Origin of the sequence: Pectinatus cerevisiiphilus, assembly GCF_004341685.1 — a bacterium.
Classification (GTDB): Bacteria; Bacillota; Negativicutes; order Selenomonadales; family Selenomonadaceae; genus Pectinatus; species Pectinatus cerevisiiphilus.
The window spans coordinates 173015-230685 of record NZ_SMAA01000001.1; the positions used below are offsets into that span (position 1 = coordinate 173015).

At 42.1% G+C, this 57671-nt stretch carries 47 protein-coding genes and 1 tRNA gene (1 of these 48 cut by a window edge); 27 read left to right on the top strand and 21 right to left on the bottom strand.

The window, feature by feature from the left end; all coding sequences use genetic code 11:
* The first annotated feature begins 116 nt into the window (after positions 1-116).
* From EDC37_RS00780 to hemL, 13 genes are all read left to right on the top strand, one after another.
* A tRNA-Pro gene (locus EDC37_RS00780) sits at positions 117-193 on the top strand.
* A gap of 218 nt (positions 194-411) precedes the next feature.
* The gene (locus tag EDC37_RS00785) at positions 412-1044 is read left to right on the top strand and encodes a precorrin-2 dehydrogenase/sirohydrochlorin ferrochelatase family protein (protein ID WP_132546958.1); all 633 of its coding nucleotides are present in this window, start codon (positions 412-414) and stop codon (positions 1042-1044) included.
* On the top strand, positions 1019-2335 hold the full coding sequence (gene hemA, locus EDC37_RS00790) for a glutamyl-tRNA reductase (RefSeq protein ID WP_132546959.1): 1317 nt from the start codon (positions 1019-1021) through the stop codon (positions 2333-2335). Before EDC37_RS00785 ends, hemA begins: the two co-directional genes overlap by 26 nt.
* Positions 2298-3230: a hydroxymethylbilane synthase gene (gene hemC, locus EDC37_RS00795; RefSeq protein ID WP_132546960.1), complete on the top strand. Its 933-nt coding sequence runs from the start codon at positions 2298-2300 to the stop codon at positions 3228-3230. The genes hemA and hemC overlap by 38 nt, the downstream gene beginning before the upstream one ends.
* Before the next feature lie 73 nt (positions 3231-3303).
* On the top strand, positions 3304-4824 hold the full coding sequence (gene cobA / locus EDC37_RS00800) for a uroporphyrinogen-III C-methyltransferase (protein ID WP_132546961.1): 1521 nt from the start codon (positions 3304-3306) through the stop codon (positions 4822-4824).
* A 90-nt stretch (positions 4825-4914) separates the two neighbouring features.
* Positions 4915-5760 carry a transporter substrate-binding domain-containing protein gene (locus EDC37_RS00805; protein ID WP_132546962.1) on the top strand — a complete coding sequence of 282 codons (846 nt, stop codon included), beginning with the start codon at positions 4915-4917 and terminating at the stop codon, positions 5758-5760.
* 143 nt (positions 5761-5903) lie between these two features.
* The gene (locus EDC37_RS00810) at positions 5904-6701 is read left to right on the top strand and encodes an amino acid ABC transporter permease (protein ID WP_132546963.1); all 798 of its coding nucleotides are present in this window, start codon (positions 5904-5906) and stop codon (positions 6699-6701) included.
* Between the two features lie 26 nt (positions 6702-6727).
* Positions 6728-7459 carry an amino acid ABC transporter ATP-binding protein gene (locus EDC37_RS00815; RefSeq protein ID WP_132547078.1) on the top strand — a complete coding sequence of 244 codons (732 nt, stop codon included), beginning with the start codon at positions 6728-6730 and terminating at the stop codon, positions 7457-7459.
* Positions 7460-7621: 162 nt separating this feature from the next.
* Complete coding sequence (gene hemB / locus EDC37_RS00820; RefSeq protein ID WP_132547080.1) at positions 7622-8614, top strand: porphobilinogen synthase; 993 nt, start codon at positions 7622-7624, stop codon at positions 8612-8614.
* 136 nt (positions 8615-8750) lie between these two features.
* A complete protein-coding gene (locus EDC37_RS00825) occupies positions 8751-9536 on the top strand; it encodes a Cof-type HAD-IIB family hydrolase (RefSeq protein ID WP_132546964.1) in 786 nt (261 codons plus the stop codon).
* Between the two features lie 158 nt (positions 9537-9694).
* Positions 9695-10069, top strand: coding sequence for a MerR family transcriptional regulator (locus tag EDC37_RS00830; RefSeq protein WP_132546965.1), 375 nt, complete (start codon positions 9695-9697; stop codon positions 10067-10069).
* Positions 10059-10844 (top strand): amidohydrolase family protein, encoded by a 786-nt coding sequence (locus EDC37_RS00835; RefSeq protein WP_132546966.1) that lies wholly within the window; start codon positions 10059-10061, stop codon positions 10842-10844. The genes EDC37_RS00830 and EDC37_RS00835 overlap by 11 nt, the downstream gene beginning before the upstream one ends.
* A gap of 128 nt (positions 10845-10972) precedes the next feature.
* Positions 10973-12295: a glutamate-1-semialdehyde 2,1-aminomutase gene (gene hemL, locus EDC37_RS00840; RefSeq protein ID WP_132546967.1), complete on the top strand. Its 1323-nt coding sequence runs from the start codon at positions 10973-10975 to the stop codon at positions 12293-12295.
* 228 nt (positions 12296-12523) lie between these two features.
* Here the strand turns inward: hemL and EDC37_RS00845 are convergent, their stop codons facing one another.
* The 13 genes from EDC37_RS00845 to EDC37_RS00905 form a co-directional block, all read right to left on the bottom strand.
* Complete coding sequence (locus EDC37_RS00845) at positions 12524-14866, bottom strand: FAD-dependent oxidoreductase (protein WP_132546968.1); 2343 nt, start codon at positions 14864-14866, stop codon at positions 12524-12526.
* Between the two features lie 17 nt (positions 14867-14883).
* Complete coding sequence (locus tag EDC37_RS00850; protein WP_132546969.1) at positions 14884-16515, bottom strand: glutamate synthase-related protein; 1632 nt, start codon at positions 16513-16515, stop codon at positions 14884-14886.
* The gene (locus EDC37_RS00855; protein WP_132546970.1) at positions 16503-17609 is read right to left on the bottom strand and encodes a class II glutamine amidotransferase domain-containing protein; all 1107 of its coding nucleotides are present in this window, start codon (positions 17607-17609) and stop codon (positions 16503-16505) included. The genes EDC37_RS00850 and EDC37_RS00855 overlap by 13 nt, the downstream gene beginning before the upstream one ends.
* 571 nt (positions 17610-18180) lie before the next feature.
* Positions 18181-19110, bottom strand: coding sequence for a M23 family metallopeptidase (locus EDC37_RS00860; RefSeq protein ID WP_132546971.1), 930 nt, complete (start codon positions 19108-19110; stop codon positions 18181-18183).
* 123 nt (positions 19111-19233) lie between these two features.
* Positions 19234-20085, bottom strand: coding sequence for a FlgT C-terminal domain-containing protein (locus EDC37_RS00865; protein ID WP_132546972.1), 852 nt, complete (start codon positions 20083-20085; stop codon positions 19234-19236).
* Positions 20075-20908: a phosphorylase family protein gene (locus EDC37_RS00870; RefSeq protein ID WP_132546973.1), complete on the bottom strand. Its 834-nt coding sequence runs from the start codon at positions 20906-20908 to the stop codon at positions 20075-20077. Before EDC37_RS00870 ends, EDC37_RS00865 begins: the two co-directional genes overlap by 11 nt.
* A gap of 31 nt (positions 20909-20939) precedes the next feature.
* Positions 20940-21971 (bottom strand): cyclic dehypoxanthinyl futalosine synthase, encoded by a 1032-nt coding sequence (gene mqnC / locus EDC37_RS00875; RefSeq protein ID WP_132546974.1) that lies wholly within the window; start codon positions 21969-21971, stop codon positions 20940-20942.
* 40 nt (positions 21972-22011) lie between these two features.
* Positions 22012-23112 (bottom strand): radical SAM protein, encoded by a 1101-nt coding sequence (locus EDC37_RS00880; protein ID WP_132546975.1) that lies wholly within the window; start codon positions 23110-23112, stop codon positions 22012-22014.
* An 18-nt stretch (positions 23113-23130) separates the two neighbouring features.
* The gene (mqnE, locus tag EDC37_RS00885; RefSeq protein ID WP_132546976.1) at positions 23131-24216 is read right to left on the bottom strand and encodes an aminofutalosine synthase MqnE; all 1086 of its coding nucleotides are present in this window, start codon (positions 24214-24216) and stop codon (positions 23131-23133) included.
* 167 nt (positions 24217-24383) lie between these two features.
* Entirely contained in the window at positions 24384-25397 is a 1014-nt protein-coding gene (gene holA / locus EDC37_RS00890) for a DNA polymerase III subunit delta (protein WP_132546977.1), read from the bottom strand.
* A gap of 14 nt (positions 25398-25411) precedes the next feature.
* On the bottom strand, positions 25412-27766 hold the full coding sequence (locus EDC37_RS00895) for a DNA internalization-related competence protein ComEC/Rec2 (protein WP_132546978.1): 2355 nt from the start codon (positions 27764-27766) through the stop codon (positions 25412-25414).
* A complete protein-coding gene (locus EDC37_RS00900) occupies positions 27763-28341 on the bottom strand; it encodes a helix-hairpin-helix domain-containing protein (protein WP_132546979.1) in 579 nt (192 codons plus the stop codon). Before EDC37_RS00900 ends, EDC37_RS00895 begins: the two co-directional genes overlap by 4 nt.
* A gap of 203 nt (positions 28342-28544) precedes the next feature.
* Entirely contained in the window at positions 28545-29306 is a 762-nt protein-coding gene (locus EDC37_RS00905) for a DUF4931 domain-containing protein (protein ID WP_132546980.1), read from the bottom strand.
* Between the two features lie 311 nt (positions 29307-29617).
* On the opposite strand from EDC37_RS00905, the gene EDC37_RS00910 reads away from it, so the two are divergent.
* Together EDC37_RS00910 and EDC37_RS00915 are read left to right on the top strand one after the other, a co-directional pair.
* Positions 29618-31294: a putative polysaccharide biosynthesis protein gene (locus EDC37_RS00910; protein WP_132547082.1), complete on the top strand. Its 1677-nt coding sequence runs from the start codon at positions 29618-29620 to the stop codon at positions 31292-31294.
* Positions 31295-31299: 5 nt separating this feature from the next.
* Entirely contained in the window at positions 31300-32181 is an 882-nt protein-coding gene (locus tag EDC37_RS00915) for a YegS/Rv2252/BmrU family lipid kinase (protein ID WP_132546981.1), read from the top strand.
* A 145-nt stretch (positions 32182-32326) separates the two neighbouring features.
* On the opposite strand, the gene EDC37_RS00920 is transcribed toward EDC37_RS00915, so the two are convergent.
* Both EDC37_RS00920 and EDC37_RS00925 read right to left on the bottom strand, forming a co-directional pair.
* The gene (locus tag EDC37_RS00920) at positions 32327-33817 is read right to left on the bottom strand and encodes an acetyl-CoA carboxylase biotin carboxylase subunit (protein WP_132546982.1); all 1491 of its coding nucleotides are present in this window, start codon (positions 33815-33817) and stop codon (positions 32327-32329) included.
* A gap of 405 nt (positions 33818-34222) precedes the next feature.
* The gene (locus EDC37_RS00925) at positions 34223-35212 is read right to left on the bottom strand and encodes a Gfo/Idh/MocA family protein (RefSeq protein WP_132546983.1); all 990 of its coding nucleotides are present in this window, start codon (positions 35210-35212) and stop codon (positions 34223-34225) included.
* Positions 35213-35308: 96 nt separating this feature from the next.
* Between EDC37_RS00925 and addA the strand changes: the two genes are divergently transcribed.
* On the top strand, positions 35309-39121 hold the full coding sequence (addA, locus tag EDC37_RS00930; RefSeq protein ID WP_231040019.1) for a helicase-exonuclease AddAB subunit AddA: 3813 nt from the start codon (positions 35309-35311) through the stop codon (positions 39119-39121).
* 138 nt (positions 39122-39259) lie between these two features.
* Here addA and mscL read toward each other — a convergent pair whose 3' ends face one another.
* The 3 genes from mscL to EDC37_RS00945 form a co-directional block, all read right to left on the bottom strand.
* The gene (gene mscL / locus EDC37_RS00935; RefSeq protein ID WP_132546984.1) at positions 39260-39703 is read right to left on the bottom strand and encodes a large conductance mechanosensitive channel protein MscL; all 444 of its coding nucleotides are present in this window, start codon (positions 39701-39703) and stop codon (positions 39260-39262) included.
* 154 nt (positions 39704-39857) lie between these two features.
* The gene (locus EDC37_RS00940; RefSeq protein ID WP_132546985.1) at positions 39858-41039 is read right to left on the bottom strand and encodes an amidohydrolase; all 1182 of its coding nucleotides are present in this window, start codon (positions 41037-41039) and stop codon (positions 39858-39860) included.
* Positions 41036-43285, bottom strand: a complete 2250-nt coding sequence (locus EDC37_RS00945; RefSeq protein WP_132546986.1) for a cell division protein FtsA — start codon at positions 43283-43285, stop codon at positions 41036-41038. The genes EDC37_RS00940 and EDC37_RS00945 overlap by 4 nt, the downstream gene beginning before the upstream one ends.
* Positions 43286-43629: 344 nt before the next feature.
* Between EDC37_RS00945 and EDC37_RS00950 the strand changes: the two genes are divergently transcribed.
* The 6 genes from EDC37_RS00950 to EDC37_RS00975 all read left to right on the top strand — a co-directional run bounded on the left by EDC37_RS00950 (position 43630) and on the right by EDC37_RS00975 (position 47850).
* A complete protein-coding gene (locus EDC37_RS00950; protein ID WP_132546987.1) occupies positions 43630-44922 on the top strand; it encodes a DAK2 domain-containing protein in 1293 nt (430 codons plus the stop codon).
* A gap of 571 nt (positions 44923-45493) precedes the next feature.
* On the top strand, positions 45494-45646 hold the full coding sequence (locus tag EDC37_RS00955; RefSeq protein WP_132546988.1) for an aminoglycoside phosphotransferase: 153 nt from the start codon (positions 45494-45496) through the stop codon (positions 45644-45646).
* Between the two features lie 42 nt (positions 45647-45688).
* Positions 45689-45964, top strand: a complete 276-nt coding sequence (locus EDC37_RS00960) for a hypothetical protein (protein WP_132546989.1) — start codon at positions 45689-45691, stop codon at positions 45962-45964.
* 29 nt (positions 45965-45993) lie between these two features.
* Positions 45994-46572, top strand: coding sequence for an acid shock protein (locus EDC37_RS00965; protein ID WP_132546990.1), 579 nt, complete (start codon positions 45994-45996; stop codon positions 46570-46572).
* 105 nt (positions 46573-46677) lie between these two features.
* Positions 46678-47511 (top strand): menaquinone biosynthetic enzyme MqnA/MqnD family protein, encoded by an 834-nt coding sequence (locus EDC37_RS00970; RefSeq protein WP_132546991.1) that lies wholly within the window; start codon positions 46678-46680, stop codon positions 47509-47511.
* A 45-nt stretch (positions 47512-47556) separates the two neighbouring features.
* On the top strand, positions 47557-47850 hold the full coding sequence (locus tag EDC37_RS00975; RefSeq protein WP_132546992.1) for a hypothetical protein: 294 nt from the start codon (positions 47557-47559) through the stop codon (positions 47848-47850).
* Positions 47851-47962: 112 nt separating this feature from the next.
* On the opposite strand, the gene EDC37_RS00980 is transcribed toward EDC37_RS00975, so the two are convergent.
* The 3 genes from EDC37_RS00980 to EDC37_RS00990 form a co-directional block, all read right to left on the bottom strand.
* Positions 47963-48454: a hypothetical protein gene (locus EDC37_RS00980; RefSeq protein ID WP_132546993.1), complete on the bottom strand. Its 492-nt coding sequence runs from the start codon at positions 48452-48454 to the stop codon at positions 47963-47965.
* A gap of 29 nt (positions 48455-48483) precedes the next feature.
* Positions 48484-48783: a hypothetical protein gene (locus EDC37_RS00985; protein ID WP_132546994.1), complete on the bottom strand. Its 300-nt coding sequence runs from the start codon at positions 48781-48783 to the stop codon at positions 48484-48486.
* 164 nt (positions 48784-48947) lie between these two features.
* Positions 48948-50669, bottom strand: a complete 1722-nt coding sequence (locus EDC37_RS00990; protein WP_132546995.1) for a methyl-accepting chemotaxis protein — start codon at positions 50667-50669, stop codon at positions 48948-48950.
* Between the two features lie 319 nt (positions 50670-50988).
* On the opposite strand from EDC37_RS00990, the gene EDC37_RS00995 reads away from it, so the two are divergent.
* From EDC37_RS00995 to EDC37_RS01015, 5 genes are all read left to right on the top strand, one after another.
* Positions 50989-52275 (top strand): hypothetical protein, encoded by a 1287-nt coding sequence (locus EDC37_RS00995; protein WP_132546996.1) that lies wholly within the window; start codon positions 50989-50991, stop codon positions 52273-52275.
* A 166-nt stretch (positions 52276-52441) separates the two neighbouring features.
* Positions 52442-53386, top strand: coding sequence for an AAA family ATPase (locus tag EDC37_RS01000; RefSeq protein ID WP_132546997.1), 945 nt, complete (start codon positions 52442-52444; stop codon positions 53384-53386).
* A gap of 1 nt (position 53387) precedes the next feature.
* The gene (locus EDC37_RS01005; protein WP_132546998.1) at positions 53388-54512 is read left to right on the top strand and encodes a DUF58 domain-containing protein; all 1125 of its coding nucleotides are present in this window, start codon (positions 53388-53390) and stop codon (positions 54510-54512) included.
* A complete protein-coding gene (locus tag EDC37_RS01010) occupies positions 54509-56893 on the top strand; it encodes a transglutaminase-like domain-containing protein (RefSeq protein ID WP_132546999.1) in 2385 nt (794 codons plus the stop codon). Before EDC37_RS01005 ends, EDC37_RS01010 begins: the two co-directional genes overlap by 4 nt.
* Before the next feature lie 27 nt (positions 56894-56920).
* Positions 56921-57671, top strand: the 5' portion of a protein-coding gene (locus EDC37_RS01015) for a DNA polymerase IV (RefSeq protein WP_132547000.1). The gene runs 416 nt beyond the window's last position; the window shows 751 of its 1167 coding nt (coding positions 1-751); its start codon is at positions 56921-56923; its stop codon lies off the right edge, out of view.

Here is a 57671-nt window from a genome sequence, read left to right on the forward strand (position 1 = left end):
TTATCCGCTCTTATGCGGTATGAATAAAATTATAGAGAGCACAGCATAAAAAGTCAATTCTTTACTATGGTGTAAAACTTGACATAGTAAAGAATAAAATTTATAATATTTATGTTCGGGACGTGGCTCAGCTTGGTAGAGCACTACCTTGGGGTGGTAGGGGTCGTGGGTTCAAATCCCGCCGTTCCGACCATAATGGAAAAATAGCGGCAAGGCGCGGTTTTGTATGCACCTTGTGATCATCAGTAGATGATATTTATTGAAAGCTGGAAATCAATTTTATGGAATTTGGTTTCTGGTTTTTTTGTGTATATTATTTCTGGTAATAAACTATAATATCATAGTAATCTCTTATAGTTTGTTATATAATAAAATAATGAATGTTATTCGTAAATAAAAGAGGTGTGCTATTTGTATCCAGTAAATTTAATTCTTGATGATAAACCTTGTCTCGTCATTGGTGGCGGTGAAGTTGCCTATCGAAAAATCCAAGGGTTGCTGGCGGCTTCTGCTAAAATAACCGTTATTGCCCCTGAACTGCTTGAAAAGCTTTCTGCCATGCATGAGAAGGGGCTTTTTTCCTGGCTTAAAAAACCGTATAAACAAGGCGATATAAAAGGTTTCTTTTTGGCTGTATGCGCAACTGACGATGAAAATATAAACAAGCTGGCTGCGGCAGAAGCAAGAAAAGAGCATATTTTAATAAATGTTGTGGATAGGCTTTCTTTATGCGATTTTGCCATGCCGGCGGTTATCAGACGGGGCGATTTACTGGTGACATCTTCGACAAACGGTAAAAGTCCGGCCATGGCCAGAGAAATACGCCGCGAGTTGGAAAAATTCCTCGACACGGGTTATGCGCCTTTTATTGAAAAGATGGCTGTTTTACGGCAGGAAGCAATGCAGGTGATACCGACATTTCGTCAAAGAGAGGAATTTTGGCGGAGCACGCTTGATGAGAATATATTGAAGATGGTTCGCGAAGGTAAGGTAAAAGAAGCGGAGGGTAAGATTCGTAATGCAATTAGCAGTTTTGGGACTTAATCAGAAAACAGCACCTGTTGATATACGCGAAAAATTTTCTATCAGTCAGGAAAGCGTAGTTGACGGGCTTCACCATATAGATGATTATGGGGCTATGCTGGAAGCAGTAATTTTGTCTACGTGTAACCGTAGTGAAATATATGCTGTTCTGGATGATGATGACGATGGCAAGGAAGTATTGAAACAGTTCCTCTTTGATTTGACAGGGAACAAGGATGATATAGACCGTTATTTATATTATTATCATGATTGTGACTGCATCGAACATTTGTTTCAGGTAGCAGCCAGTCTCGATTCCCTCGTTGTCGGTGAAGGACAAATATTAAGCCAAGTAAAAAAGGCTTATGCTGTGGCCAGGGAAAATTCAGCGACGAGCACAGTCCTCAACACTCTGTTCCATCATGCGATAACGACTGGGAAAAGAGTGCGTACAGAAACGCATATAGCATATAATGCCGTATCAGTCAGCTATGCTGCCGTCAAGCTTGCCCAAACCGTATTCAATGGAAGCTTGGCCAATTCTTCTGCCCTTATTTACGGCGCGGGAGAAACAGCGGAACTGACGGCTAAAAATCTATTGGGCAAGGGAATTAAAAAAATATACATAGCTAATAGGCATATTGAAAAGGCACGGCTGCTGGCAGAAAAGTTTGACGGCAAAGCGGTGCCATTTGATAAGGCCTTTACTAATGCTGAAGGGATAGACATAGTTGTAACCTCCACGGGAGCACCGCATTATGTGGTAAAGCCATGGGAAACACAGCAGTTTATGGCTCGTCGCCAGGGTAGGCCGTTAGTATTTATTGATATAGCGGTACCGCGTGATGTCGACCCGGATGTTGCTAATATAAAAGGTGTGCTTCTATATAATATAGATGATTTAAAAGCTGTCGTAGAAGATAATATAAAGCGTCGCGGCGAAGAAGCAAAGGTTGCCGAAAAAATAATTGCGGAAGAAGTCAATGAACTTGTGGAACGTTTCCGGTATTTATCATTCCGTCCGGTCATGGTTCTTTTGACGGATAAGGCAGATCGTATACGGCGGCGTGAAGTGAAACGGGCTATGAATAAGTTGGAAAATGTTACCCCGGCACAGGAACGTGTGCTGGAAAATATGTCTAAAATGATAGTGCGCAAGCTTCTCCGCGAACCGATGACAAAGCTGAACAGCTCGGCTGGAACAGCGCAGGAAGAATTCTATATAGAAGCCATGAAAAAATTATTCAAGCTGGATATGCTGAAGGAGAATAAGGGTGAAAAACAAAATCATTATCGGTACGCGCAGCAGTAAACTGGCCTTATGGCAGGCGGAATACATTGCCGATTGCATTCGCCAGAAGTATCCGGAAAAAACCGTGGAGCTTTTGCATGTTACGACAAAAGGGGATAAGGTTCTTGACGTACCGTTGGCAAAAATAGGTGGAAAAGGCCTTTTTACCAAAGAAATAGAAACGGCTATGCTGGAAAATAAGATTGATATAGCTGTACACAGTCTCAAGGATATGCCGACACAGCTGCCGGACGGGCTTAGTTTAGCTGTTGTGACAAAACGGGCTGATCCATATGATGCCTTTGTCAGTATTAAATATGATAGTTTTGCTGCCCTGCCCAAAGGAGCAAAGGTCGGCACCTCAAGCCTACGGCGCAAGGCACAGCTGCTGCATGCGAGACCTGACCTGCAAATACAAAATCTGCGCGGCAATGTCAATACGAGATTGGAAAAGCTGGAACAGGGACAATTTGATGCGATTATATTGGCGGCAGCAGGACTGAAAAGATTAGGCTTTGGTGCGAGGATAAGAGAAATACTACCGAAAAGTCTTTGCTTGCCGGCAGTAGGACAAGGCATTCTAGCTATTGAAGCACGTACTGGTGATAAAGAAATGTTTAGTCTTTTGCAATTTTTGCATGATGAAGGGGCATGGCAGGCAGCGCTTGCAGAAAGAGCCTTTTTAAGCAGGGTAGAGGGCGGCTGTCAGGTGCCGGTCGGTGTGCATGCTGTTACTGATAAGGATGTACTCACTGTAGAAGCCGTAATTGCTTCCCTGGACGGAACCCAATTACTTTATGATAAAGAAACAGGACCCGTTTCTTCTGCAACTGAACTCGGCAGGAAGGCAGCAGAAAAGCTGCTGGATGAAGGCGGTTTGGCGATTATGCAGGAAATAGGGCTTTTAAAGGATTGACAAGGCTTTTTTATAAGTCTTGTTTTTACATATTTTTTGAAATAATAATATTGATAGCACTGCGGAGGGAAAAATGGCAGGAATCGTTTATCTTATAGGCGCCGGACCGGGAGATGCAGGTCTTTTGACAATCAAGGGAGCAGCGTGTATAAAAAAAGCTGATGTAATAGTTTACGATTATTTAGCGGATAAAAAACTGCTTGCTTATGCGGCGGATAAGGCAGAACTTATTTATGTAGGAAAACAGGCCGATAAGCACACAATGCGGCAGGAAGAAATAAATCAGCTGTTAGTGGATAAGGCTAAAATGGGCAAGACAGTAGCCAGACTAAAAGGCGGCGATCCTTTCGTATTTGGCCGGGGCGGGGAAGAAGCCTTAGCACTCAGACAAAATGGACTGCAATTTGAAATTGTGCCTGGTGTTACTTCAGCTATTTCAGCGGCTGCTTATGCGGGAATACCGGTGACGCACCGCAAGATAGCGGCATCTTTTGCTGTCGTTACCGGGCATGAAGATCCAACGCGGCAGGAGTCCGGGATAAATTGGCAAAATTTAGCAGTGGGAATAGACACATTAGTCTTCTTGATGGGTGTCGGTAATTTGCCTTATATAACTAAGCAGCTTATCGCAAACGGCAGAGAGCCGAAAACACCAGCTGCCCTTGTCAGATGGGGAACTAAGCCGCAGCAGGAAGTGCTCGTGACAACTGTGGAAAATGCCGCAGCCGATGTGAAAAAATACGGTCTTAAACCGCCGGCTGTCTTTGTTGTGGGGAATGTTGTCAAACTGCGAGACTCATTGAGATGGTTTGATAATAAGGAATTATTCGGCAGGCAGATACTTATCACGAGGGCGAGAAACCAGGCATCAAAACTCACAGCAGGGTTGGAACAGCTTGGCGCGTCCTGCATAGAAGCACCGGTTATCAGTATTGAAAAACCTGATGATGCGTTTGCGGGATTAGATAATGCCATTGAAAATATCGGTGCATATGAATGGATTATATTTACTAGTGCAAATGGCGTAAGTAAATTTTTTGAACGTCTAGCAAATAAGAAACTTGATACCCGCGCTTTGGGCAATATGCGTATTGCGGCCATTGGCAGCAGTACGGCAAAGGTTCTTTGCCGGTATGGTGTTAGGGCTGACCTTGTGCCGCATGAATTTTGTGCGGAAGGCATACTGGCCGAAATGGGAACGCAGGTCAAAAGAGAAACAAAAATTCTTCTGCCCAGAGCAAAAGAAGCAAGGTCTGTTTTACCGGATGAACTAAAAAAGGCAGGCGCGCAGGTAGATATAGTGCAGTGCTATAAGACAGTAACCGCGGACTTTGACTACGAAGCTGTAGCGGCGAAGCTGGCAGCCGGGGAAATAAATATTGTCACGTTTACAAGCTCCTCTACCGTAACAAATCTGCTCAAGCTGCTTGGCAATAAAAAAGAATTATTGGCCGGCACAGTGGTGGCCTGCATTGGCCCGATTACAGCAGAAACGTGTCGGAAAAACGGGATAAATCCTACGATTATTGCCAAAAAGTATACTATTGTGGGGCTTATAAGCGCTATCCGTGATTTTTATAAGCAAGTTAATTAAATTGACAAGCAAACTGTGCGTTGCTATAATGGAAAAATATTATATTATTGTAATAATCTGGTAAATTATTTAAGGGGATGGATGCAGTTTATGAGAGTGACAAAAAAGATTGCAGCTATAATCACTGTGTGTATACTGACTGTTGGTACCGCTTTGATAGCAGGCTGTGGCGCTTCCTCAGGGAATTCGGATAAGAAGGTTTTGCGTGTGGGTATGGAATGCGCATATGCACCGTTTAACTGGGCGCAAAATGATGATTCTAATGGGGCAGTGAAAATAACTGATGCTGACCAGTATGCTATGGGCTATGATGTTTTGATGGCAAAGAAGATTGCAGAAGGTATGGGCTACACGCTGGAAATCCACAAAATGGAATGGGATGGGCTTATCCCAGCTGTCAATACAGGTAAAATTGATGTTGTGCTAGCTGGTATGAGTATAACCGACAAGCGCAAGCAGACAGTGGACTTTTCCGATGTTTATTATAATGCGTCAATTGTCGCTCTCGTGAAAAAGGACGGTAAATATGCTGACGCCAAGAGCGTAACAGATTTAAATGGAGCTGTCGCAACATCCCAGCTCAATACAGTATGGTATGACTTAATCGACCAGATTCCAAATGCGAATAAACAACCGGCAATTGATAATGTGCCGGGAATGGTAGTGGCTCTGACTTCCGGTAAAGTGGAAGTACTGGTATTGGATAAACCTACCGCTATGGCGGCAGCGTATGCCAATCCTGACCTCAAGATGCTTGACTTCCAAGGTGACGGAGCCTTTAAGGCATCACCGGAAGATGTCCAAATGGGCATAGCCGTAAAGAAGGGCAACAGTGACTTGTTAAAGAAAATCAATGAACAGCTTGCTAACATCAGTGAAGACGATCGTTCTAAAATGATGGAAGAAGCGATCAAAGATCAGCCTTTGTCAAAATAAATATTTCAGTTTTAAATAGAAAATCTGGGGAGATGGTTTGCTTATCTCCTCAGATTTTTTTATGGTTTAATTGTTGTAAACATAGTATAATATGTTTAGTTTTTTTATAGACAAATGTAATATTTATTTAAAGGAGTGGTTTGATGGCAGCAGATATGCCGACAACTTTTTTCGGCTGGGTTGTATTCATCATTAATCAGTACGGTAGCGCTTTGTTGCAAGGCGCAGGCGTCACTTTAATGCTTGCTATAGTGGGCACGCTCATTGGGTGCATTATTGGTCTTTTAGTGGGCATTGTGCAGACCGTTCCAGTGACGGAAAGGACAAATACCGGGCTTAAGATATTAAATAAAATTGTTCAGTTTATTTTTGCGGCTTATGTGGAAATTTTCCGCGGCACACCTATGATCGTACAGGCAATGGTTGTTTATTATGGCTCTATGGCTGTTTTTGACATTGACATGTCAGCGATGTTGGCTGGTTTTCTGGTGGTTTCTGTAAATACGGGAGCATATATGGCAGAAACAGTGCGCGGTGGTATTATTTCCATTGATAAAGGGCAGACAGAGGCCGCTATGGCCATAGGCATGAATCATTTTCAGACGATGTACACTGTAGTTTTACCGCAGGCGCTTAAAAATATAATGCCTCAGATCGGCAATAATCTTATAATCAATATAAAAGATACATCTGTTCTGAATGTTATTTCTGTTACCGAACTTTATTTTGCTTCAAAATCTGCGGCTGGTGTATATTATCGTTATTTTGAAGTCTTTTTTGTTACGTGCGTGATCTATTTTATTATGACTTTTGCTGCTTCCCGGCTTTTGCGTTACTTTGAAAAAAGAATGGCGGGTTCGGCAGATTATCAGCTGGTTGGCGACCCTATGGCTGATCCGACGGGCATATTCCCCAACAATACGAAAATGGGAGGGAAATAAGATTGGCTACGGCAAAGAAACAGCCTATTTTAGAAGTAAAACATTTGGTGAAATATTTCGGTGAACGTGAGATATTAAAAGACATAGACTTTACAGTGGAACAGGGAAATGTAATCAGCGTAATCGGGGCATCTGGTTCGGGAAAATCGACAATGCTGCGCTGTATTAATCTTCTGGAGATGCCTACGTCCGGTGAGATCGTTTTCGAGGGGAAAAACATCCTTGACTTGAGCAATAATATTGCGCTATACAGGACAAAAGTGGGAATGGTTTTCCAATCGTTTAATTTATTCAGCAATATGACAGTATTGCAAAATTGTATGGCGAGTCCTGTTACCGTTTTGAAGCGGAAAAAAGAAGAAGCCAGACAGATAGCCATGAAATATCTGGAAAAAGTCGGGATGGAACAATATATAAACGCGCGGCCTGACCAATTGTCAGGTGGACAAAAACAGCGTGTGGCTATAGCTCGGGCATTGGCTATCAAGCCGCAGATACTCTTGTTTGATGAACCTACGTCGGCACTTGACCCGCAGATGGTAGGTGAAGTTTTAGGTGTAATGCGTGAGCTTGCTGAAGAAGGGCTTACCATGATAATTGTGACGCATGAAATGGCTTTTGCCAGAGACGTATCAACACGTGTCATTTACATGGCTGACGGAGTTATTGTCGAAGATGGCACTCCGCAAGAAGTTTTTGGCAATCCGAAAAATGAAAAGACGAAGGATTTTTTGGCGCGTTTTACACAGAATGCATAAATAGCTGCAAAATGACCGCTTTATCCGTTGATGTGGCCTTATTTTTATTAGAGAAAGTAATAAAATAATTGTTAAATAAATAACATTATATGCTATAATATGAATCAGGTTCAACATTTGGGAAGAAGAGGTGACAAAGAGAGCTGTGCTCTCTCTATACTTATGAATGAAAGTAAATTTCCGCAGAAATTGCGGCCGCGTCGTATGCGTATATCTCCCGCTGTCCGTTCTATGGTCAGGGAAACAGAAATTACCGCTAAGGATTTTATTTATCCTATATTTGTTGTCGCAGGTAAAAACGTCAGTGAAGAAATACCAAGTATGCCGAATTGTTATCGTATCTCTGTAGATAATGCCGTAAAGCTGGCAAAAGAATTGTGGGCACTGGGCATTCCGGCAGTAGAGGTTTTTGGCCTACCGGAATATAAAGATGAAATAGGTTCGTCAGCATGGGATATGAAGAGCCCTGTACAATGTGCAATGGCTGCTATAAAGCAGGCTGTTCCGGAAATGGTAATCGTGGGCGACGTATGCCTTTGTCAATATACTTCACATGGCCATTGTGGTAAGCTTTGCGGTCATTATGTAGATAATGATGCTACGCTGGAACTTTTGCAGAAGGTGGCTGTAAGCCAGGCAAAAGCAGGCGCTGATATTATAGCTCCGTCTGATATGATGGATGGCAGAGTGGCTGCAATTCGCCAGGCACTTGATGATGAAGGATATATTAACACGTCCATTATGTCATATGCGGTCAAATATGCTTCGGCTTATTATGGTCCCTTTAGGGATGCAGCTGATTCGGCACCATCTTTTGGCGACCGGCGTTCTTACCAGATGGATCCCGCAAATGCGCGTGAAGCCATAAAAGAAGTTGATCTGGATTTAGATGAAGGCGCGGATATGATCATAGTTAAACCGGCCTTATCATACCTTGATATAGTAAGACGTGTCAGGGAACATATTAATTTACCGCTTATTACATATAACGTAAGCGGAGAATACGCAATGGTAAAAGCAGCTGCTAAAAACGGCTGGATCGATGAAAAGCGCATTGTGCTCGAAACATTGACAAGTATGAAACGTGCTGGTGCAGACAGCATTATTACATATCATGCCATCGATGCGGTAAAATGGTTAAGAGAAAGTAAATAAGAATATTTTTCTATAAGAAGATGCACAAATCAAAGCAGCAGTTAGTAGAATTGATTTGTGCATTTTTTATATATAAAATGGTAGTTGTAATAGTTGTTCCAAGCGGGATGAGTAAAATATTTTAGGGGAGAAGATTATGAGCAAAAAAAATATAAAGATGATTGCCCTCGATATGGATGGAACCTTGTTAAATGATGCTGGCTCCGTACCGCAAGCAAATGTTCAGGCATTGGGGCAAGCACTTGCTAAGGGGATTAAGATCATCTTGGTGTCGGCAAGGCCTGCCTGTGCAATGCTACCGTATTATCAACAGCTGCATCTTGCCGATATGCCTATGGCGGCTTTATGTGGAGCATATATTGTACACCACGGCATGGCAATACAGGAAAAAACGATTCCTGCGGTTGTCTGTGGCAAAATCTTAAGTCTTTTTGATATGGAACGGGATTATATTAAAGCATATGGGAAGAACAGCCTGTACGTAAATCGAATTACCGACGAAACGATAAAATACGCGGAAAATTTTAATGTCCCTTATAAAAAAGTTGACTTCTTAGCAGCTTCCCCTGATAAAATATGCAGAATATATATACCGGGGATTTTACAGAAACAGGCCAAGCTGGCAGCTATACAGGCTGTGGGAATGAATCATGCCAACTTGTTGGAAAGCGGCATTGAAATAATGCCGGAGGGGATAAACAAGGGCAGTGCGGTTGAGTTCTTGTGCAAAAGGTATGGCTTTTCGGCGGAAAATGTTATGGCGGCCGGTAATGAAGGCAGTGATGTTTCTATGGTTTCGGCTGCGGGAGTGGGTGTTGCTGTCGGTAACGCAATAGCATCACTGCAAAAAATAGCTGATGTAGTTGTCGCCTCAAATAATGAGGCCGGTGTGGCAGAAGCAGTACAGCGGTATTGTTTGTGAGGATAAGGCTTTTCCGGTAAATGTTTGATGGCTGTATTGGCGGTTTAATTAATGCGAGAATATCCCAATTATTATTGTAATTTATATATATCTTTGCTAAAAACATTGACTATTACATCAATGTCATACTTTATAATGTATTTGAGGAGGAAGTAATCTTGTTGATCAAAGAATTGTCCCGCCAGACAGGTGCGAGTGTTCGCTCGTTGCGCTATTATGAGCAAAAAAAGTTGCTTTCGTCACGGCGTCTTCCTAACGGTTATCGCGATTATGATGATACAGCGGTAACAATAGTGAAAACTATACAATTCTATTTATCTTTAGGATTAAATACGGATGAAATCGCGGACATTTCTGATTGCCCGGCATTTTTGCAGAATAAACCGCTTTGCCCGATGGCCTATAAAATTTATAAAGATAAACTGAAAAAGATTGATGGACAGCTTCTGTTGATGAATAAGATTAGGACACGCCTCCGCAAAAAGATTAAATCGTTTGAAAAAAGCGAAGGGGATAAGATAGATGATTATTGACAGCCACGAGCACCTTATCGTGCCAGAAAAGAAACAGTTGGCATTAATGGAAGAAGCAGGGGTGGATTTTACAATTTTGTTTTCGACAATTATCCATCCTGAAACAGCACAAGATTTGACGACGCTTACACAGGAATTGCAACCGTTATACGATATTTTTACGGGTAAAAGGAATCCTGTTGAGGCAAGAAAACATTCCCTGGAGGAATTGAAACAGGTTGTCGACAAATATCCACAAAAATATAAAGCTTTTGGCTGTATACCACTTGGTTTATCCGTAGAAGAAAACAATGAATGGATAGAAAAGTATATTATAAAAAATAAATTTATTGGCTTAGGGGAAATAGTTCCTAAGACAGGAGAAGTAAAACAACTAAGAACAATTTTTTCCTCCGCAGAAGAATTTGGGCGGTTGCCGTTATGGGTGCATACTTTTGAACCGGTAAAATTCACAGATATAAAGGAATTGCTGGAATTGGCGGTAGAATACACAAAAATACCTGTTATCATCGGCCATCTGGGTGGAGTGCATTGGCTGGATACGATAAAAGCAGTGCGGGATATTCCTAATGTATATCTTGATCTATCGGCATCATTTACGACAATGGCACCTTATTACGCAGTTAAAGAATATCCGCTTAGAACGGTTTTCGCTTCTGATGCACCATATATGACGCCACGGGCAGCGCGGCTGATATTAGAAGAAGCAATACAGGACAGCGGTATACGCCGGCGTGTTATGGGCGAAAATATTGCGGAACTTTTGCAATTATAGATTAACATTGGTTTCACGGCTGATTTTTGAATGGTGCGGGCAATCTTTATTTTGAATTAATACGGGCGGAATGTTATAATATTGGCAGTGTTTGGTATAGTAATAAAGCAAAGAAAGTTGGGGAATATATGCTTCATTTAGATAAATCACAAGCTGCTTTTAGAGAAGCGAAAACGCTGATGCCGGGCGGCGTAAACAGTCCCGTACGTTCCTATAAAAATGTGGATTGTGATCCACCATTTATTGATCATGCTAAAGGCAGTAAAATATATGATATAGACGGAAATGAATATATTGATTATGTAGGCTCATGGGGACCAATGGTAGTAGGTCATGCACATCCTCAGGTGGTAATTGCACTGCAAAAAGCTGTAGAAAAGGGTACGAGTTACGGTGCACCGACTGTATTAGAAAGTGATCTGGCTAAGCTTGTCATGAGTGTATATCCCTCAATAGAAAAAATACGTATGGTAAATTCGGGCACTGAAGCGACAATGAGTGCTCTTCGTGTAGCCAGAGGTTATACAGGACGGGATAAAATTGTTAAATTTATAGGCTGCTACCATGGGCATGGAGATAGTCTTTTGGTAAAAGCGGGTTCTGGTGCAGCCACGTTTGGCGTGCCAGACAGCCCGGGAGTGACGAAGGGAACAGCGCAAGATACAATTACAGTGCCGTATAACGATAGTGCGGCAGTAACAAAGGTGCTGGAAGAACAAGGCGATGAGATTGCCGCAGTGATAGTGGAACCAGTAGCTGGCAATATGGGGTTGGTGCTGCCAAAACAAGGATATCTGCGTACACTGCGTGAGTTGACACAGAAACATGGCATTGTTTTGATCTTCGATGAAGTTATGTGTGGATTCCGTGCTTCCTTGGGTGGTGCCCAAGCCGCTTATGGAATAGTTCCCGATATGACCTGCCTTGGTAAAATAATCGGCGGCGGGCTGCCGGTTGCAGCATATGGCGGGAAAAGAGAAATAATGGATATGGTCGCACCAGAAGGCCCTGTGTATCAAGCAGGAACTTTGAGTGGCAATCCATTGGCCATGACAGCAGGGATTGTCACTTTATCACTGCTTACCGCTGATCCTGAGGACGGACAGCCGGATTATAGCCGGGTGCTCACGCTGAAGACAAAAAAATTATTGCTCAGTATGCAGGCCTCAGCAAAAGAAGCTGGTGTGAAGATACAGGCTCACCAGGCTGGTTCAATGTTTGGCATATTCTTTAATGATAAGGATGTTTATGATTATGAAACATCGGCAGCTTCTGATCAGGAAGCATTTAAAGTGTATTTTAAGTCTATGCTGGAACAAGGAATATATATAGCACCATCACAATTTGAAACATTGTTCATGAGTGGTGCACACAGTGATGAGGATATAGAGAAAACAGAAGCTGCTGCCCGCAACGCATTTAAGGCCGTAGCACAGTTTAAAAATAAATAAGTAAATATAAAATATACACTTCAGTTCAGGCGTGAGGAAAAGCGAGGCTGGAGTGTATTTTTGTGCCTTGGTTACTGCTGGCGTTGAAAGCAGTAAAAAGCAATGTTGCTTGTAAAAACATTTTGATTGACAAAAAACCGCCCTTATATTTATAAGGACGGCTTTTTGATATGAAATGAGAACTGTAAACAATAGCTCATGTCGCTTGCAGTGTTTATTATTTTAAATTTATTCGGCTTTGTTGCCAGTACGGTACATTTTTATCGGTTCAGGATTGGCAGTGAGTTCCCAAATTCCGCACGGGCAAACACCAGCACAGATACCGCAGCCGATACATTTATTACCATCGGATTTATATTCGATGATTCCCATACCGTGATCTATGCGGTCAATGGCTTTTTCCGGACAAGAGTCAAGACAGGTCTTGCAGTCACGGCAAGTACCGCAGCTCACGCAGCGATCTACATCACCGATTGGTTCGGGCAGGTCAGTGTGATGGTATTTTTCAAAATATTCCTTGTCGAGGGTGTCTGCACTGACTTCTTTCTTTTCAGGGAAGGTAGGAACATCTTTGTGCAATACATACGCATCAGCATAATAGGCGGCCTTATTGCCGGAGCCAATAGCATCTACTAGTCGACCGGGTTTTATTACGTCACCGGCGGCAAATACACCATCGAGAATAGCATTGTCTTTTCCGGGGACAAGCCAATCACGGAATTTCTTTATACTGTCATTTTGCGGCAGATAATCTAAGATAGGGGCTTCACCGATAGAAACAATAACCATATCTCCTTCGATGAACCGTCCGTTATTATCATAGATGCCATCATCGGTTATCTTTGCTGTCATGAACGGCCATACAAGCTTACCACCCATTTGTTCGATGTGGTCGATTTCGTTTTGGAACGCGGCAGGTTTTTGGACATCTATACAGGTTACTTTTTCAGCACCCATGTCATAAGCACCACGGGCAGTATCCATACCGGAGTTACCACAACCGATGACGATGACGTTTTTACCGACATGTGGATGTTCACCACGATTTATGGCTTTGAGAAAAGTCAGGCCCATGGTTAATTTTTCGGCACCTTCCCAAGGGAAGAATCTTGATTTGTGTCCACCAGTAGCTACGATTACCGCATCATTTTCTTTTTTGATAGAAGCAAATTTAGCGGTATCTACTTTGTATTTAGGAACAAATTTTACACCGGCATCTTCAATGCGTTTTAATTCTGCCTGCAATAATTCATGGGGCAGACGTGCACGTGGAATAACTTGTTCGAGTTTACCGCCGATATGGTCATCGTCGTCATAAACCGTTACATCGTGGCCACGCTGTATAAGCTGCCATGCTGCGGCCAATCCGGCTACACCACCGCCGAGGACAGCTATTTTTTTACCCGTTTTTGTTGCTGGCATGTCGAGCTTGGCATATACAGATTGAAAGCCCAAAGGCCCTATTTGTACAGCTTGGTCAATTTTAGCGCGGGTACATGCATCCATACATGGATTAGGACAGACAGAAGCGCATACAGAACCAGGAAACGGAGTATATTCCAGAATAAGCTTAACGGCTTCTTCCTGTTTATCAGTACGCAGCAGTTTATATCTGAGCTGGGTGGGAATATGTGCCGGACAGGCAAATTCACACGGAGCCGCGTATTTAGCATTGTTCCATACGGGTACGCGTTGCCGGTAAAGCCCTTTTTCCACCAGATTTTTAACTGCAAAATCATCTACGGCTACATCGCTGAACAGGCCGCCTTTTATCCATTCCTTCTGACGGAAGGAGCGCATGTCAACGTGTTTTATATTTGTATGTTGTTTTTCTTCAAAGGACAGGGGGCGTAGTTTATGCCATTGGCTCCAATCAGAAAGTTCGTCGTGCAGTTCTTCTTTTTCTACAGCTTTTAGGAATTCATCCATTCCACCGGAGAGAAAGGCGATATCGCTGGCATCGAGGTCTTCAAGCAGGATATCTGCGGGATGGTTGTGGGCACGGCCGCGGAAGTATACTGTACCGCCAACCATGCCAACGCACGGACGTTCACCGAGCACAGAATCAAATTCTTCGCTATCGAAGCCACAAACGACAGCACGTCCACCGCCCATAAATTCAAAAGCGAAACTGCCGACGTTTTTCAATATCCAGAGCTGAGGTTCTTCATAAAGCGGATCATGTTTCATCAAAGAACCAGTACGTGTACCGCCGCGGCCGCCAATGTATATTTTACCGCCGGCAGAACAATGGCCGGCAGTGTCACCAGCGTCACCTTTTACGATTATTTTGCCGCCGGCATTAAGCCAGCCTACGTCTGCTGCCACTGAACCGTCAGCAACGATTTCTGTATTATTGAGGCACATTGAACCCAGGCGCTGACCTGCATTAGTAACGTGGAAGTGAAGGGTTTTTCCTTCTGGGTGCCATAACGGGCCGCCAATGTCATGCTGACCGGAAGCCGTTATATCAAACTCGGTTTCACCGTTGGCTACAGCAGCACTGACGGTGAGCAGTAAATCCTGTGTGGACATGCGGTCATGTCCTTTCAGTGTATCTATCTTAAGCATATTAAACGGTTCCTTTCTCAGCATACATATTGAAGACCTAATTGTTCAGCAATGGCTTTGTCAGTGGAGACCAAAGCGTCGCTGCGACCTACCGGTAGAGTGCTGTTACCGATAGGAGCCATTAATTTACGAAGTTCTTTATCAAAAGTGAGTACATAATCTACTATTTTTTGGGCGCCGCGATCGACATCAAGGCGTTTAACAAGACGCGGATCCTGTGTGCAGATGCCGGTAGGGCATTTGCCAGTATTGCAGGCATTGCAGCGGCCTTCTTCGTTGCCTACGCAGCCTAACAGCTGAATGAGCATTTTACCGACGAATACACCGTTGGCGCCAAGGCAGATCATTTTGAAAGCATCTGCTGCAGCATTGCCTGTCATACCGATACCACCGCCGCCGTAGAGGGGAATCTGTCCTTGCAGGCCTTGCTTTACTGCGGCAAGATAACAGTCGCGGATTTTGGATACGATAGGATGGCCTGTATGGTCAAGCGAGATTTCATTAGCAGCGCCTGTGCCGCCTTGGATACCATCGATGAAAAAGCCGCCGCAGATCTTGTACGGGTCACGCAGCAAATTATTATAAACTGATACAGATGTGGCTGAAGCAGCGCATTTTATGGCAACAGGAACCCTGAAACCAAACGCGGCATTAAGGGATAAATGCATTTTCTGTACAGATTCTTCTATTGAATAGAGGCCTTGGTGATTAGGCGGTGAGGAAAGTGTAGCTTTAGGCACACCACGGATGGCTTGGACATGTTCCGCTACTTTAGCGGCCTGCAACAGACCACCATCACCAGGTTTTGCGCCTTGGCCAATTTTAATGAGGACACCGGCAGGATCTGCTTTCATGCGCGGCATAGCTTTTATTATTCTATTCCAGCCAAAATGCCCGGAGGCAATTTGTAATATCATATATTTGAGTTGTTCTGATTCAAGCAGTCTACTGGGCATACCGCCTTCACCGGAACTCATGCGTACGGGTAAGCCGCACTTTTCGTTTAGGTAGGCTACTGCCATGGACACAGCTTCCCATGCACGCGTGGATAAAGCACCGATTGACATATCAGAGAAAATCAATGGGTATATCGAACGGACTGGCGGTGCTTTATGAACCATGACCAGTTTGCCGTCTTTTAAGCTAAAAGGCAGTTCTGTGGCAGGTAAAACACGGCCGAACGGTGAACGAATATCAAACGTATGTCTGATCGAATCAAGCGATGGGTCAGTCATCTGGCTGATACGGCCGACGATTATATGGTCAAGCGTTCTTTGTGCGTTTAAGTTTGTTCTGCCACCACGTTTTATCGGTCCAGCATCACGTGAGAGTAATGTCTGGCGACTGTCAAGGTTCCTTACCGGGCGGATAGCATTGTTGGGGCATACCTTCGCACACATGCCGCAGCCAATACAGGCATTAGCGATGGTGTTGACCTGCTTGATAACGGGAATAGTTCTGTGCGTACGGCGTGGATTAGGTTTTATATCATCTGAAAAAGTTTTATCAACGCGGATAACGCCGGCTTTGATTGCACCGATTGTGCAGGTAGAGATGCAGCTGCCGCACATTGTACAGCGTTCCATAATGTGCTCTATATTCCATTTTAGATCAGCTTTGCAGATGTCTTGTGATTTTACTGCTTCCATCTTTGCACCTCCAGGTCGTTATCAATAACAACGACTTCTCGTTCATTGGGATAAATATCTTTGGACATATCGCGATCCGGCATAATTTCATTTAAACCGCATACTTCGGAAGAAATTGCCACGGTGTCATCGGTTTGTCCTACAACTACAGGACGGAGTTTTTTGGAGTCGCAGCAGGTTAGCATACGTCCGTCCGGTAAATTAGCAATAATAGTATTTGGGCCGTTTATTTCCAAATTGGCAAGGGACTGTCTGATTGCCTTGAGCACATCTTTATCTTCACGCTGGTCTATTTCAGCAAATGGCAGCGGAGTTATGACATGCTTGTAATATTTTATAGGCCATTTTAATTCATGCAATACATAATGCAGTGTATAGAGGAAGTTCTGCGAATCGGATTCAAAACCTACATAGCCTCTATGCAGAGATTTTTGGAATTCTTTATTTTTAGTATAGAAGGTGTTTTCACCGTTTGCGCAAAGTGTGTAGCCTTGTAAGAAAAACGGATGCGCTGCATAGCGAACGATATCGTAATTGGTATTTTGGCGGCATTGGACAACGATGCTTTTGGCCATCAGGCAGCCATTATCATCCCAAAGGCGAAAATACGTCGCAATATCACGAGGATCACCTATTTCTTTTAATGTTAAGACGTCAGGCCAGAAAGAATAAACATAGCCTTCACCAGCTGCTTCCAATATTTCACGGAGTTTAAGCCGCACATTAAGCAGCAGTTCTTCTTTTTCGGACATAGGCTTATCACGATAGTATTCAGGATAATCATAGTTGCGGAAGATGTAATACGGCATAGCCTTTATATCAAGTCCCGGTTGATTATTGGGGACAGGAATCCATTCGGCTACCTGTTCAAAATTATGGCTGTCCATGAAATCTTCGACCATCTGTGCGCCACGCTGTGTGCAGGCGAGCGATAATAGCGGCTTATCCTTATACGGAGTAAAAATACCGTACAAATCCTGCATAACCATTGCAAAGCCTGAATTATCATGGCCTTCTTGTTGCGGCAGCATGAGATACAAAGCCTTTGATGGACTAAATGCCACTTTACTTTTTATTGAACCAATTCTACACATTATTGTTCGCCCCCAAAATAATACACGATAACAACATCATAAATAAAACGATTAAATTTATAGACTAAAAAATCATATATTGGTTATTTGCCAATATATGATGCGTCAGCAACAGTGCTGAGTAGTCTAGCAAAAATGATAAGGTATAATTCCACTCTAAAAAAACATCTATGATAATATAATTATATAGAACAATTGTACTTAAGAAATAGACGCATATATAATTATATTAATGTATGCTTATACTGTCAATAAAAAAATTCTATTTTTATACTAAAATATTGTATTCTTTAGCCAAAAAATAAAAAAAGGGATTTGGGATTTATTTAAAAATATGCATAAAATACAGGAACCGTATTTTTATTCATCATAATAATAAAATGTGATAAAATGCACATAATGTATAATTGTAATTATAATAATGGTTTATAAGAACTCTTCCTAATATTTATTTGAAATATGTACTGTATTGTATTGCAGTATACATAATACTTATAGAAAAATAAAAAATATCCACGAATTTTATAACAATCCGTGGATATTAGTAATCTATAGATGGAAATTAAATTTTTTAGAAGTAACTAGCCGGGTTGACAGGTCTGTCATTTACACGAACTTCATAATGTACATGCGGTCCTGTACTGAATCCGGTACTGCCTACATAGGCGATTACCTGGCCGCGTTTTACATGCTGGCCTGCTGAAACGACAACACTGGAGGCATGTCCGTAGCGAGTGACTATGCCATTACCATGATCTATATCAACCATATTGCCATAACCACCGGAGTTCCAACCAGCAGTAGTTACGACACCATCGGCGGTAGCCCTGATCGGAGAGCCGTAATCAACGGCAATATCAACACCAGGATGGAAGTCAGTGCCATTCCACCTAAAGCCGTATGGTGAACTTATTGGCCCATTTACTGGCATACCAAGTGGGGTTGTAATCGATTTTTCAGATATAAAGGACTGCTGTTTGCGCTGTGTTACAAGAGCCTGGCGCAGATTTTCTATATTTTCCTGATGGATGGCAACGCGTTTTTCTAAATTGTCCAGCACTTCGGCAAGATTTTGGACATCTGGTGCTATAACAGGGCCGCCTTGACCACCGTTAGCATCAGCATTTTGGCCGGCAGAGGAATCATCTGTGGTTTGGGCGTCAACATTAGAAAGAGATTTCAATTCTTTTTCAGCAGCATTTAATTTATCGAGGCTATCTTGCAGCTGCGTTGCCTTTTGCGCTAACTCAGTCAGCTTTTCCTGCTGGATGGCATTGGCATTTTGCAGGTCTTCAATGGTTTGCTTGTCTACTTTATTAGAAAAGAAGGTATAACCGGCAAAACAGAAGACGGCAATCAAGAGCAGGGCGCTTACTATAAGAGACACTATCCCGTATTTGAAAAGTTTGGATGTCAGGTGGATATTACGCACTGTTCCACCATTACCGGGGATTAGTTTAATTGTATAGTCATAGTTATGACCTTTTTTTTCGCTTGGCATTAAAAGTCCTCCATGCATCAATACGTTTCATTGCAACTGTCAATAAAGACGTTCATAAGTATAGCACAAAAATATCTATACGACAAATTCGGGCAATACGGTTAAGGGACAAGGAACAGAGCTTCATTCCCTTATAACGATTTGGCCGATTTGTGGCTGGGCATCGTTTTGCAGTTGGCCGACAGAGGCATTGCCCTCGACACGGATAATTTTTAAAGTGCCTATTTTTTTTCTTTGGTATGTAATTGTTTTGCCTGTATCAGGATCAATGACGGCGGCTCCTGTTTCATATATGGTGAAAATATCACCTGTTTTGATACCGGACTGACTGCCGATATTGATATAAACTTCTTTGTCATTTACAGCAGCTATTTTGGCGTATACGGGATAACTGCGGTTTAGCTGGAGCATTATTTTGTCCAGGGCATCTTCAACCGCATTTGTATAATCGGCTTTACCGCCTAAACCGTTTATTTTGATATTTTGGTCTATTCCGTCAGCATTGGCAGAATAGACGACCTGCCCAGTAAAGCTGCTGATGATTTTTATGTTTAAGCGAACTTTGGCTTCATATTGCTGGGCGAAAACAACAGTGTTTTTATCCATGGAGGCCGAATCGATACGGCCGATAATAATATAATCGGCTTTGGTTATATGCCCTGTTTCAAGCGCAGTAGTGATATCTGCTGTTGAAGCATTGTAATTGGCTTTCTTTACAGCTGCAGCCGTGGCTGTACCGTCGACAAGAGTGAAGATAGATTCACTGGCAAGTCGGGCAGTCAGCATGTCGTCGGCTGTTGGACCAAGACGTTTGCCCGAGGCATCGCTAAAAGGCAAAAGTATAGCGGTGCCACTCTGGGCGAAAGACAACGCTGGAAATAAAGCTGTGGAAAAAAATACTAAGAAAAAAAGCAAAGTAATTCTACGGTAAAATTGTGCTGAAAAAGTCTTTACCGGTATGGCGCTAATCATCATAAATACCTTTTAATAAAGTTTCCTTGCGCAGGGAAAGGCATTCGCAATTTCTGTCAGCGGCAAGGGAACGAATTGTGTCCAAAATGATATTGCCTATCATAGCGGCGTCATCGTAAAAAATATTTTCCAGTTCTTCATGCGACCAGGATTTTCTGATACCTTCGCCGTAATTTACGACATAGTAAAGACCGGCATAGCAGGCGCCTATTTCACGGGCAAGATAAACTTCTGGGCAGATACTTTGCCCAACGATATCGGCATGGCCGTTCATCATGGCTATTTCGGCAGGGCTTTCAAAATGGCGCCCATCCGTATTGGCATAAGTACCGCGGGTAAAAATTCTTCCGTGGAAATGTTTTTTTGTCGTGTCGATAAGTGCTTTGCGCATTTGCGGGCAAAGCGGATCACGCATGACGAGTAGATATTTCCCTTCGAGCCCTACATCTTTTCGTACCGACAGGTCTAAATAATCGTCAGGAATCAGAAAATCGCGTGTATCGAGCAGTTTATTGACTGTCCCTACGCCGCCTTCTGATATAATCCTTTTTACACCGGCTTCGCGGAAGGTCCAAAAAAGCTGGCGTGAAGCGTCTGAGCGGCTTACACCACTGCGCCAGGCATGCATTTTGCAGGTCAGCACCCTTTTACCGGCGACTTCAAAAAGGCGGAGTTCAGATGTTTTTCCGTAAGGAGTATCAAAGACAAGATGGTCAGCAAGAATTTTGACATCGGCAGCATCTGCCTTGGCAGGAAAATTACTGGATAAGGTGCCGGAACCGCCTATTACGGCAAATTCTGCTTTGGGAATATTTTGTTCAGTCAAATGTATTACCTCCGATCGAATATAAATGAAATTATTTGCAGTAGCGGATGATATTGTAGGCAGTATCGCGTTGTGCCGGGATGCTGCCAGTCTTTTTGATAATGTCGGTCATGGTATTTACCGACATATGATGTGAGGTGCCAGCGGCACGCACGACATTTTCTTCCAACATAATACTGCCGAGGTCGTCAGCACCAAAAGCCAGCGTCAACTGGCCAATATTTTTTCCTTGTGTGACCCACGAACCTTGCATGTGGCTGATATTATCAAAATAAAGGCGTGCGGTTGCCAAGGTTTTAAGATATTCCCAGGAAGAGAGCTTTTCACCGCCTATTTTTGTATGGCCAGGTTGAAAAGTCCACATAATAAAAGCCCGGAATCCACCTGTTTCATCTTGCAGCATACGTATTTTGCGCATGTGTTCGATGCGTTCTTCCACAGTTTCACCGAGTCCCAATACCATCGTAGCTGTTGTCTTCATACCTATTTTATGGGCGCAGCGCATTATATTGAGCCAGTCAGCGGTCATCAGTTTCTTCGGGCTGACGATGCGCCGCACTCTGTCGACAAGGATTTCCGCACCGCCGCCGGGCAGGGAAGATAAGCCGGCAGCCTGAAGCCGTTTCAATACTTCGGTAACGGAATAACCTGTGATTTTGCTAAAATGAAGAATTTCAGTAGCAGTGAAGGAATGGATTGTGATATCAAATTTTTTTTTGATAGTGGTCAGCATATCAATATAGTAATCGAAACCCATATCGGGGTGCAAGCCGCCTTGCAGCATTATCTGCGTACCACCGGCATCGACTGTTTCCTGTACCTTTTGCAGGATATCATCCATAGATAGCAGATAGGCACCCTTGTCACCTGGACGGCGGTAAAAAGCACAAAAATTACATTCATTTACGCAGATATTTGTATAATTTATATTTCTGTCAATAATAAAAGTCACTATATTACCCGGATGCAGCTGCCTGCGGACTTTGTCCGCCTGCTGTCCCAACGTCAGTATGTCACCGTTTTTGAGCAGGAAAACAGCTTTTTCGTCAGTCAATCGTTCCATTTTTTACTCCTATGTATATTTGCTTTGTGGAAAGCAGCCGTTAAAGTGAGACCGGCTGCTTTACTGGGTTGTATAAAGAATCACGTTCTACGGGACAATAACCGGCCTGTACGATCATTTTGCTCAAATGCGCTCTCGTCATGAGGCTGCCAGTTTTGGCACCTGCCGCATGGATAATTTTTTCTTCACCAACTGTTCCGTCAAGGTCATCAGCGCCGAAAGCAAGGGCAAGCTGGGCAATCTCTTCGCTGAGCATTATCCAGAAAGCCTTGATATGGTCTATGTTGTCGAGAACAAGACGCGATATGGCGATAAATTTGAGATTTTCCCAAGCAGTCAACGGTTTTATTGGATAAAGTTCGGCCAGTTTGGTATTTTGCGGATAAAAGGGAAAGGAAACAAAAGCGCCGAATCCACCTGTTTCATCTTGGATGGCACGCAGTTTAAACAGGTGGGCCAGCCGCTGTTCGAGCGTTTCTATATGGCCGTAAAGAATGGAAGCGTTGGTCGGTATTCCCATACGGTGTGCTGTTTTTACGGTTTCTACCCATTCGGCGGTGGAGGCCTTGTCAGGGCATATTATTTGCCGAATATGGTCATCAAGGATTTCTGCGCCGCCACCGGGAAGAGAAGACAGCCCGGCTGTTTTTAAGCATTGCAGGACTTCTTTGATGGATTTCCCGCTTATTTTGGCAAAATGAACTATTTCGACAGGAGTAAATGCCTGGATATGTACGTCGGGCAACAATTTCCTGACTGTGTGCAGAACATCAAGGTAATAAGAAAACTCCACATCAGGGCATAAAGAACTGACAATATGTATTTCAGTAAGAGCAGGTGCTTCCTGCACAGCCCTCTTTATTATTTCAGTAATTTTTTCGAGCGAAAGAATATAACCGCGGTTATCTCCTTCTTTTACAGAAAAAGCACAAAGCGGGCAAGAGGCTGTGCAAGTATTGCTTAAATTCAAATGCCGGTTGATATTATAATAGACATTTTTACCGCTGTGCCGTTCTTTGGCGGCTCTTGCCCATTGGCCGAGTTCCAGCAAAGAGGCATTTTGGTAGAGCAGTAATGCGTCTTCTAAGGATAAGCGGGAACCTGTGCGCGCTTTTTGCCGAGCTTTAATTAGTTCATCCATAATACAACCTCACTTATCTTAAAATGTCCGTATGACATTGGAATTACAATCACATTCAGCTGGAATCCTACCGGTTTCTTTTATGGCGGCAATAAGCGTATTTTTAGAAAGGGACTTTTGGGAATGGACACCTGCCGCATGCATTATTTTTTCACCGCCGACAGTACCGTCTATGTCATTGGCGCCAAAACCCAAAGCCAGCATTGCTATAGGCAGTGTGAGCATAACCCAGTAAGCTTTGATGTTGTGGACATTATCGAGCATGAGCCGGCTGATGGCCATTGTTTTTAGGTCATCCCAAACGCTTGTTCTGGTAATAGAGTCTTCCAGCGCGGTGTTTTTGGGTTGGAAAGGAAAACAGATAAATGTTTGCAGGCCGCCTGTTTCGTCCTGTAAAGCACGAAGTGTCAACAGATGGTTTATCCTCTGTTCTTTGGTTTCTATATGTCCGTAAAGCATACTGGCATTTGTTTTTATGCCGAGCTTGTGTGCTGTACGTGCCACTTCCAGCCATTCAGCACTGGTTGCTTTGTTAGGGCAGAGTTTCTGCCGGATGCTGTCATCAAGGATTTCTGCGCCGCCTCCGGGCATAGCTTCAAGACCGGCCGCGATCAGTTCCCGCAGGACAGTTTCTATTGATTTCCCGCTTATTTTTACAAAATGCATTATTTCAACGCCGGTAAAACCTTTTAAATGGAGCGTGGGAAATGTTTTTTTGATGGTTTTAATAATATCAAGGTAATGTTCATACGGCCAGTCAGGATGCAATCCACTGACTATATGCAGATTTCGCATGTCCGGGTCTTCAGCGGCTTTGGCAATTCTATCCAAAATGGACTGCTTTGTGAGTTCATAGGCTTTATCGCTTGTGCGTTTACAACCGAATGCACAAAATTTACATTGGCCTATGCATATATTGGTTAGATTTACATGCAGGTTTACATTATAGTACACAAAATCGCCACTGATTCTTTTCCGTACAGTGTCAGCCATCTGGCCTATCCTGGCTAAATCATTTGATGCGTAAAGGGCCATGCCGTCTTCTTTGGAAAGGCGTTGCCCTTTTTGTATTTTTTCTTCTATTTTGTCTAAAGTGGTATCCAAAATCTATTGCTCCTCTAAAGTTTGCTGAAATATGGGAAGGGTGTGTTGTCTCCTGCATTGGTACTTATCGCGTTGAACATACACAAAAATTATACACTACAACAGATTATACTACAAAGTATATGACGAGAAAACACATATAAACTGAATAACGTATTGCTTTACGTTTAGCGGCATAATCTTATTAGTAAATCTTCGAATAAGACAGGTGTGGACTGTCCTGTTTTAAGCCGATAATCGGCATCGGCAAGATTGCTGACTGCCTGCCGCAATGTCTGGAGATCAAACTGCTTTGCCTGGGCGATAAGTTTTTTTGCTATAAAGGGAACGACACCAATTTTTTTTGCTATTGCACGCGGGTCAAGACCTTGCGTTAAATAAAACTTTATTTTCCAAAGCTGATGTACATGGCGCGTGAGAATAATGAGGATGCTGATAGGGTGGACACCGTTTTTCAATTGTTTTTCTAAAAGATATAAAGCTTTTTTAATATTTTTATTTCCGGCTGCTTCTGCCAGGGCAAATGCGGATATTTCGGGAAGGCCTGATAATATGTTGATGAGGTCATTTTTCCGTATGTCCCGCCTGTCCGTGAATAAAGCCAGTTTGTCGAGCTCTTTATCCAAGAAACCAAGAGAGACCTGTTGCATGATACTTATTGTAGCTAAAAGATAATTATAAGCTTCAGTATCAGGTGTTTTTCCTATTTCCCTAAATTTATTTTTTAACCATTCGTCAATATTATATGCCCTTATAGGGTCAGCTTCGAGTACCAATCCGTATTTTTCAAAAGCTTTGTAAAGCTTACGCCGTTTATCGGCTTTTTCGCTGGTCTCTAGTATAAGCGTGGTAAAATCAGGCATATTAGCCAGTAAATTGATGAAAAGTGTTTCGCGTTTGTCGGCAGATTTGCTTTTTCTTTCCTTGAAAAGGCTGTCATTACGTATATGGACGATATTTTTATCGCAGAAAAAGGGCATGGTTGAACATATTTCGATAATATCATTTACGGATGCTGTATCGTCCAGTTTCGTTATATCAGTTTGCTTACCATCGGGAAAAAGTTTTGCGGTTAAGGTTTTTAAAAATTTGTCCGCTAGGTATTTTTCTTCGCCAGTGATGAGATAAAGTCTTTTCAGGTCATTTTTTCGCAATGTTGCCATCGCTTCACCGTATTGCAAAAAAATCCCCCGTTTCAGTTATTATAAGGAACTACGGTACATTTTTGGCCGTCGGTATAAAAGACAACAGCGCCGTTTTTGTCTGTCCTGTAAACTGATGTTTTTAGAGCGGCAAGCCTGGTCAGTACACCATCGTCAGGATGACCGTAGCTATTGTCGGCACCAACTGAAATAACTGCCCAGCGTGGCCGAGCTTTTAGGAGAAATGCCTCTGATGAGGAGGTTTTCGAGCCGTGGTGCGCTACTTTTAGCACTGTACAGGCAACGTCACTGCCGTGCTTTTTTAATAATTCACTTTCCTTTTCTGCCGGTAAGTCGCCGGTGAATAGGACACTGAAATTTTTATATACTATTTTTATAACAACGGAAGTTTCATTATTGTCCGCAGGATTAACAATAGGAGCGGCATAAAGAACAATAAATTTTACGCCGTCGAGTGTAAAGGTCTGGTTCTCCGTTACTGCGGTCGTCTTCTCCATTATATCGCTTTGTGGTGAAATATGCCATATACTTGCATACTCACTGCGGCTTTCATGGCCGGTGAGTATTTTGGTAATAGGAATTCGTTTGCTGATGCCGCTTGTTCCGCCAGCATGGTCAGCATGGGCATGGCTTAAGAAGATACCGTCGAGGGCAGTTACACCATAATGATATAGGTAAGGAACATCGACGTTTTTGCCTATATCGTAATCGCTGTCACGGATGCCGCCTGTGTCTATCATCACAGCTTTTTGATGGGGCGTTATGACCAGTGCGGCATCACCCTGGCCGACATCAATGAAGTGTACAGCTAGGTCGTGTTCCTGAAAATTATCATAGAGTAAAGCTGTTATGGATAAGCATAGAAATATAATACAGGTATAGCGATGTACTTGCAATGTTTGTTTGCAAAAACGAAACCAGCGGTCGTTTAAAATAATAAACCAGCAGAGGTAATAAAAGATACTGCCGGGGATCGTAAGATAAGGCAGATAAATAGAGCTGCCTGGCAGCTTGGCTAGGAGCTGCGTTATTTCGTAGACTAATCCTAATAACAAACTGCAAAAGACAAAAATAACAGAAGCCAAAAAGGGAAGCAGCATACTTATGAGAACGGCTGCCAATGCCGCAATTATAATTATCTCGACAAGAGGAACGGCGATTATATTGGCTGCCAGTGAGCTTAAGGAAATGCTGTGGAAATACCATGATAGGAAGGGCAGGCAAAAAAATTGCGCGCCTAGGGTTATTGAGGAGGGCACAGCTAAAAAACGGGGAAGAAAAGAAAGCTTTTGGGAGAAAAAGGAGGCTGTATATAAAAGGCCGGCGGTAGCGGCGAAAGATAGTTGGAAACTGATATTGAAGATGAGTAGTGGCGCTATGAGCAGCATGAAAATACCAACGAGGGAAAGTAAGTAACGGGCTTGGCTTTCCCTACCGGCGGCAAACGCCATATAAGAAAGCATTCCCATTGCAGCTGAACGGATGACGGGCGGAGTTAAACCACAAAAGATGGCATAGATGCCTATACAAACCGTCAAGATAAAAATCGTCATTTGGCGGCGCAGGTGCAGAAAACGGCCGAGCATAATGATTGTTCCGGCGAGAAGCGTTATATGGGAACCGGAAACGGACAATATATGGACTATTCCTGTCGTGGTAAAGGTGTCGAGCAGATCAGGGTCAATACCAACATAGCCACCGAAAAGCATAGCAAAAACAGCAGCGGCATCAGCAGCGGGCATCACCTTTTCCATTGATGCTTTGACGGCAGAGCGCAGCTGTCCTATTTTTTTCAGCAGGCGCATATCATTTGGCCGGGAGTCGATAGTAATTTCAGTTTTACCAGCTGCCATATAGGCATGGATACCGTTGATTTTGGCTTGTAAAGTATTATCTATGCGGCCGGGATTTTTATAGGAACTGATTTTACGTATTTTGCCAGAAGCGGTTATTTGGTCACCTGCTTGGGCGGAGGAGGGAGCCTTTTGGCGCGTGTAAAGGTAATAACCACCGCTGACAGGTGGCAAAGCTGAAAGCTCATAACGCATGTGCAGGAAACTGCCATCATTTTTTAAAATGGTGGGCTGATTCTGCAAGACTCCTGTGATTTTTTTGGTTTGTCCTGCCAGGTTGCCGATATTGTTGGGTGGCAGCTCAGTATCGAATGCATAACGGCAGTTGCCGAGAGATAAAAACAATAAGCCTAAGATTAAAAAAGTATAGCTGGATTTTTTTCGGGCAGCACAAATGCCCGCTATAAAAAAGAGGACAGAGGCAATAGCGGTAATAGAAATGGGAATAGGCAGCATACTAGCGGTAATTATTCCTAAAGAAAGGCATAATAAGAGAAAATTTAACATATAAAGCGGATGCTGTCCGTATCTCATAATGTTATCTTATCCTTTAATGTATTAAACTTAGCATTACCGATACCACGTACCTTTTTTAAATCGTCTAGTGATTGGAACAAGCCTTCCGTTTGTCTGTATTCCATAATTCGTTTAGCCATGGCTGGACCTACTCCGGGCAGCTTATCTAGCTCGCTTTCATCAGCATAATTAATATTGATTTTATCTGACTGTTTGTCAGCGTGGGCAGAGGAAGTAGCATCGGCACTATTTTTGGCTGGAATTTTTATTTGCGTGCCATCTGTTATTTTCATGGCTAGGTTTATGTTTTCCGGATCTGCTGATTCACTCATTCCGCCGCATTTGTTTATCGCATCAATGACGCGGGCCCCTTCGGCAAGTTCAATAACACCGGGATTATTTACGGCGCCTGTTACATAGACAACGATTTTCCCGTTGCTCTTTTCTACGGGGGAGTTGCTTTCAGTCGCAGCAGCCTGGGAGGTGTCCTCCAAGGTGACACTTTGCTGGGAATAGTTCTTGTAGGTGATCACACCGCAAATAAGTCCGGTGATGACCAAGATAACGAGAAGTCGCTTTTTAAACATCGGCATAAAAATTCCCCTTAATAATTCCCCTTAATAATATTCACAATATATAGAAAATTAAGATTAAAATAATGAGACCATAATGACTACATTCGCAACATGGTTTGGCTGTATGCAAAGCTGCCAGGCAGAAAAATAAAAAAGGTGATTGCCCAAAAAGGCAAAGACAATTCTGCAAGGCGGCAAGCAATATTGGAACGATAACAGCCCTAGGAAAAATATATTTTACGTATTTCAGCGATAATTATATCAAGATTGTTCGGTCTGAGACGCAGATTATAACCGATAAACAAGGGCAAAGTAGGAAAGCGGGGCATTATTTTTACCTTTATAAGACCTTTTATGCGATAAAAAAAGATGTTATAACTTTTGCAACGGTTATCGAAATGCTTCATTATATAGTCGACGGATATCTGGATGAAATCAGCCATGGTATCGAGTTCACTATTGTTTTCAGTCAGTATATTAAGTTCGCAGAAACCCAAGCGGGGAGAAGTAGACACATTAAATTCCACAGCGCCTTTTTTGATGATGGGCATACCAAAAAAATCACTTTCATCGTATAATGAATCGTTATCTATATCTTCTAGGCCGATTATCTGCATATGCGGATGACGCATTGTCCCGCCTGAAAGCGGGCCATAGTTTTTAAAAAAAAGCACAGATTTGTATTTACCGGAATCAAGCATAGAAAACCAATGGTCAACACCAAAGTGGATTAGGTCATGCATATGCTTATGGTTGTAATCAGGCATATCACTGCCGCAATAACGTGTTTCGAGCAGGACGGTCTGGAAGGAATGCTCGAGGACATTGTATTTATTTTCCAATAAAGTCATTTCACCGCAGGTAGCAATTATATGTTCAAGATGTTTATATTCACAGAAAGGGCATGAAGCATCTTTATTAATGATTGTTTCGGGTTTGTTCCTGCCGATTTTAGTATTGAAGCCGATAATATTCTTTCTCATTGTGTATCCTTCGGGTTATTATTTTAAAGATAATGATTAATGCATGTTTAAGCTTGAAACTGGAAATTATGCTGGCGCAGTCTGAAGATAAATGCTATAATTTTTTAAGTCAACAGATAATACGGAGACTATCTGGCCAAATCCCTTCACTGGTCGATACTTAACAGGTGTATAAAACAAGTTGTTGGCTGGATTTGTTTTGCCTATGCCATTTTTAAAATGGCATTATAAGATGCTAAATAATAAATTCTTTACTATTTAGTATATTATATATAATTTTGCTCAAAAAGAAAATAAAAGTTTTGTTTAAAATGAAGCAGGTGCTGATTATAAATACTCAAACTACTACTGAAAAAAACGCCGATAGGAACACATCATTCTTAAAAGGCACGCTTATCTTGACAGTAGCCGGCATTGTCGTTAAAGTCATTGGTTCGCTTAACTGGATTTTTGTTTCGCGTGTTCTGGGCGGTGAAGGGATAGGCCTTTATCAGATGGCGTTTCCTATATATTTTTTGGCGTTTAATATTTCTACGGCGGGAGTGCCTATCGCAATATCCATAATAACCGCTGAACATATTGCCTTAAAAGATATATGGGGAGCAAAACGAATTTTTCATATATCAATGACGCTCATGTTTTTTACAGGGATACTGTGCAGTTTGCTCACGTATTTTGGTGCGCAGTGGCTTATCGACTGGCAGTTTATTCGTGATCCGCGAGCCTATTATGCTGTTATTGCGTTGGCACCGGCAATATTTTTTGTTACTATTCTAGCAAGTTCGCGCGGCTATTTACAGGGCTGGCAGCGAATGACACCGACAGGCGTGTCGCAGATAGTTGAACAGATTTTCCGGGTCATAACGATGATTTTATTTGCCCAGTTGTTATTGCCGTATGGACTGGAATTTGCCGCTGCCGGCGCTAGTTTGGGTGCCTTGGCAGGAGCTGTGGCTGGTTTATTGGTGCTTATTTATTTCCACTGGCAGCTCAACAAGGATATAAGCAGGACTTATGGTGACCATTTGGAACCACCACCCAATGAGAAGCGGGAAACTGTCTATTATATAATGAAAAGAATTTTCAAGCTGTCACTGCCAGTGTCAGCTACTAGTATAATGCTGCCTATAGTGGCTAACCTGGATTTGATGATCGTACCGCAACGGCTTGAAGTAGCGGGATATTCTGTCAATGAGGCAACCAAGCTATTCGGTTATTTGACAGGAATGGCAGTACCGCTTGTGAACCTGGCGACGATTTTGACCGCTGCCTTGGCTGTAAGCATTGTTCCGGCAATATCGAAGGCACGTACCTTAAAGGATTATGATAGCTGCTTTAGCCAGACCGCAGCCGCCATACGTATTTCTAACTTTATTTGTTTTCCGGCGTTTGTCATTGTCTTGGTTTTGGCCGTACCGATTGCCAGCCTTATTTATAATGCCCCTGGCGCTGGTCCTGCCGTATGGGTTTCTGCTTTTTCTATCGTATTGTTGGGACTGCACCAGATAACTACTGCTGTATTGCAGGGACTTGGTCATCCTACGGTACCGATGGTTAATATGATCATTGCAGCCATTGCTAAAGTAATTTTGAATTGGATACTTACAGCGCAGCCTTCACTCGGTATTATGGGGGCAGCATGGGCTACAGCCGCAGATATAGGCATCGCGGCAATCATTAATTTATACTTCCTGCATCGGTATATCGGTTATAAAATGGAAGTAAAGCAAATATTGAAGAACATGATTGCAGCAGCCATCATGGCGTTGGCTTTGTATTTCTCTTATTATGTGATTTTGCTTGAACTGGGCAGTAGCGCTGTTGCTACGCTTGGTGCAGTTCTGGTAGGTACAGTAGTATATATTGCTATCCTTATCGTGGTAAAAGGAATCCTGGAACAAGATATGGCGGCTATTCCCGTCATGGGTAAGTTTGCTATAAAGGGACTTCGTAAAATCGGTGTGTTTAAAGAAATCTCGCAGGAGTAGTAAATATGAAAAAGTTCGTACTTGCATATAATCCGGTATCGGGAGCGGCGATGTTCAGGAAAAAGCTTGACCGTCTGGTCGCTATGTTTCAGGAACGTTACTGCATACTCGTGCCTTATCGCACCAGTCCGTTGAATATGGATTTTGCCAGCTTTGTGAAAGCCGTTATGCCATCAGGTATTATCATTGCCGGCGGTGACGGAACGTTAAATGCAATAGTTAATATTATGCTGAAAAATAATATTAAAGTGCCGATTGCTATCATACCAAGTGGCACATCTAATGATTTTGCTTCCTGCTTGACATTAGGGACGAATGGTTTTGCCGGCTATATTGATTCAATAGTAGACGGCAGGACGACCACTATTGATGTCGGCAAAGTAGGTGATAAATATTTTATTAACGTTGCCAGTGCCGGTATGCTTACTTCGGTGGCGCATGATGTTGACAGGCGGCTCAAGAGCACTTTTGGCAAGTTGGCATATTATTTGCGCGGGATTGGTGAACTGCCAAGGTTTAGGGCGCTGAACATGATGGTGGAAGCAGATGGGAAGGCGAGGCAGGTAAGCGCTTTTTTCGTTCTGATCGTAAACAGCAGTGTGGTAGCAGGCTTGAAAAATATTTCGGTAAAGGCAAAGCTTGATGATGGACAGCTGGACTTGGTAATGCTGAAACAGTGCAATATACCGGAATTAGTTGCTTTTACGGCGGAAACAGTAGCTGGTAAAGATATGATCAATAATAAAAACGTAGAATATATTCAGGCAGCTTCCTTTAAAATCGATTGCGATGAAGATGTGCAGAGCGATATTGATGGAGAACCGGGGCCAAAATTGCCGCTGGAAGTGAAAGCTGTGCCGGCAGCTATTGAAGTTTACATAAAGTAACAGTAGCTATGGCGGGGCAAGCTATATGTGTATAAGAGCCTGCCTGCGAAAATAAAAATAATACAGATGTTTTGCTGCATATATAAAAAGTCTCATGGATTTACTAATATCCATGAGACTTTTTGCGTAGAAAAATTTGTATTTTTTACATATAGTATAAGCCGGAGCGTATAGCTATGCGCATATCATTATCTACTTTTTCTTGTGACCAGTTATTAGTAGGAGCTTCTTCCTGCTTATTTTCGTTCGTATTTGCAGGGGTTCCCTTTTGGGCGAGCAATGCTGCATCGGCTTCTGATTTAGTGTAATGGTATTTGGAAAAATGCACTTTTATGAAGCGTGTATCTATATTACCAGTACGGAAATAATCATTGCGCAATATTTTTTTATGCAGAGGAATAGTGGTCTTGATACCTTCAATGGTGAATTCATCAAGGGCACGCTGCATGATTTTTATAGCATCGCCGCGGGTGTGGCCGTGGACTATAATTTTGGCAATCATTGAATCATAATAAGGTGAGATACTCAGTCCTGCGCAGACACCACTGTCAACACGTACTCTTGGACCGCCCGGTTCAATGAAGAAGTTTACTTTTCCCGGCGAGGGCAGGAAATTATTGTCAGGGTCTTCCGCGTTTATGCGGCATTCTATGGCATGACCGGTAAATTTGATATCTTCCTGGCTCATATTGAGTGGTTCACCGGCAGCTATGCGGATTTGTGTTTTAACTAAATCAATACCCGTCACCGCTTCTGTGATAGCGTGTTCGACTTGGATACGGGGATTGATTTCCATGAAGTAAAAGTCATTGTCACGCAGATTGAGCAGGAATTCCACAGTGCCTATGTTACTGTAATGGACACTTTTGGCTGCCTTTATAGCAAGATCACCTACGCGTTTTCGCATATCTGGTGTAAGGGCTACAGACGGGGATTCTTCCAATAGTTTTTGGTTGCGCCGTTGTAGTGAACATTCTCTTTCACCAAGTTGCAGCACAGTGCCATAGTTGTCGGCGACGATCTGTACTTCTATATGGCGTGAATGGTCGATATAGTGTTCAAAATAATATTTTATATTTTTGAGGTCAGTTATATGCAGTATCTTTTTGAGGTCATCTTCGCTGTTGGCAACGATCATACCTTTGCCACCGCCACCGGAAACTGGTTTTAAAATAATTGGGTAACCTACATCATGGGCTTTGCGGAGCGCATCCTCTTCGTCTATGAGCGGGTCACTGCCCCTGGACATAGGAATACCGGAAGGAACCATTGCGGCACGGGCGATATCTTTGTCGCCTACCTGACGGATAGTAGAATAATGCGGCCCTATCCAGGTCATGCCTGCTTTGGTAACACGTTCTGCAAAGTCGGCGTCTTCTGACAAAAAACCATAACCAGGATGTACAGCATCAGCTTCTGTATCGAGGGCGGCCTGCATCAGTGCGTCGTAGTTCAGGTAGGATAAGGCGGCATCTGCTGGACCAATATTATATGCCAGATCGGCTAATTTTACGTGCATTGAATCTTTATCCTCGTCGGAGTAGACGGCAACGGACTGAATGCCCATTTCCTTGCAAGCACGAATAATACGGACGGCGATTTCGCCACGATTAGCGATTAAAATGCGTTTAAACAAAAATATCACTCCTATTTACGTAGTTTTACACTTTGTGAAAAACAAAACTTAATCAGCCAGCCCTGTCCTCAAAGTAAAATTTGCATGACAGTCAATGGTCATAACCCCATACACTGTGGTATAAAAAGCGGCAGTGTTGTATATATTGCCAGTTGCCCGCAACCATCTGCAAGGGTATGAAACAGCCGGCATCCATAAATAAGACCTAAATTTTCTATATTGATGGTAAATTAAATCTTTATGAAACAACACTATTTTATAACAATGGTAATTATAAGTCAAGTTAATAGTACCATTAATGGTATTAAGGCTGGGACAGGATATTTTTATTCGCACAAATAGAAAATATCTAAGCTAAATTATACCATTATTCACGGTAGAATGGTGAAAAAAGTTGGGAAAACACTACTGGGCATCTGCGCTGAATTTTATGCCGGCACCTATTCGCAGCTTGGTCATGACCTGCATTACCACGTGGCTGTGTTTTAATAATTTGCGGCAGGCGGCCAGATCATTTTTTTTATAAATTGCAGCGAAGGCAGCGAATTCATTTACCATGCGGTTATCATATTTTTCCCCATCAAAGTTTTCGATATTGTCTGCTGTTTTTAAAATTACGTTGCGGCAGACATTGGGTGTGCTATTCAGGTGAATGTAGCCCTTTTCACCCTCTAAGATGACACCGCTGATACTTTCAGAATCCTTGGCGGCGCTGCATACTGCTACCGTGCCGTCATAGGTGAGAATAGCGGCACCTGAAGTATCTATACCATTAGCGGCGATGTTGGCATAATATCTTGCGTCGTTTGGTGTTCCTAGAAGCCCCATAACAAAATGCAGGTTATAAACATTGAGGTCGTACAGGCAGCCACCAGAAAGGGAAGGATCAAAAGCAGGCAGGACTATTCCCTGCAAAAATTTGTCATAACGACTGGAATATTGAAAATAATTGGCCTGGACGATGCGTAAGCGGCCGATAGCTGGCAAATGGCGCTGGATGAACGCATAGTTGGGAGAGTGCAGCAGTGTTATTGCTTCAAAAAGAAACAGCTGTTTTTCCGTAGCTATGGATGTCAGTTCATCTAATTCCTTAATATGGGAAGTGATTGGTTTTTCGCAGATCACATTTTTTCCGGCAAGGAGCGCACGCTTGGCGTAATTAAAATGCATGCTGTTGATAATGCCGACATAAATAAAATCAATGTGGTCATTTTTGAGCATAGCGTCATAATCCGTATATACCTGGGGAATCCCGTAAGCGTCAGCCAGTTTGCGGGCTTTTGCCTCACTTGCGGGACGCCCGCAGATAGCTGCGACATGAACAGCAGACAAAGTCTTTAGAGCATCAAGGCATGTCTTGACGATACCACCTGTACCTGCTATTGCCAATTCCAAAACCAATCACCCTCCTTAAAAAATTATAATGCGCAGTAATAATTTCTGTAGTATGTTTATATATGAAAAGTATATATAAATCCGCTATTATTTACAATGAGTGTAAAAAAAATACAAAATACAAAGGCGATACAAGAGAATGGCGCAGCATTCTCAAAATATGCAGTGAATGGTATAATAAGTGAGATAAATCAACGGTTTGCGGTGGATGTGCCGGGCAAATATAAAGGAGCAGAAAAGATGGCATGGACTAAAGAACAGGAAGAGGCTATAAAGACAAGAGGGAAAAATATTCTTGTGGCCGCAGCTGCCGGATCAGGGAAAACAGCAGTATTGGTTGAACGGATAATCAGGCTTGTGTTAGATGATGGTATAGATATAAATGAGATACTGGTAGTCACCTTTACCAATGCGGCTGCGGCTGAAATGCGTGAACGCATTGGCCGGCGCCTTGAAGAACAACTGACGGCGGCAGCTGAGCAAAAACAGTTGGCCATGATGAAAAAACTTGAGCGGCAGCTGGTACTGCTCAACGCCTCATCCATATCAACACTGCATTCTTTTTGCCAAAGTATTGTGCGCCGCTATTTTCATGAAATAAATGTAGACCCTAAGTTTCGGCTTGCTGGAGAGCAGGAAATAAACCTGCTTAGGCAGGATGTGCTGGCAGCGTTGGTCGAAGAGCAGTATGAGACTGAGAATAACGAATTATTTCTGCATTTTGTTGATTCGTATGGCAGTGAACGGGGCGATGAAGCTGTATACGAAATAATAATGTCCCTTTATGGATATGCGATGAGCCAGCCTTTTCCAGAGCAATGGCTGCACCAGCTGGCCCAATATTTTTGCTTGCCGGAAAGCGGCAGTATGGATGATACGGAATGGGCGGCAATATTAAAGGATGAGTTAACGCAGGCACTTGATGAGTGTATGGCGATAAACGCAGCAATGGAAGAAACTGCTTCACAATGCGGCTATGAGATAAAGGCGATACAAAATGACCTTGAACTGCTAAACTCCATAGGTGGTGAGCTGCTTTCGGGCTGGTCAGAACTGTATGCGGTGATGAATGGCCTGCATTTTACTGTCATGCGTTTACCGGCAGATGTTCCAGAGCAGCTTAAGGATTATTTAAAAAATGCCCGTCAAAAAATAAAGGACGTAATAGGCGGCATCGTCACTGATTTTTTCCAGATGCCACCAGAAAAGCTGTTTAGGGATCTGCACCTGCAAAAAGAAAATGTGGAATTTATTTGCAATTTAACAGAGCAGTTTTTAATCGCTTTTAGTAAAGCTAAGCATGATAGGGTTATTGCTGACTTTAATGATTTGGAGCATTTTGCGTTGCAGGTTCTTGCCACCGAGGGATCTACGGCACAGCAGCTTATACCGACAGAAACGGCTGGCCGTATAAGTGAAAAATACAAAGAAATAATGGTAGACGAATATCAAGATACAAATGGCGTGCAGGAAGCGATTATTACCCTCATTGCCGGAAATAAAACAGATAAATTTCTGGTCGGTGATGTTAAGCAGAGTATTTATCGCTTTCGTCTGGCCGAACCGGCGCTTTTTATGGAAAAATACCGCAATTATCCACGGCAGCAAGAGTGTTGCCAACGCATTGACCTTGCTAAAAATTTTCGCAGTAAGGCTAATATTTTACAGGCAGTTAATTTCATTTTTGCCCAAACGATGACTGCAAAAGCGGCAGAAGTGGAATACGGCGAAAAAGAAGCATTGGCCTGTGGGCTTTCTTTTCCAGAGCAGGAAGAGGCAATAGATGATACCGTAGAACTGATCTTACTCGATAAGGGCGGTACGGCAGGGCATAATTCGCCTGGACCTGACAGTGAGGAAGAAAATGAAGTGGAGCTTACTGGTTTTTCGGCTGAGGCGGATTGTATTGCCAAGCGCATAAAAAAATTAATGAATGAGGGAAAACAGGTTTTTGATAAGCAAAGCGGCAGCTATAGGCCGTTGACTTATCGCGATATAGTTATTCTGCTGCGTTCTGCTGCGGGGAAAGCAGCTTTATTATTAGAAGCCTTGCGCGACAATAATATTCCTTCTTATGCGGCGTTAAGCAGTGGCTATTTCGCTGAAACAGAAATAAGGACGATGCTGGCTTTATTACAGGTTATTGATAACCCGCGGCAGGATATACCACTTGCGGCTGTGCTCTATTCACCCATGCTGAATTTCAGCACGGAGGAATTGGCGCAGATACGGCTCAATGATATGGCGGGGGATTTGTTTGATGCGCTGCTGCAAACAGGTACACCGGACAGTGAAGCTGCAGGAACATTGAAGGATAAAGTTGTAAATTTCTTACAGCAGCTTAACCGTTGGCGCACGTTAGCCAGACAATTGAGCGTACCGGAACTGATATGGCGGCTTTACGATGAAACCGGCTATTATGATTACTGTGGAGGAATGCCGGGAGGTGTATTGCGGCAGGCTAATTTGCGAATGCTGTATGATCGTGCCGCTGCCTATGAAGAAACGGATTACCGCGGGCTTTTTCGCTTTTTGCGCTTTGTGGGTAAGATACAAAAGAGTGGGAATGATTTATCCGTGGCCAGGACATTGGGTGAAAATGAAGATGTTGTCAGGGTAATGACGATTCACAAGAGCAAGGGGCTGGAATTTCCGGTAGTGATAATTGCTGATTTGGGTAAACAAATAAATCTTGCAGACAGCAGGCAGGCTTTGCTCATTCATAAAAAATACGGCCTTGGCCCATATGTGTATAACTTGCAATACAATGTACGTTATCCTACTATAGCCAGACAGGCTATAGCCAGACAAATCGTAAAAGAAAGTAAGGCTGAAGAACTGCGTGTCCTTTACGTGGGAATGACAAGGGCAAGAGATAAATTGATATTGACTGGTACGGTAAAAAATTTGCCCCAGAAAGCGGCAGCATGGTGCCAAGCCGTAGGCAGTCTTACAAGCGTAGTGTTACCCCCCTATCAGGTGTTAAACGCGAAAACTTATCTGGATTGGATTTGCCCAGCGTTGGTACGGCATCAGGACGGGGCGATACTTCATGAGCTCAGTGGAGGCAGTAAAAAAGCATCGCTTGCCTTACCGTATAGTGATTCAGTATGGAAAATAGAAATAGAAAACAATATGGTAGCTGTGGCGAAGGAAAAGGAAGTTGAAATGTCAGATGTGTTTGCCGCGATAAAAAAACATCAGCCGCTTGCCAGTACACCTGCCAAAGAATGGGTGGAAAAACGTTTAGGCTGGCATTATACACAGGCTTTCAATGCGCAAATACCTTCCAAATTGTCAGTAACAGAAATAAAACGCCGGTTTGAGCCAGAGCCGGATACAGCAAATATATTTTCTGCCAATGAATATGTGCGGCCTCGTTTCTTGCAGGAAAAAACGGTAATGACAGGTATGGAATACGGCACATTGATGCATAGCGTCATGCAGCATTTAGATCTGCAAGGTGATCTCAGCGATGCTGGAATAAAGAAACAATTAACGCAAATGGCAGAAGAAGAAATCATCGCCGTAGAGCAGGTTAGCCGCGTCAATAGGCATTCTATACGCAGCTTTTTCCGTTCTCCGTTGGGAGAAAGACTGCTGATAGCAAAAGAAGTACGGCGGGAAATGCAGTTTTCGAGAATGCTGGAAGCTGACCGGTTTTATGATGATGCACGGCCGGGAACGCAGATCTTCATCCAAGGGGTGATCGATTTGTTGTTTAGTGAAAAAAATGGACTGGTATTGGTTGACTATAAAACTGATAATTGCCGCGGTACAGAAGCTGTGGAAAAATACCGAATGCAGGTAGAGCTTTACAGTGAGGCCGTTGAAGCTATTTTAAGGCAGTCTGTTAAGGAAAAATACCTGTACCTTTTCCATAGCGGGGAAGTAGTGCGTGTAAAATAAAAAAGCCCGTCTGCAAAAATACCGTTTCCCAAAGCTAGGTGAAAAGTTAACTTTTAGAAACGGCAGTGAAGATTGCAGACGGCTTTTTATGATTTTATGTAATGGAAAGGCATAAAGAAAAAGAAGTCTATGTTATGATCAATCAAGCTTGCTTGTGCAATGTGGGCAGCGCAAAGCATCATCAGCAATATTTTCTTTGCAGAAGGGGCATATACGCGCCTTTTTTTCTTCCTGTGGTTTGGAGGAAAAGCGGTTAATTTGTTTGACTATGATAAAAACGGCAAACGTGACGATTAAAAAATCTATAAATGTATTTAAAAACGCACCATAAGCAATGACGGGAATATTGGCGTCACTGGCTTGCTGCAGCGTGTCCACAGGGGTGCTGCTGAGGTTGATAAAAAGGTTGGAGAAGTCGATACCACCCAGCAGTTTACCGAGCGGTGGCATGATGATAAAATTAACCAGCGAGTTGACAATTTTAGTGAAAGCGGAACCGATAATAATACCGACGGCTAAATCAATAACGTTACCACGCATGGCAAAGGCTTTAAATTCTTTAAAAAAATTATTTTTTTTCATAAGAGAACTCCTTTTGTTAATAATGGCTAATTAGTTGACTATAATTGATGAAGATAGCATATAAAATATATATTTGTCAAATTCTTCTGTAGGCATAAAAAATCCCGAAACACTGGCTGTATTTGTTGTTTCGGGATTTTTGCACCATGTAATATTAGGCTTTGTTTAAATAGTCGCAGGCAAATTGCGCATATAAAGCCGCACCGCGTTTTAAAATAGTTTCATCTACGGTAAATTTATTGCTGTGGTTTGTTTCAGTAATGTGTTTTTCTTTATTGCGAGCACCGATAAAAGCATGTACACCGGGAATTTTTTCCATAAAAAGGGAAAAATCCTCGCTGCTCATTGTTTTGGGCATACTGCCCAAGATTTCATTCCCATAAAGAAGAGTGGCAGCATGTCTTGCTAAGGTGGTGAGTGCAGGCTGGTCGTTGACAACGGGACCAACATGGTAAGTATAATCAAGCTGAGCCGTACAGTTGAAATCTTGTGCCGTATTAGCAGCGACTCTCTTGAGCATTGCCTCGATAGACATGCGTAACTGTGGTGAGTGTGTTCTCACGGTACCGGTCAGCTCTACCTTATCAGCTATTATGTTATAAAATTGTCCGCCCTCGATCTTACCGATAGTTATGACTAGTGGAATCAAAGGATCACTTAGACGCGAAACGATAGACTGTATTGCTACGACAGTGTATGATGCGGCGACAATAGCGTCGGCACCTTTATGGGGGGCTGCTCCGTGGGCAGCTTTGCCATTAATCGTTATTTTGAAATTGTCACAGCTGGCCATGCGGCTGCCAGCTTCGATGCTTATGTACGGGGCATCAAAATCACCCCATACATGCATTGCGAAAATGGCGTTGACATCCGCACAAAAATTATTTTTAACATAAAAGTCAGCGCCGTGGCTGACTTCTTCTCCTGCTTGGAATAACAGCTTTACTCTGCCAGAGAAAGCGTCGGTGTGGCTGCTGAGCAGTTTTGCCGCGCCTAAAAGCATGGCTATGTGGCAGTCGTGTCCGCAAGCGTGCATGACACCAGACACCTCACTGGCAAAAGGAAGAGAGGTACATTCTGTGATTGGCAGCGCATCAATGTCAGCCCGAAGTGCTACTGTTTTTTTCTTTTTGCTGGAGGCAGTTCCGTCTATATAACAGTATAGTCCCGGATGATTGTCGTAGCATATGGGGGCAAGCCCCATTTTACACAGTTCATCTTTTATTTTGGCAGTGGTTTTTACCTCTTTTAAAGAAAGCTCAGGGTGCTGGTGGAAATAGCGGCGCATGGTGATAATATATGTTTCGCTGTCGGCAGCAGCTTTTTGAAAATTCATTTAAGGTTGTCAGCCTCCTTCGCTTGGGGCTGGTCATCTGCAGCAAGCGGTGTAAGGATGACTTTTATATGGTCGTTTTCACTGATGGCTGTGGTAAATTCGGCGGGAAGGCCGTTCTTTAGTATTTGAAAAGTCACTTTGCTGTCTGGCTTAGGCGGTGTAAAATTGGCAGCAAGCAGTACGTCACCAATCATGGCCTGGGACTGACGCCCTGCTGTGCAGATGATATCGTCACCGTCATTGAGTAGGTAGTCTGTGGAAACGCTGTTGCCATTGGCCGTGATCATCGATGACGATGAAGTGTGGACAATGCAGGGTTCATCGTTGAAGAGCACCGTTATATCAACGGAGACCGACATATCTTTTAGCAGTTTTTTTAACGCGATACGGGCAGGTTCAATAAAATCTATTTCATCATTTTCATGAATTGTATCGGAAAGATAAGCTTCTTTGCGGTTTAGCTTTATCTGTGAAGTGGTCTCACAGGTTTTTTGCATGCCATTGAGTGTATAGTGATAAACAATATTTTTTATATTATAATTGGCGGTTGCTAATGCGTCGGCAACAGTAAGTGCGTCCGGAATGGTTATTTCATCTTTATCATTAAGCAAGGTGTTTTTATCATGGCAGGGTATGCCGTTTATCAAGGGAAACTGCTCTACGGTGACAAGCTCGTCGTTTATATAAATGGTTACGGATTTTTCATTGGGCATTATATCGCGTAAATGTATTGCCGGTGCAGCACCGTCAGTGCCATTCTCTATTGTAATATGACTTTTTTCAGGGACAATATCACTTAGGGAGGCATCTTTTCCGTTCAACTTTAGTTTGGCCAGTGTCCCCATGCTGCCACTGAGAATTTTGGTTTTTCCATTTATGTTTACCATTATACCAAGGCCGGGTTTGCCGTTGTATTTATGCAGATTGATGCCTGCATTTAAGAGGACGTCGGCTACAGTAAGTTCTTTGAAATTGAACATATGGTATTCTTTGCCATTTACATACATTGAGATGAGACTAAGCGTTTGCATGGAAGCTGTTTTTAATATCCCCAGCGGTGTTACCGCATCAGGGGTTTTGAGGACATCAGGAATATCAGTGATATCATCTACTTTGTCGGGCATTCTGACAGCCACACGGGGGATGGGCAGGTCTAGCTTTTTGGCTACTTCTTCGGCGAGATGGGGAGTCAGGGAGCCGCCGCCTACAAGCATGACAGCTTGCGGAGGAGCGTCATTGAGTGTCAATATCTGATTGGCTATAGCCTGTGCTAGCTCAGTGATATTGTTGATGACAGCGGCAATGATTTCTTTCTTCGCAAGGGAATAATCCATGCCTAAGATATCACAGAAATTTATTTTTTCATCTGTGCCTGAAGCTAATTTTCTTTTGACATCTTCAGCGACATTAAAGTCCAGTAAATAATATTTGGAAATTGCTTCAGTTATTTCATCACCGGCCATCGGTACCATGCCGTAAGCAATGACAGAACCGTCTTTAGTTATCGCTACATCTGAGGTGCCGGCACCGATATCGACCAGAGCCAAATTCAAATGGCGCATTGTTGTAGGAATCAGGACACTTATAGCGGCGATAGGTTCGAGTGTCAAGGCCTGCATTTCAAGGCCTGCCGTATTAAGCGCCGACTGCATGGAGTCGACTACCTGGCGGGGCAGAAAAGTAGCAATGACATTGGCAGATATTTTGCGGCCGCGCTGTCCGATCAGGCTTTTTATTTTTGTGCCGTCAAGCAGATAATATACAGTGCTGTAACCAACGCAATAATAAAGCGATGTATCCTTGACAATATTTGAGGCTGCTAAGTTTTTTTGCGCCGTTTGGACGGCTATAAAGTCAAGATGTTTTTGTTGCTCAGGAGAAATGATCCCATCCACTTCCATTTGCGCTTCAGCTGTCATAGTGTAAAGGGCGCGTCCCGCTGCTGCTACGGAAACTTTTTTTAAAGGACCGGTTTTTTCTTCGAGTTTTTCTTTTACAGCAGAGATAATTTGTGCTACCTGGGGGACATCATGTATTTGCCCGTCCAGCATGGAACGGGTCTTATGTTCGAGTCGTTCTGTATCAATTATTCTGGCACTATTGGGTCCTTTCTCTGCTACGATACCGATAACGCTTCTGGTACCTATATCAAGGGCAAAGATAAGGTCAGGCTGCTGTTGCTGTTCTGTAGAAGAAATGATATCTGTTGGGTACTGTGCAGATGTGGAGGTTTTCTGTATTTCCATAATATTGCCACGAAAAATCGTGAATTGCCACCTCTTTATATAAAATATTGAAAATAAAATTATGTTTTTTAGTTCGGTAAAGTAAATATATAGTAGTTTGCAAATACCAATAAGAATAAAGATTTTTCTAAAATAAAGGCTATTCATTATTATAGCATAATAGTTTCTTAAAATATAATATGAAAATGCATTGGTTCGCATATAGTATGAATTGTAAAATAAATGTTTTTATTTGAAAAGAAAAACGGTGTTGATTCTTGCGGTACTGGTGAGATGCCGTTTATCATTGTAATTTGCTATATAATCGAGTAGAATTAAAGCAATACTAAACGGAGGCGATATTTATGGGCGAAAATAAAGAAATCATCACTGGCAGTGATTTTAAGCGGATGATTGCCGGTGCTTACAGTGCCTTTTTGCTGGAATATGAAAATATAAATAGTCTGGATGGGACTTCGCTCGCTGACCAAAACTGCCCCGGGACAAATATGCTTAGAACTATGGGCTCAGCAGCTATGGCGATAAGAGATATCAGTAATGACAGCATCGGTGCGATCGCTTGTTCGGTAAGTAATTGCGCGGTGCTCGGTGCACGGGGAAACTCAGGTGTACTTTTAGCGCAGATTTTTCGGGGAATTGCCAAAGGATTGGCAGGAAAGTATGATGTTGATTCTTCTGTATTTGGTAAGGCCTTCCAATATGGCATCCTTTATGCGCATCGTACTTCGCTTGAAAAAGTGGAACGTTCGATCATAGTTACGGCAAAGACTGTAGCTAAGGGTGCTTATAAAGCGGTACGGGCTAACCGGCCTATTTCAGAAATATTGACTGCGGCAATAACGGCAGGAGAAAATGCCTTAAAAAATATTGAGAAAAAGAATGGGCGTATTGATGCGGGCGCGAAAGCTTTGATGGTGTTGCTGGAAGGCTGTCGGTCAGGTCTGGACGGCAATTTTGTATCACCTGTTTTGGTCTTTTCGGCGGGTACAAAGACATCGCATACGGTTCCTGAGCCAGAAAATGATATAGTGCGGCCGTATTGTGTGCAGTTGACGATTTATAATTGCAAGGCAGCAGTGGCTGATATAAAGAAAATATTAGTAAAATATGGAAATATGGTTGTTATCGAAAAGAAGATGCATGATGTGATGATTCATCTGCATATGGAACGTCCTGGTTTGCTTATCGAACAGATAACAGGATGGGGTAATTCTTATGATATGCATGTGGATAATATGGCTGATTTGCATAAAGCTTTTATCTCGGGACGGCCTCTTAAAAAATTAAGTGTTTTAGCTGTAGCTGCCGATGAAAAAACAGGTACGGAGCTTCAGGAACATGATGCATTTGTTATAATGGCCGATACGAAGAAGAATGGATTGGCTGTCGGCAATTTAGTTAATACGGTTCATAGTGATGTGGCGGAAAAGTACATATTTTTGCCTAATGATGTCAATATGAATCTCATGATGTACCAGGCGAAGCGTCTTTTGGGTAAACGTGTAGAGGTAGTCTACAGCAATAATACGGAAGAACAGATCGCTGCGTTAAAAGCGTATGATGAAAGACTATCATTAGAAGAAAATGCAAAAAAAATGGCCGATGCATTGATTCGTTTTCGCCAGTTAAAGGTATGAACGAAGAGAAAGTTTATGTATAAAGAATCGTTTTAAATGAGAAAAAATGTATAAAAAAACATAAAAAATACGAAAAGCCAATTTTAGTATAGAATTAGACTTATCCACAAGATTATATTGTGGTTGAAAAATAATGGACACTATATTTAGTGCCCATTATTTTCTTATATAAGCGATAAATCCTTATGTAGTAAGGGATTTTTATAAATGGTAATAAAATGGTTCTTGTGGATAGAATTTTATAGGGTGTGGATTAAGTGAATTAATATGTGGATAAAAGAGCTTTTTGTTATGCAAGATTGCAAAGTTATCCACAGAAATAACAACTATGTGGATAACTTTGTGCATAAGTATTTTACTATAAAATATGTATTTTTATACATGAAATATTAGCCAGATTATTTTTATGAAGCTTTTGAGTAACCGAAAGTAAGAAAGTTATTTATGTCATTTGCTTGTGTGGGAAAATGCTATTTGTTATAATTGGTTCTAGGCTCATTGAAGTATCATTAGAAAAGACAGGATAAAAAGCGGAAGGATTATACTGTAAATAAAAGTCAGGAGCGTTTTTATGACTGATGAAGTAAGAGACAAACTTCAAAAGCGTATTGAAGAATTAAAACGGCGGATGAATTATGATGCCAATGATTTAGATTACGAAACACATTTGCATATGATGCGTGACCTGCAAAGAATACTAGATAGCAGTAAAAGTGTGAACTGAGAGAGAATATTAGCAATAGACTGTGTAAAAAGGAGATAAACTATGTCTGAGAGAATAAGTCTGCAGGAGATACTTAGGGAAAATGGTGTCCCGCAGATAAAGCTGGATATGCATGCAACGAAAGAAGAATGCCTGCAACTGCGTGAAAAGCTGATGGCTATACGTGATTTGAGCCATGGCGCAGAACAGGGATATTTGGACGTGAGCTGCAAGGTATATATTGATGTTGATGATATAGATCGTTATCTTTCGGGGGAATTGGATACACTGGCAGAAGTGTACGCTTTTCCGGAAGATATAAAGGCGTATAGAGGATGATGCATAAAATTAGAAAAGAGGCGATGGAAATGAATATGAAAAAAATTCTTATATTATTTGTGGTCGGTATGATGGTTTTGGGGAATGTTTCTTTTGCAGCGAAAGGCGGTTCAAGGATGCCAGCAGCAAAAGCGCCGGCTGCTGTTACAAGGCCTGCTCCGGCAGCACCTTCGCAGAGTGCCGCTGGTACGGCACGGGAATATAAACCGTCCCAAAATGCATCGTCAGCAAAGAGTACACCTTCCCAAAATACAACGACTGCCCAGAAAAGCAATAATACTTCTTCACCGTGGGGAAGTATGTTTAGAAATGTAGGGTTGCTGGCTGGCGGTATGTTTTTAGGAGGCATGTTAGCCAATTTGTTTGGTATGGGTGGCGGCCTTATGAGTAATTTGCTGGGAATAGTTGCGAATGTGTTTATTTTCGCAGTAATCCTCATGCTGGTCATGACCTTATGGAGAAAAGTGATGGGTTCTAAGAAGACTGAGACGAAGAATAATATAAGCTATGAAGACCGGGAAAAAGAACCTAAGATAATAGATATAAAACCATCTGCGCCTAATTCGTACGAAAAACGGTCTAAGGCCGATGAATATCGCAAAAAATGATTTTGTTCCTGCAATTTAGGGAAATCATGCAAAAAGTATATGGTACGAAGGATGTTGTATCTATAAATTTTACTTGTCCATGATTTCCTTAGGAGGTAAATACTTATGCAGCCACGTGTGGGGCATATAAATTTTCTTAATTGTCAGCCGCTTACTTATAGTTTATTACAGTGCGGCTATCACAAGGGTATATCCTTGATAATGGGAGTACCTTCGGTTTTGAATGATGCCATGGAAAAAGGGCAGCTGCAAGTAAGTCCTATGTCATCAATCGCTTTTACCCGAATAAGTGAGCGCCTATTGATGCTGCCTAATTTGGGCATTGTCGCTGACGGCAATGTGTTAAGTATTATTTTGGCATCCAAGCGGCCAATTGACGCGTTAGACGGTGAAAAGATCTTATTGACCGCGCAATCAGCGACATCGCATTGCCTTTTAAAGATAATTTTGCGTAAAGCGTATAATTGTACGCCCTTGTATCAGATAGAGCAGCTTGATCCGTATCATGCTTTGGTAGGAGAGGAAACGGCGGCTTTATTTATTGGTGATGATGCTTTGTATATTAATCACAACAGGCAAGCAGGCGTATATTATTATGATCTGGGCAATGAGTGGAAAAAGTTGACGGGAATGCCTATGGTATATGCCGTATGGGCGGCAACAAGACAGTTCGCTGCCGCTTTTCCTGAACAGCTGCAAACTGTTTATAAACGTTTGCGTGGCGGATTTGATAATGGTAATGCAGCCAAAGAGCAGGTAGTAGATATGGTAGTAGGCAAAAAAGCGTTTTCCAGACAACAGCTTCTGGATTATTTTGATGTAATCACATATGATGTGCACGAAAAGCAGCTGGCGGCGTTGAAATTGTTTTATACATTCGCTGCTGAATATGGACTTTTACCGTCAGTGCCCATTGTGAAAATGGCAAATGTATTATAGAATTATTTTGCCTGACAAGGATAGTATTGTTAATGAGGGATAATCATGGGTGAATATCTTATTTGTGATAAATGCAGGTATAATTCTTGTTCTAAATACGGCTATCCGTGTGCCAGCTGTAAACACACGAATTATTATAAATGTTTTACACCGGCGGTCAACGAATTTATCGGCCAGTGTCCTGTTTGTGGAACCCCTTTTGATGAAGGCGATATAAGCATTAGCAGGGATTTGAATATAGGGCCGTATAGTGTATTGAAGTGCCGATGCCATAATTCGGCATGCGGGCAGGTAAGTGTTTATAAGATTGGTACCTATATTGAACGGAAGAGAGAGTAATTTATTTATCCGTATTAGCGGGTATTAACGATATAATAAAAGCAGAATCGGCAAAAACCGGTTCTGCTTTTTATATTGTGTGACCAGAAGTATATGGGGAATTCCGGCATGTTTATTTTGCCGTAATAAAATGGTGATAATTTCTGGGGTCAAGAGCCATCCAGGCGATGCAACGGGCAAAAGGAGAGAGCCAGTCCAGACAGGTCCGATCCATTATGATTCCTGGTTCGACCCTGCTCACAAGATATGGCAGTGGTGGTTTCGGTACAACGTGTTTTTCTCCCAGAGAGCCATTAATTATATCTTCAAACAATTTATAGCTGGTATGGCTGTATCCGCATGTCATGAGCTGTGCCTTTGCCCATGCGGGATTTTCCATTTTTATGTAAATTTTAGTTACACCGCCATTGTTGGAGTAATCCGTGGTTATAATATAACTTTTACCAGCAAAATCAACTTTGGTACCATCGGACTGCATTGTTTTCGGAAACAGTTGAAAAATGCTGTTGTACATGCCGGTTTCGATATCTTTTTTTGTGTAAACATAAGTATTGCCGTCATTTAAGGTGATATGAGAAATGGATGAAAAAATACTGTCCCACATAATTGGACCTCCAAATGTTGTTTATACCCTTAGAGATGCGCTTTTCCTATGCTCTTTTTTATATAACGGTCAGTGGCGAAGTCGATCATTTCTTGCCAGGTAACGAATTTTGTGGTTTTAGCTACATAAACATTCATTTTTTCCTCGGGCAGGTCTTCAAAATCTTTTTGGCAGGAAATATTAAACCGGCCATTATTTAAAAATTGGCTAAAGTTCTTATAACGAGTATATTTTTTCATAAATGTTGTATCGAACACGTCATCAAAATCAAACTCTATTGGTGCTGGAAACTGCGGCAGTTTATAATAGCCGGAAAGCTTTACTTTCATGATAATCCCTCACTTATTAAAACCAGTAAAATAAATTAGCTTTATCTAGCATACCATATATTTGCTTGCATGGTCTAGTGTGCAAAGAATCTGTAAGAGATGATATATAAAATAAGACATTTCTAAAGAGGTACATTAGAAATGTCTTATAAATAAATTGTTAATTATATTTTAAATTTGCGTACAGCCTGACGTAATTCGTCTGCCATTTGGGAAAGTTTTTGGCTGGAAGAGGCAATTTCTTCAACAGAGGCTGATTGTTCCTGCGTTGCGGCAGAAATGTTCTGCGTTTCTTCAGAGGCCTTTTTACTTTCACCGTCTATTTCCTGTACAGCGGATACAACATTTTGGGCGTGCCCTGTTACTTCTTCGATGGAAGCAGAGATTTCACGGATTTGTTCTGTCATATCTTTGACCATATGGAGAATTTGTTTAAAGTTGCTGCCAGCACTGGAAACGACAGATGCACCAGTATCAACTTCGTTTTTGCTGTCGGCCATAAAGGTGACGGCATCATCGGTTTTGGCTTGTACCTGTCCGATGAGGTCAGTGATCTGTTTGGCGGCATCTTGGGATTGTTCTGCCAGTTTCCGGACTTCTTCGGCAACTACGGCAAAGCCTTTACCAGCTTCTCCTGCCCTTGCCGCTTCAATTGCTGCATTGAGTGCGAGCAGGTTGGTTTGGCCGGCAATACTGGATATGACATCGACAATTTGGCCGATTTGTTTGGATTTTTCTTCCAATTCACCAATAACAGATGCGGTGCTATTCGTTTTGTTTTCAATGATTTTCATTTGGTCTACGGCATGTGTAATAGCGCCTTCACCGTTGTTGGCTGTTTCGGCTGTTTTGTCAGCAGAACCTGATACGGTTTGGGTGTTTTCGGCTACCTGGTTTATTGCAGCGGAAATTTGTTTTACTAGATTGTCGGCAGAATTTGTGAGCTTAAGCTGGCGTTCAGCACCGTCAGCAACTTGTGTTACGGAGCCGGCTATCTGATTGGAAGCCTGCGCTGATTGTTCGGCACTAGCTGTCAATCCTGTCGAGGAGGTGGCCAGCTGTTCAGAAAGCGCGAGTAAATGGGATAAGAGGTTTTTGACACTGTTTTGCATGGAATCAACCGCTCGTGAAATTGCCCCAAATTCACTTTTGTCGTTCATGCTCTTGGGCGGGACAGGTGTAGAAAAGTCACCAGAGGCTAAAAGGTCAAGGAAATCAACGACATTAGTCATACGTGAAGAAATCTGCTTGGTAATAAGCCAGCCAAGTGAAAATGCCAAGATAATACCGATAATAATGATGGTTGAAAATGTTATGTTAGCAAAGGTAAAGTCTTTTTCATTCTGCGCGTTCATATCGTCAGCAGATTGGTTGATACTATCAGCTAACGCGGCTAATTCATTCATGAATTTGTCAGATACCGGTTTTCCCTGGGCCTTAAAAAGGGCATAGGCATCGCCATTTTGGCCTTGTTGTGCAAGTGTAAGTACAGTTTGTCTGACTGAACGGTACTTGGCTAAATCAGCTCTAATTTCCGTGAGCTGGGTTTTAGTCGTGTCACTCATAGGCATTTTTTCGAATTGTGCTAGGTTTTTATCGAAATTGTCTGCCCGTTTGTCGATATCGTTTCGTAATTCTGTTTCTTCTTGGTTATCGGTTGTCAATATTAAGGCTTGGATGTCCGACTCTATCTTATGAGCTTCTGACATGTTGCCATTGACAAGTTCAACTGCCATGAGTTTCTCTGCATACATCACGTGCATATTTGCATTTGTCTTGTTGAGAAAATAATAGCCGACACCGCCGACGCCAACAAGAGAAACAAGTACGATGCAGAGTAGTAAAACGAGTTTTTGTTTGACCTTAAGATCTTGAATAAAATTCAAAATATCGCCCCTTTTTTTGTAAAAATGTTATGTAAATGATACTAATGTAAAAATAATAGAAAATTATGATAAAAAAACTTTAGGTGTATTTGTACATTGTGTAAGTTCGTTATGCTTGAGGAAAATCCTCTATAAATAGTCAAATTTGCATGTAAATAATAAAAATAAAGAGAAGTTATAGAATGTATGTAGTTTAATGTTGTTGATAGATGATTTATTCTGTATAATAAAACGTTAAGGGCATTATGAAGATGCCACTATTTTTTAGCTGTGGAATCAAGACAGATGTATGTAATTATGGTAGATGGAGGAATATAAATTGAATTTTAAATGGATGAGGACAGTATGTGCCTTTTTATTGGTGTTTGTTTTTTTCGGCGGCAATACGATGGCGCAGGATTCTAATGGAACACTTGGCAGCGTTGACCCGGCGGCAATGCAGACGTACACAGAAGCGCTCCAAAATATGGATCAGCAAAATGCAAATAATGATGTGCAGTTATTGATAACTATGCCAATGGGGAAGCTGACACTGGAAGGGAATATTGAATATCAAAAAAACCCATTATTGGTTAAAAATGATATAAAGGCACAATTTCTTACTAAGGAAAACAAGGTGTTTCCTGTTTTTGCCACGACGCAATATATGCAGGCTGATGGTAATGGTTTGCTGATTTATTCATCAAATGGACAGCAAGGGAAAAAGAAAAAATGGTATTTGAGAAAAGTACCACTAACTGATCCTTTTAAGCAGAATTTATTGCTTTTACCTGCTAGTGAAGAATATTCACAGCATGTACAGAACCTGACAACAGCTGTCAAAGAAGTTTATGTTGAAAGTGAAGATGACAGTACGCAGCATCTTAGAGTTGTTTTTGATAATAAGAAATTATTTGATACTAATATAGCAGCTTTTTTTAGTGAAATGGACCCGACCTTGTCAGGTGCGGATAAAGCCGGAATGACAGAGGTTTTGAATAATTTGATTACGATGTTGCAAAACAGTAGTGATGTATCAGGGACAATAGATATAGATAAGAGTACGCATAAAATTGTAACAGCTGATTTTGATTTGAGTGATCAAATAAAGATTCTCGCCAGATCGGCATATACTTCTTTAATACCAACTCCGACACCATTTAAAAGTGATGATGAAGCAATTTTTACTGAAGATAATAAAGTTGCAAGTAAAGTTGCCGATAGTAAAGTAATAAATGCAACTGCGGATAATAATGTAGCAAATATAAATACAAATGATAAAGCAGCGAATGCAGTTGCAGATAGTAAAGTAGTAAATGCGAATGCCGATAATAAGGCAGCAAGTGCAGATGCAGATAATAAGGTTGCAGATAGTAAAGCGATAAATGCAACTGCGGATAATGATGCAGCAAATGCAGATGCAAAGAATAAAGCAGCAGGTACGGATGCAGAAAATGCATTGCTGAATAATAAGGAAGCCATAGAAAACCTGATAAATAATTCTACAGCACATATAATAATAAATGTGAAACCAGTAGATAATATCATGGATTTGGCCATTCCCCAAAATGTACGTGATTCCGCTGTAGAATTAAAGATGGGCGGAGCATTAAGCAAAGCAAAATAAAATAAATAAATGAATAAAAGGCAGCCGCTGAAAACGGCTGTCTTTTACTATTTTGCAGGAGAAGCGGAGACGCTGGTAAAATTTGCTATAAAAATTAAATTAATAATGGTAAAATATTACAGAGGTTTTTTATTTTAACCATATTCTATTCCCGGAGGGGTAGCCGATGCCTGACGAAAATTTGATAATAAAAGCTGTTCTGGATGAACTGCAGAAAGTTATTATTGGTAAAAAAGATGTGTTGGAGAAAATTTTGATGGCTATTTTAGCAGGAGGGCATATCCTCATAGATGATATACCAGGAGTGGGGAAGACCACCATCTCTATTGCTTTTGCTAAAGTATTAGGGTTGGCACAGAAGCGGTTGCAGTTTACACCGGATATACTCCCTTCTGATATTACGGGATTTTCGATGTATGACAGAAACAGAAATGAGTTTTGTTATGTAGAAGGCGCAGCAATGACAAATATTTTGCTGGCCGATGAAATCAACAGAACTTCACCGCGTACCCAGTCTGCCCTTTTGGAAGTAATGGAGGAAGGCAGTGTCACTGTGGATTCGGTCACTAGAAGTGTGCCGAAGCCTTTTATCGTTATTGCTACCCAAAATCCAGCCGGTTCTATAGGTACGCAGGAATTACCTGAATCGCAGGTAGACAGATTTTTGATAAGAATTTCAATAGGTTATCCTGAGGTCGAAGAGGAGATAGCTATTTTAAAAGGAATCCGTGAGAATCCGCTAAACAATATAAAAAGTATCCTTAATGCGGAAGAATTGCTTGCGCTGCAACAAAAGACAAAGCAAATATATGTGGACGACAGTATTTATGAATATATAGCAAAACTGGCTAAAGCCACAAGGCAGTCACCGGCAGTTATGCTCGGCATAAGTCCGCGTGGCAGCATTGCCGCTATACGGATGACACAGGCGCGGGCTATGCTCTATGGCAGAAATTATGCGCGCCCGGATGATGTCGTAGCTGTTTTGAAACCGGTTTTACAGCATCGTTTGATAATGGATAATAGGGCAAGCTTTGAACGCAATTCACTCGATAAAGTTTTTGCCGAAATAGTGCAGACTGTTCCATTGCCTAAAATTACGGAGCATTAATATGGCAACACGTTGGTTTATTTATATATTTGGACTTTCTTTCAGCATATCATTGTATATTTTATATACACAGTATGAAGCGTTCCTTTTGTTGGCACTGTTGCTGCTTATACCGATAATATCTTTATGTCTGCTTTTTATCGGACAAGGAGCGATGACGATAAAACTATTGCAAAGGCAATTTGTAGTAATGCGTGGCAAAACTGTAGAAATACCTGTTCTTTTGAAGAATCGTCTTCATTTGCCATTGGTAGATTTTACACTTAGCATGGGTGCAAAGGATACGAGCGGGAATTTTTATGCGAACCAGGAACTGTCCATTGACAGTTTTGTTTTGCATGTAGGCAAGCGGTACTGTGCATATCAGGCCATGCGTTGTGGGCGGACAGAGCTGCAGTTTGGCAACAGTGTTTTTTATGACCTTTTAAAGATGTTTACATATAAGAAAAAAATAAATTTGACGGCGGCGGTGTTTATAATGCCGAAATTTTATAAGGATTTTACAGCTGTTGGTAGGCAGGCAGCACAGATGGTGCAGCCTGCCGGTGAATTGCTTGGCATAAGGCCGTACCGTTATGGGGATATTGGCAGAAGCATCCATTGGAAAGTAAGTATTGCGCACGATGATATTTATGCAAAGGAATTTTATGTAGAAAATGAGACGGGACATACATTGCTATTGGATATACCCGCTGCTGCAAAGACACAAACCTGCAATGGGATATATGACACTTTTTATGCTGTGGGCGCATATCTCATAGGGCGGTATGGTTGTTTTAATTTTGCTTACCTGCTGCGGACGGGCCTTTGGGTTGAAGTACCGGTTACATCGATGCAGGCATTTGACCAGCAATTAATCGAATATATGCGTGCTGACCGGATAGAGGACACTCTGGTAAATTTACGGGGCTTAGCGGATACAAGAAAAACATATGAGAATAGTATATTTTATGTATCAACTGCCAATATGCAGGATATAGTAAAAACCATCGGCGGGCAGCTGGCTTCGCAGTTAACTGCTTTTACGGTGGGTAGTGATAGTGCTTCTGCAATAGGCGAAGCGGATGTCTTTATCAATGAAAATGATGTCGCTGGCAGTTTGGCTGCGGGAGTGTGGCAGTTATGAAATTTACAGGGAAATATTTGTCGTCTATTATTAGCATAATTTTACTAAATGCAGGCGTCTTGGCAGTGGCCAGCTGTATTTTATCTTATTCGACAATATCGCTGGACAGCAGAAACATATTGGCTTCCGTGCTGTTTTGTACCTTTATTTATATTTTCTTTCGCATTGCGGGAACAACTGGATGTTTGATTTTTCGTATCTTATTTTTCTTAGCGGCAGTGTATTTTATATATGAGTATAGGACAGAACTGTATTTGAGCTTGCTTTATACGGTAAATAGTTTTATAGATGTGTTGAAACAACCATATCATTTGAATATACAGGCATTTAAATTACCAGCTGCTGACGAATTGGGTTATGTGGTAGACGCACAGCCGGTATTATGGCTACTGTTGTTGGGGTTAGGCACGATATTCCAAATATTGATGAAAAGCACGAAAGGAGCAGCGCTGTTATTGGTGTTGACTGTTCCTGCCTGCTTGTTTGGCATCTATTTTAATGTGATGCCTGATCCATACAGCTTGACTGGTGTAGTTGCGTTTTGGCTTGTGCTTTTTATTCATATGAATGAAAAATATGATAAAAAAGTAGCAATGAGGGCACTTGTAATATGGGCTATTGTTTTGGTGGGAAGCGGCCTGATTCAGTATGCTGTACCCAAAGAGAATTATCGGCATCCTGATTTTATGCAGTTATTGCCACAATCAATAAGGGATTTTCTCAATGAATATCTTTCCCCAAATGGCGCAGCCTCAGCTTTAAACGATATACGCCATGGCATCAACGGACGCGGTGAGCTGGGAGATATAGACACCTTGAGGCAGACCGGCCGCAGAATAATGGAAGTGCAGACTTCATTACAGGTAAAGGATCGACTTTATCTGCGCAATTATTCGGGAGCAATATATAAAAATAATTCATGGAATGATCTGCCTGAAGATGTATATAAAAAATATGACAGGCTTTTTGCGGCATATTCACCAGGGGCATGGTATGACCAAAGTGTTATTATCTTTGAGGCCTTGGCGGGTGATGAAAAAGGCCGTAATAGATTGGCTTCGTCCATGCAGACGGGGGAACAGTATAATGAACTTTTCGGGCCGCGTCAGTTTAGGATAGCCAAGTTGTTTGTAGAAGATAATGAATATTTTTTCCCCTATAATACTGATATATCAAGTTCAAGTTTTAAATATGATAAAATTGCCCAGGATACAGGTGGTAAACTTTATAAAGCTACGGTTTATGGGCAGCCACCGCGTTATGATATGCTCGATTCCTTCCTCACTGACTATGGTTCCGAAAATAAATATTTAGCATATTATGTGCAGGCGGAAAGAGCTTATAGAGATTTTGTATATAATTATTATTTGCAGGTGCCTGCTGGTGTTTTAGATAATTTTGACACAAAATTCCCCGTCAGAAAAGTACGGACACATGCTGAACGGGAACAGCTGATAAGCAATTTGCAAAAGTATTTTCAGGAAAACTACCGTTATACGCTCTCACCTGGACGGTTACCCGCAGGCAAGGATTTTGTCAGCTATTTTCTGGATGAATCGCATGAAGGGTACTGTACCTATTTTGCTTCGGCGGCAGTTTTGATTTTGCGGCAGGCTGGGATACCGGCGCGTTATGTCGTTGGTTATTCTATACCGGAAAATACAGTGGCTGCTGGACAGGATTTAGGCAAAGATAATTACGGGAGACCCGTGAAGGATTTTACAGTTACGGATAAACAGGCTCATGCATGGGCAGAGATTTATGAAGATGGCTGGGGCTGGCGGCCGATAGATTTCACGCCGGGATATACAGGGGCTGCTTCACCACCGGCTACAAATCAGGAAAATACTTCACAGGAACATAAACAACAGGATAATAAGTATGAAACACCACCGGAAAAACCTGCCACAGCTGACACAAAGCCTCCAGTGCAGCAAAATGGGGGAAATACTTTTTCCTTAATAATATTTTTGGTTGTAGGTGGAATAGTTATTTTAGGATTCGTCTGGTGCAGATATTGTCGACGGAACATCGACAATATCTTGCGGGATGATTTTACTGCTGCAAATACGGCATTGCGTTTGCGGCAATTGTATGCTTATATGGAACGGCTGGCAAAGTATACAGGGCTGCGTCGTCCTTCTTATATGGATTATTTGGACTATGCCGGTTTTTTGCGGGAACATGAGAAAAAGTGGCAGAAAATTGCAGTTGAAGATTTTGTCAATATAGTGTTGCAAATGAGATTTAGCAGTGGCACAGTACCGGAAGAAAGAAAACTGACAGAGGCTGTGCAGATTGTTCGCAGGATGCGGGGCAGCCTTTATGATGGTTTGAATAGTTGGCAGAAATTATTATTCAGCTATATTTATAGGCTGTAAATTAGGTTGTACAGAGATGGTGATTTAATGAAGCGGTGTATAATGCATGTGGATATGGATGCTTTTTTTGCTTCTGTTGAACAGGCCGACAAACCACAATTGAGGGGAAAACCGATAATTGTCGGCGGAATCGGCACTCGTGGTGTCGTTTGTACTGCCTCTTATGAGGCGCGCAAATATGGCGTGCATTCTGCCATGTCAGGTGTAAAAGCGCATCAGTTGTGTCCGGAAGGAATTTTTTTGCCGGTTAGGCATGCGCGATATCGTGAGATTTCCAGCGTTATTTTTTCTATTTTTGCTGAGTTTTCACCGAAAGTGGAACCATTATCTATTGATGAAGCCTTTTTGGATATAACCGGAATGGAGATGCTGTATAGTACGCCGCAGGAATATGCCGTGAAGCTAAAAAAACGCATTTTTACACAGACTGGAGTCCATGCTTCGATCGGTATAGCACCAAATAAATTTCTAGCTAAATTAGCTTCTGATTTGCGAAAACCCGATGGCTTAGTCATAGTAAAAGAAGAGCAAAAAAAGGAATTTTTAGCAGAGCTGCCTATTAGTAAGCTGTGGGGAGTAGGAGCGAAGACAGCCCAGCGGCTGCAAATGGCTGGCTATTTCAAAATAGGTGATATAGCAGCTGCTGATAGAGCCGTTTTGCGATGTTTGCTTGGGACTAAAAATGCTATACATTTGTGGCAGATGGCTAATGGCATAGATGATAGAAAAGTCGAATGTGACCGTGACTTAAAATCAGTGGGCAACGAGGAAACCTATG

What these genes read in the sequence shown, in the direction of transcription:
- hemA (WP_132546959.1), top strand. Translation starts at nt 1,019, where the DNA reads ATGCAATTAGCAGTTTTGGGACTTAATCAGAAAACAGCACCTGTTGAT.
- cobA (WP_132546961.1), top strand. Translation starts at nt 3,304, where the DNA reads ATGGCAGGAATCGTTTATCTTATAGGCGCCGGACCGGGAGATGCAGGT.
- EDC37_RS00805 (WP_132546962.1), top strand. Translation starts at nt 4,915, where the DNA reads ATGAGAGTGACAAAAAAGATTGCAGCTATAATCACTGTGTGTATACTG.
- EDC37_RS00810 (WP_132546963.1), top strand. Translation starts at nt 5,904, where the DNA reads ATGGCAGCAGATATGCCGACAACTTTTTTCGGCTGGGTTGTATTCATC.
- hemB (WP_132547080.1), top strand. Translation starts at nt 7,622, where the DNA reads ATGAATGAAAGTAAATTTCCGCAGAAATTGCGGCCGCGTCGTATGCGT.
- EDC37_RS00825 (WP_132546964.1), top strand. Translation starts at nt 8,751, where the DNA reads ATGAGCAAAAAAAATATAAAGATGATTGCCCTCGATATGGATGGAACC.
- EDC37_RS00835 (WP_132546966.1), top strand. Translation starts at nt 10,059, where the DNA reads ATGATTATTGACAGCCACGAGCACCTTATCGTGCCAGAAAAGAAACAG.
- hemL (WP_132546967.1), top strand. Translation starts at nt 10,973, where the DNA reads ATGCTTCATTTAGATAAATCACAAGCTGCTTTTAGAGAAGCGAAAACG.
- EDC37_RS00845 (WP_132546968.1), bottom strand. Translation starts at nt 14,866, where the DNA reads ATGCTTAAGATAGATACACTGAAAGGACATGACCGCATGTCCACACAG.
- EDC37_RS00850 (WP_132546969.1), bottom strand. Translation starts at nt 16,515, where the DNA reads ATGGAAGCAGTAAAATCACAAGACATCTGCAAAGCTGATCTAAAATGG.
- EDC37_RS00855 (WP_132546970.1), bottom strand. Translation starts at nt 17,609, where the DNA reads ATGTGTAGAATTGGTTCAATAAAAAGTAAAGTGGCATTTAGTCCATCA.
- EDC37_RS00860 (WP_132546971.1), bottom strand. Translation starts at nt 19,110, where the DNA reads ATGCCAAGCGAAAAAAAAGGTCATAACTATGACTATACAATTAAACTA.
- EDC37_RS00865 (WP_132546972.1), bottom strand. Translation starts at nt 20,085, where the DNA reads ATGATGATTAGCGCCATACCGGTAAAGACTTTTTCAGCACAATTTTAC.
- mqnC (WP_132546974.1), bottom strand. Translation starts at nt 21,971, where the DNA reads ATGGAACGATTGACTGACGAAAAAGCTGTTTTCCTGCTCAAAAACGGT.
- EDC37_RS00880 (WP_132546975.1), bottom strand. Translation starts at nt 23,112, where the DNA reads ATGGATGAACTAATTAAAGCTCGGCAAAAAGCGCGCACAGGTTCCCGC.
- EDC37_RS00895 (WP_132546978.1), bottom strand. Translation starts at nt 27,766, where the DNA reads ATGAGATACGGACAGCATCCGCTTTATATGTTAAATTTTCTCTTATTA.
- EDC37_RS00900 (WP_132546979.1), bottom strand. Translation starts at nt 28,341, where the DNA reads ATGCCGATGTTTAAAAAGCGACTTCTCGTTATCTTGGTCATCACCGGA.
- EDC37_RS00905 (WP_132546980.1), bottom strand. Translation starts at nt 29,306, where the DNA reads ATGAGAAAGAATATTATCGGCTTCAATACTAAAATCGGCAGGAACAAA.
- EDC37_RS00910 (WP_132547082.1), top strand. Translation starts at nt 29,618, where the DNA reads ATGAAGCAGGTGCTGATTATAAATACTCAAACTACTACTGAAAAAAAC.
- EDC37_RS00915 (WP_132546981.1), top strand. Translation starts at nt 31,300, where the DNA reads ATGAAAAAGTTCGTACTTGCATATAATCCGGTATCGGGAGCGGCGATG.
- addA (WP_231040019.1), top strand. Translation starts at nt 35,309, where the DNA reads ATGAGTGTAAAAAAAATACAAAATACAAAGGCGATACAAGAGAATGGC.
- mscL (WP_132546984.1), bottom strand. Translation starts at nt 39,703, where the DNA reads ATGAAAAAAAATAATTTTTTTAAAGAATTTAAAGCCTTTGCCATGCGT.
- EDC37_RS00940 (WP_132546985.1), bottom strand. Translation starts at nt 41,039, where the DNA reads ATGAATTTTCAAAAAGCTGCTGCCGACAGCGAAACATATATTATCACC.
- EDC37_RS00945 (WP_132546986.1), bottom strand. Translation starts at nt 43,285, where the DNA reads ATGGAAATACAGAAAACCTCCACATCTGCACAGTACCCAACAGATATC.
- EDC37_RS00950 (WP_132546987.1), top strand. Translation starts at nt 43,630, where the DNA reads ATGGGCGAAAATAAAGAAATCATCACTGGCAGTGATTTTAAGCGGATG.
- EDC37_RS00955 (WP_132546988.1), top strand. Translation starts at nt 45,494, where the DNA reads ATGACTGATGAAGTAAGAGACAAACTTCAAAAGCGTATTGAAGAATTA.
- EDC37_RS00960 (WP_132546989.1), top strand. Translation starts at nt 45,689, where the DNA reads ATGTCTGAGAGAATAAGTCTGCAGGAGATACTTAGGGAAAATGGTGTC.
- EDC37_RS00965 (WP_132546990.1), top strand. Translation starts at nt 45,994, where the DNA reads ATGAATATGAAAAAAATTCTTATATTATTTGTGGTCGGTATGATGGTT.
- EDC37_RS00970 (WP_132546991.1), top strand. Translation starts at nt 46,678, where the DNA reads ATGCAGCCACGTGTGGGGCATATAAATTTTCTTAATTGTCAGCCGCTT.
- EDC37_RS00975 (WP_132546992.1), top strand. Translation starts at nt 47,557, where the DNA reads ATGGGTGAATATCTTATTTGTGATAAATGCAGGTATAATTCTTGTTCT.
- EDC37_RS00980 (WP_132546993.1), bottom strand. Translation starts at nt 48,454, where the DNA reads ATGTGGGACAGTATTTTTTCATCCATTTCTCATATCACCTTAAATGAC.
- EDC37_RS00985 (WP_132546994.1), bottom strand. Translation starts at nt 48,783, where the DNA reads ATGAAAGTAAAGCTTTCCGGCTATTATAAACTGCCGCAGTTTCCAGCA.
- EDC37_RS01000 (WP_132546997.1), top strand. Translation starts at nt 52,442, where the DNA reads ATGCCTGACGAAAATTTGATAATAAAAGCTGTTCTGGATGAACTGCAG.
- EDC37_RS01005 (WP_132546998.1), top strand. Translation starts at nt 53,388, where the DNA reads ATGGCAACACGTTGGTTTATTTATATATTTGGACTTTCTTTCAGCATA.
- EDC37_RS01010 (WP_132546999.1), top strand. Translation starts at nt 54,509, where the DNA reads ATGAAATTTACAGGGAAATATTTGTCGTCTATTATTAGCATAATTTTA.